Below are 55,235 nucleotides of genomic sequence, written 5' to 3' on the forward strand. Positions count from 1 at the left end.
GGCGGCGATCCAGCACATGCGAGGCGGCGGCGACGTCGCTTCGCAGCGAGCTGCGGGTGGTCTGAGCGTGATCTGACGGGCGGCACTGGATTCCCGCCTTCGCGGGGATGAGCGGAAGGTTTTTTCTCGACAACACTTCCCGGTGATTTCCGCCAGTCGTTCCGACGCCCGACCGGCCAGTTTGACCACAAACGCCAGAGCTCGCCGACCTGTGGATAAGTGATGCGACCGTTTTTGACGTAGCGGCGTGTCAGGCTACGCGAATGGAACATCATCGTTTGCGCAAGTATCGGGGGCCGGAGACGTGGCGACGCGTCAGGGAAGCCTATCTGGCGGGTGAGAGCGCCCGCGCCGTGGCCCTGCGCTTCGACGTCGGTGAGTCGAACGTCCGGCGGAAGGCCATGCAGGAAGGCTGGACCCGCAAGACATACGCCGGGCAGCATGACCTGAGGCCGATGCGCGGCGAGGCCGATGGGCCGGCGCCGGCCATCGGAACGCTGGAAGATCTCGACGCCCTGCCCGAGCCGCCGCCCGTGGACGCCGATCAGGCCATCCGCAAGGCGGCGCGGCGGGCGGCGTGGCTGATCGGCCGGGGCCAGGCGACGGAGGCGATGGCCCTGCTCAGGGCGGCGGAGACCCTGTCGCGGATGAGATGGGCGACGAAGCCGGGGTCCGGCCCGGGGTGATGTCGGTTTATCGTCCGACCGGGCGGGCGGGGTCTCGAGTGAACTCGCGCTCCATCCCCGCGGCGATCTCCCGCTCCTGGAACCGGCGGCTGGGGCGGCCCGGCGGCGTGCGATACAGAGAGCGGAGATAGGCCATGTCCCACTCCGTCAGGCTGGCGCTGCCCACCGGTCGGGAAAACAGCGACAGGATGCTGGGGAAGCCTGCGGCTTGGGTTCCCGGGTCGATCTGGGACAGCATGACCATGGCCGCGTAGTCCGCCAGCGACGCGGTGGAGGTATCCCCCAGCCGCGATGTATCGACGATGATCACACCCTGCTGGAGATCCGTCCGCATGCCAGACCCAAGGCGCGACATCCGGTCCACGACGACCTGAGGAACCTCTACCTCCTCTCCATCCGCGGTGTAGATGGTGACCATCTGGACCGGGTTGCCGGTCGATTCCGAAACGTCTTGGCTGAGATGCCACCAGCGCACCGGGCGGTCGCTGTTGATGAAGGCGTCGAGGTCCGCGCGGGTCAGGCGCGGGCCGGCCTGCCCGGGAGGAATAAAGGACAGCGGACTACCCGCGGCGAGGGCTTCCGCCGTGACCTTTCCGTTGCTGGTGAAGATCACCAGCATGTTGGCGCGGCACCCCGGACCATCGACGGCGGCGCCGGCGTCGATCGCGACGCGAGCCATATGGTCGATGAAGGGCTGAGCGTACTCGGGCCGGGCATTCACTGTGCCGATGCAGATGGGCCGGTTCCAGCGCGCCATCAGCCGGCGCGGCGGGCCGCCGCCGATCTCGGTGACGAAAGACCTGAGTTGCTCCGGCTCGGCCGCCGCACCCCGGACGACCACATCAGCGAGGGTGGTGGGGTCGACCTGTTGGGCAGGGGATTGAGGTGCGGGGGGCGGGACCTGCGGATCGGCTGTGGAATGAAGAAGCGCGAGGGCGGCCACGGCGGCGCTGAAGAACATTGGCCCGCTTCCTTAGATCCGATGAAATGAACAGGACACGATCATCAACCTGAAATAGTCAGGCTTGCAAGAGTGAGATGCGCGCCGGACGGCGCCGGGGGCCGGAATAAGGGACCGTCGTCGCACCGTCCCGCGGCCATTCCCGGCGGGCGACGCTTTCGGAACGCCCGGTCAGGAAGTTTGCGATGAAACGCGTCCCTGACGCGTCCGGGCATCGGGCAGGCTGACAGGCTAGCGGGTTCAAGAGGAGCCCCCCAATGACTGACAACACCGCAGACAAGCCGGCCAAGCCGAAGTTTTCCTGGAATCCGTTCGTACCGATCATCGATGAGGCCCACGCGCGAGGCCTCGCCAAGGAGGGCGGCGCGGCGTGCATCGGCCTGGTCGCCTTCGGCTATGTGGCCATGACCGTGATCGTGATGCTGGGCGGCGAGTCGCCCTTCGCGCCGGGCGGCGACAAGACCAGCGTGCTGATCGCCCATGCCGTGGTGCTGGGCATCGCGGCCCTGCTGGGCTGGCAGATCTGGACGAAGCAGCCGGTTTGGGCCGTGGGCCTGGCGCTGGCTTGGATGATCATCGAGACGGCCGGCAAGCTGATGGTCATTATCGGCAACGGACCGGGCGGCGGCGCGGCCAGCTTCGTGCTGAACGCGATCGGCCTGGTGGTCGGGGTGCAGGCCGTGCGCGCGGCGCTGTGGCTGGGCAAGCAGAAGAAGGGCTGAGACGCACGACGACTGCGTATCGAGGCCCGTTCCTTCGGGGCGGGCCTTTTTCCTGCGTCAGATGCCCCCGCCGGCCTCCGGGTCCGCCTGGGCGTCGCGGCCCTCCACGATGCGGGCGGCGGCGAGGTCGGCGGTGACGTTGCCGATGGTGCGGAAGATGTCGGGGATGACCTCGACCGCCAGCAGCAGCGGCAGAACCTGCACCGGCACGCCCATGGCCAGGCAGATGGGGGCGATGGAGACGAAGAAGCTGACCTGACCGGGCAGGCCGACCGTGCCGACCGACACGGCGATGGCGGTGACGGCGCCGGCGAACCAGGCGGCGGGTCCCAGATCGATGCCGTGCAGGTGGGCGACGTAGATGACCACGCCGAGGTTGGCCACCGGGCTGGTGATGCGGAAGATGGCGACGGCCAGCGGCAGGACGAGGCCGGCGGTGGCGTTGGACAGGCCCAGCGCGGTGCGGGCCTGCTCAACCATGGCCGGGAGGCTGGCCAGAGAGGACTGGGTCGAGAAGGCCACGACCTGCGCCGGGATGACGCCGCGGGCGAAGCGTCCGAGACCGATGCGGCCCCACGGGACGACGACGGCGTAGATCAGCAGGATCAGCCCGACCTGGGCCAGGACGATGATGGCGACGTAGTGGCCCAGCACGCCCAGCGCGCCGAGGCCGGCGTTCAGGCCCACGCCCATCGACAGGGCGAAGACGCCCAGCGGCGCGGCCTTCAGCACCCAGTGGACGATCACGATCATGGTCTCGGACACGGCCTCAAAGAAGCCGACCAGAGGCGCACGGCGGGCGATGTCGAGGCGGGTGACCGCGAAGCCGAACGCGATGGCGAAGACGACGATGCCGAGGATGGCGTCCTCGGCCGCGGCGCGGATCGGGTTGGCGGGCGCGAGGCTGGCGAGGAAGCCGGCGATGCCGCCGTTGCCGGAGTTCTGCCTGACCACCGAGGCGTCGGGGGCTCCGGCCAGAAGGGTGCGGGCGCCGTCGGCGGCGATGGGCCAGATCGCGTGCAGGCTCTCGGCCGCGAAGATGGCCCAGATCGTCGCGCCGACCAGAAGGATGGCGAAGACCATCAGCGCCTTTAGCGCCAGCCGGCCGGTCGCGGCGGCGTCGGCGATGGAGGCGATGCCGGTGACCAGCAGGCTGAACACCAGTGGGATGATGGTCATCTTCAGCGCGTTCAGCCACAGCGAGCCGACGGCGGCGATGACCTCGGCCGTCCCCTCCCCGCCCGGCAGGCCCCAAGCCTGGGCGGCGGCGCCGGCGAACAGGCCCGCCAGCAGGGCGACCAGCACCCACAGGCTGAGGGACATCAGGGCGGAGCGCAGTCGTGAAGCGGCCATCGGGCGAAGCTAGGCGGCGAATTCCCCGCCGTCGAGCGCCTTGATGATCGCCCGGGCGGCGGCGGTCGCATGGTCCGGGGACGGACCGTCCAGCGCGACCTCGGCCAGCAGGCGACGGGGGCGGTCCAGCGCCTGCTTGCGCCAGGCGGGGTCGTAGTGGTGGGCGATCAGGTCCTCGACGAGGGGTTCGAGCTCACCGGCGGCGGCGAGGTCCCGCCAGCGGGCGATGTCAGTCTTCGCATGATGGCGCGGCAGGCGGCCCAGGGCGGCGTCGAGCGCGCCCGGGTCGGCGGCGATGTCGGCATAGTCGGCGAGGATGCGGGCGACCCGGTCGCGCAGGCGCGCGTCCAGACGGACCAGCGGCGCGGCCTTCATGGCGTTCCAGAGTGACTGCGGCAGGGCGCGACGGCCGATGCGGCTGCTCTCCGCCTCGACGATCACCGGACGCGCCGGATCGAGGCGGGACAGGGCGTCGTGCAGGGCGGTCTCGAACGCCTTCTGAGACGGCTGGCCGCCGACGGTGGCGCCGAACAGGGAGCCGCGGTGACCGGCGAGGGCCTCGAGATCGAGGGTCTGTGCGCCCTCGGCCGCCAGCGTGGACAGGAGCGCGGTCTTGCCGGCGCCTGTCGGGCCGTCCAGCAGGACAAGGCGGTGCGGCAGGGGCTGGTCGTAGAGGCCGGCCACGACCTGCCGCCGCCAGGTCTGGTAGCCGCCCTCGAGCACGGTCACGGGCCAGCCGACCTGTTCCATGACCGCGACCATGGCGCCCGATCGCTGCCCGCCCCGCCAGCAATAGACCAGCGGCTGGTAACCGCCGCCGACGCCCGACAGCGGGCCGTCGAGGTGGGCGGCGATGTTGCGCGCGACCATGGCGGCGCCGCGCCGGCGAGCCTCGAACTTGGAGCCACGGACGTACTCGGCGCCGATCTCCGCGCGCTGGGCGTCGTCGAGGACGGGCAGATTGATGGCGCCCGGCAGGTGGTCCCCGGCGAACTCCGAGGGGCTGCGCACGTCGATCAGGGCGGTGAAGCCGTCACGGGCGGCGGGGCTCAGGTCCGTGGTGCGACGGATCACGCGACGCGGACCCGGGCCGGCCCCTCGACCACGCGGCCGATGGTGGCGGCGGCGTCGAAGCCGGCAGCGCGGACTTGGGCGAGAACCGCCGGGGCCTGATCCCCGGCCACGGCGATCAGCAGTCCGCCGGAGGTCTGGGGGTCGGTCAGCAGGTCGCGCCGCCACTCCGGCAAGTCGGCGGGCAGGTCACAGTCTGCGCCATAAGCCGCCCAGTTGCGGACCGAGGCCCCGGTGCGTACGCCGGCGGCGGCGAGGGTTTCGACGCCGGGCAGCAGGGGCGGATCGGGCGTCAGTTCGACCGTGGCCCCTGCCCCGCGCGCCATCTCCAGCGCGTGGCCCAGCAGACCGAAGCCGGTGACGTCGGTCATGGCGTGGACGCCCTCGCGGCCGGCCATGTCGGCGCCGACGGTGTTCAGCCGGGTGGTCGAGGCGATCAGGGCCGCGTAGCCCGCGTCATCCAGCCGCCCGGCCTTGAGCGCGGCGCTGTAGACTCCGACGCCCAGCGCCTTGGTCAGGATCAACACGTCGCGGGGGCGGGCGCCGCGATTGGTCAGGACCTTGTCCGGCTCGACCAGGCCCAGGCCGACGAGGCCATAGATCGGCTCGACGCTGTCGATCGAATGGCCGCCGGCGACGGGGATGCCCGCCACGGCGCAGACGTCAGCCCCGCCGCGCAGGATCTCGCCGATGGTCTCCGGCGACAGGACGTTGACCGGCATGCCGACGAGGGCCAGCGCCAGGATCGGCCGGCCGCCCATGGCGTAGATGTCGGACAGGGCGTTGGTCGCGGCGATGCGGCCAAAGTCGTACGGATCGTCCACTACCGGCATGAAGAAATCGGTCGTGGCGACCAGCGCCTGCCGGTCGTTCAGCCGCCAGACCGCGGCATCGTCGCTGGTTTCGGTCCCCACCATCAGATCGGCGAAGGACGCGGCGGCCGGCATCCGCTTCAGGATGTCCTGCAGCACGCCCGGCGCGATCTTGCAGCCGCAGCCGCCGCCGTGGGCGAGCGATGTCAGGCGGGGTTCGGACGCGGTCATGGCTCCGGTGTGGGCGAAACGGCTCGTGAACTCAATGACCGGCCCCGCATGCTAGCCTGCCGGCCATGCGCACGACCATCCTGACCGCCCTTGCGGCCCTGATCGCCCTGCCCGCTTTCGCCCAGGAGGCGCGGCCGCGGACGTGGGCCAATCCGGTGGACGTGGATTACAAATACAATTTCGAGCAGACGCACCGGGGCATCAGCTACCGCACCGGGGCGGATCCGGTGATCGTGCTGCATCGCGACCGGTATTTCCTGTTCCAGACGCTGGCCGACGGATACTGGACCTCGCCCGACCTGCTGGACTGGACCTATGTCCAGCCGAACCGCTGGCCGTTCGAGAGCAATGTGGCGCCGGCGGCGCGGTCGGACGGTGAGCGGCTGTACCTGATGCAGTCGGCGTTCGAGCCGCGGCCGGTGCTGGTCAGCGAGCATCCGGAGACGGGACAGTGGGAGTGGCACACCCGCATCCTGCCGCCCGTACCCGGCGCCCTGACCCGCAGCGAGGAAGGCGCCTATGCCGACGGCGCCCTGCCCGAGGGCAAGCTGCCGCCCGGGCCGTGGGACCCGGACCTGTTCATCGACATGCCGGAAAGCGGGGGGGACGGCCGCTGGTACCTGTACTGGGGCTCGTCGAACGTTCATCCGCTCTATGCCGTCGAGGTCGATCCGACCCCGCCCATGCGCTTCATCGGCGATGTGGTGAAGCTGCATGTCCTGCATCCCGACCGGCACGGCTGGGAGCGGTTCGGGCAGGATCACTCGGGCGCCCTGCCCGACGGGACGGCCATCGCCCCCTACATGGAGGGGGCGTGGATGACGAAGCACGGCGGACGGTACTATCTGCAGTACGGGGCGCCGGGAACCGAGTTCAACGCCTACGCCAACGGCGTTTATGTCTCAGACAGCCCGCTGGGGCCGTTCGAGTACGCGCCGTACAATCCGATCAGCTACAAGCCCGGCGGTTTCGTCGAGGGGGCGGGTCACGGCTCGACCTTCCAGGACCGGCACGGCAACTGGTGGAACACCGGCACGCCGTGGATCGGGCACAACTGGACCTTCGAGCGGCGGATCGCGATGTTCCCCGGCGGCTTCACGCCCGACGGCCAGATGCATTTCACCAGCCGCTTCGGCGACTATCCGCATCGGATGCCCGACGGGCCGGTCAGCGATCCGGAGAGCCTGTTCACCGGCTGGTTCCCCCTGTCGTATCGGGCCGCCGCCACGGCCTCATCGACGCGGGGCGAGTTCGGGGCGGATCGGGCGACGGACGAGAACCCGCGCACCTTCTGGGTTGCCGACCGCAATGAGGCCGGACAGACGCTGACGCTGGATCTGGGCGCGGTGAAGCGGGTCCATGCGGTGCAGGTGAACTATGCGGACCACGAGGCCGGGATCTATGCCGAGCGGCGGGACATCCGCACGCGCTTCCGCATCCTGTGGTCGGCGGACGGACAGGACTGGCGGGTGTTCGCAGACCTGTCCGACTCGGACCGAGACCGGCCGAACGCCTATCTGGAGGGCGAGACGCCGGTGGACGCGCGCTTCATCCGCTACGAGCATGGAGAGATCGCCGGCGCGAACCTGGCCATCGGGGACCTGAGGGTGTTCGGCACGGTCGAGGGGCCAGCTCCGGCAAGGCCCGAGGCGACGGTCACGCGTGGGGAAGACCAGAGGAACGCGCTGGTCCGTATCCGGCCAGTGGAGGGGGCGCTGGGCTACAATGTGCGCTGGGGGACGGCGCCGGACCGGCTGTTCCTGACCTACCAGATTTACGCCGATGATCTGACGGCGGCGCAGGACCAGTTGGAGATCCGGGCGCTGAATGTTGGCGTCCACTACTGGTTCGCAGTCGAGGCCTTCTCGCCGGCCGGGGTATCGGCGTTGGACGAGGTCGTTGCGGTTCCGGCGCGCTGAACGCAATCGACGCCGTGACGTTTGCAGGGAAAGGAGATTCGCATGCCCATTCCCAAGCTCGCCACTCTGGTTGGAGGTCTTTTGCTCAGCCGCGGCGGTCGCCGAATGGCTGGTCGGCATGCCGGGAAGCTCGCGCTCGCCACGCTCGCTTGGCAGCTCTGGCAGGGTCGGCAGGCCTCAAAGGCAGGCCCCACCAGCCGCCAACCGCATCCCCGGCACGCCTGGAGCGGCCGTCGTCGCTGATTTCGCTGGACCGACGCCGCGTCAATCTTCCTAACTGGGACGCTCAACGACGGGGCCGGCCATGATCATCGTGCATCACCTGAACGACTCGCGGTCGCAGCGCGTGCTGTGGCTGCTGGAGGAGATGGGCGTGCCGTATGAGGTGAAGCGGTACGAGCGGGATGCGAACACCCGGCTGGCGCCGCCGGAGCTGCGGGCGATCCATCCGCTGGGCAAGTCGCCGGTGATCCAGCATGGCGATGTGATCGTGGCCGAGACGGGGGCGATCGTCGAGTACCTGCTGGAGACCTTCCCCAACACGCTGAAACCCGCGGCGGGAAGCGAGGCGGCGCGGCGCTATACCTACTGGCTGCACTACGCCGAGGGGTCGGCGATGACGCCCCTGCTGCTGAGCCTGATCTTCGGGGAAATCCCGCGGCGGTCGCCGGCCCTGATCCGGCCGATCGCCAACGGGATCGCCAAGAAGGTCCGCGCGCGGCTGATCACGCCGCAGATCGCCAGCCACACGGCCTACTGGGAGGCGGAGCTGGCGAAGAGCGGCTGGTTCGCCGGCGAGGCGTTCAGCGCGGCGGACATCATGATGAGCTTCCCGCTGGAGGCAGCGGCGTCGCGCGCGGGCTTCCCGGACAAGCCGAACTGTCGGGCGTTCGTGGAGCGGATCCATGCCCGGCCGGCCTACAAGGCGGCGCTGGAACGCGGCGGACCTTACGCCTACGCCTGAAAAGACACAGTCGGGGAACAAGTGCGAGACACCGCAACCCCCCGCACGCGACGGCGTTAAGGTTTCATGCGCCTGAAGACCGTCCAGATCATCGCCGCCCTGGCTGCCGCCATCGCATTCGTGCTCGCGTTCATCGCAGCGGGGATCGCGATCGTGTCGGCCCTGTTCATGGCGATGGGGCTGGCCGCCGTGGCGTGGCTGGTCTGGAGCCTGCTGCGCCACGGCGCGCTGAAAACCCAGGCCGCCCGCGACAGAGAGACACCCGCCTGATCGGCGGACTTGAACCTTTCCTCAGGCCGCACTACCCTCTTTGCCCGGTCGCGTTCGCCCCGCGACCAGTCTGGTTCGAGTAATCTGTCATTCGGGCGAAGCAAGAAATTCACGACATATGGAAAAAGTGCCGATGACGGCCGAGGGCTACCGTGTCCTCGACGATCAGCTGAAGCAATTGAAGTCGGTCGAAAGGCCGAGCGTCATCGCGGCCATCTCCGAGGCCCGCGAGCACGGCGATCTGTCTGAAAACGCAGAATATCACGCTGCCAAGGAGCGCCAGGGCTGGATCGAGGGCTCGATCGCCGACATCGAGGACAAGCTGTCCCGCGCCCAGGTGATCGACGTCTCGAAACTGTCGGGCGACCAGGTGAAGTTCGGCGCCACGGTCACCGTGGTCGACGAGGACACCGAGGAAGAAGGCCGCTACCAGATCGTCGGCGAGCATGAAGCCGATGTGAAGGCGGGCAAGATCTCCATCGCCTCGCCGATCGCCCGCGCCATGATCTCGAAAGAGGTCGGCGACGTGGTCGAGGTCAACACGCCCGGCGGCGTGAAGGCCTACGAGATCCTCAAGGTCGAGTGGAAGTAGGCTCGCAGAAGCCGCTTTCGATCCGGGTCGTCTCTGACGGCCGGATCGGCATGGAAAATCAGGCGCTGGGGTTGGCGGAAGCCCTCCAGCGCCTTTCGCCGTCTGAAATCACCATCCGCCGCGTGAAGTGGCGCAAGGCGTTCGACAAGCTGCCGTCGGCGCTCAAGGCGTCATGGATGCTGGATCCGGCGGGCGACGATCCGTTTCCCGCCGCCGGGGAGCCTTGGCCGGATGTGTGGATCGCAACCGGACGGGCGACCCTGCCCCTGTCGCTGATGGCGAAGCGGCGCTCGGGCGGAAAGACGTTCGTGGTGCAGACGCAGGACCCGCGCTGGCGGACGGGCGACTACGATCTGGTCGTGGCGCCCCGGCATGACGGGATCGCGGGGGCGAACGTGCTGTCGATCACCGGCTCGCCGCACCGGGTGACGCCCGCGCGGGTGGCCGAGGGGGCGGCGGCGTTCGCGTACCGGCTGGAAGCCCTGTCCCGGCCCCGGGTGGCGGTGCTGATCGGCGGAAAGTCGCGGGCGCACGATCTGCCGGAGGCGCATGCGGCTGAGCTGGCGGATCGGATCGCGACGGCGATCGGGGACGTGGGCGGCTCACTGATGCTGACGTTCTCCCGCCGGACGCCCGAGGCGGCGAAGGCGGCGATCACGGCGCGGCTGTCAGGCCTGCCGGGGCTGATCTGGGACGGAACCGGGGCGAACCCCTATTTCGCCTTTCTGCACTACGCCGACCAGGTCCTAGTCACCGAGGACAGCGCCAACATGGCGGCCGAGGCAGCCTCGACCGGCAAGCCGGTGCAGGTGCTGCCGATGGTGGCGACGAAGCCGGCGGACAAGTTCGGGCGACTGCATGCGGACCTGCGCGAGCGGGGGGCGGCGCGGGCGTTCGACGGGTCGCTGGCAAGCTGGGCGTATGAGCCGCTGGCGGAGACGGATCGGGCGGCGCGGGAGGTGTTGCGGAGGATGGGGCGGGTCTGAATTCCTGGAGTCGTCGGTTCAGTCCCCGCCGCCGCCACCGCCATCGCCGCCGCCGTCGGACCCGCTGTCCCCGGCGTCAGCGTCCTTCGAGCGGCCGCCGCCGTCGGAGATGACGCCGGAACCGCCGTCGGAACCGTCCTTCTTCGCCGCCTTCGCATTGGCCGCCCCCATCAGCGCGACGCCCAGACCTGCGCCGATGGCGACTCCGAGGCTGAGGCCCATCGCCAGATTGTCCGTCGCCACGCCGATGGCCGTGCCGATGGAGATGCCCATGGCGACCCCGATCGGGAGGAACGCCGCACCCTGACCCGTCTTCATCCCCTGCTCCTGTGCTGCACGGCCAGACTATCATTCCGAAAAGCGGAATCAGCCCCTAAATAGGGCCCATGAGCACTCTCCGTACCGTCCGCGTCGCCATCATCGGCTCCGGCCCCGCCGGCTGGACCGCCGCCATCTACGCCGCACGCGCGCTGCTGCAGCCCGTGGTGATCGCCGGGCTTCAGCCGGGCGGGCAGCTGACCATCACGACCGATGTCGAGAACTATCCGGGCTTCGCCGACGTGATCCAGGGCCCGTGGCTGATGGAGCAGATGCAGAAGCAGGCCGAGCACGTCGGGACCGAGGTGATCCACGACATCGTGGTCAAGGCCGATCTGTCGCAGCGTCCGTTCCGTCTGACGCTGGACAGCGGGACCGAGATGCTGGCCGAGACGGTGATCATCTCGACGGGCGCCCAGGCCAAGTGGCTGGGGCTGGAGAGCGAGGCGAAGTACCAGGGCTTCGGCGTGTCGGCCTGCGCCACCTGCGACGGCTTCTTCTATCGCGGCAAGGACGTGATCGTGGTCGGCGGCGGCAACACCGCGGTCGAGGAGGCGCTGTTCCTGACCAACTTCGCGTCGAAGGTGACCGTCGTGCACCGCCGCGACGAGTTCCGCGCAGAGCGCATCCTGCAGGACCGCCTGTTCGCCCATCCGAAGGTCGAGGTGGTGTGGGACAACGCCATCGACGAGATCCTGGGCGAGACCAACAGCTTCGGCGGCGTGAACGTCACCGGGGCGCGGATCAAGAACGTGAAGACGGGCGAGACACGCGACATCGCGGCGGATGGCGTCTTCATCGCCATCGGCCATGCGCCGTCGTCGGAGCTGTTCGCCGGCCAGCTGGAAACCAAGCAGGGCGGCTATCTGGTGGTGAAGCCGGGGACGGCGGCGACCGCGATCGAGGGCGTGTGGGCCGCCGGCGACGTGACCGACGACATCTATCGCCAGGCGGTGACGGCGGCCGGCATGGGCTGCATGGCCGCGCTGGAAGCCGTTCGCTTCCTCGCCGAACAGGATCATAAGGCCGAGGGCCACCCGATCACGCACAAGGAAGCGGAGAAGATCGGGGTCTGGTGAGGGCGGAGCGGTTCTGAGGCCGCTGGTTCTTCACAACGGACACCACGAATTCACAAAGGACACGACGGGAGCGAGGTCGCGGATACGATCGCGCTCCTGTGGTGCTGTCTGAGCGGAATTGATCGCAAAGCGATCGGGAAGACGTGACGGAAGGAGCCCGCCGACGGTGAAGCGCGCGCAGGCCCCGTTGTGTTCTTTGTGGTCCGTTGTGTTCGCCGTGACGAACCAACCGACCGCAGACTAGCCCTCGCTGGCCTCCGTCAGTTCCGCCAGATCGTCGTCCGATAGCGTCAACGTCGCCGCCTTGAGCGTGTCGGAGAGCTGGTCCAGCGTGGTTGCGCTGACGATGGGGGCGGTGATGGCCGGGCGGGTCAGGAGCCAGGCGAGCGAGGTTTGGGCGGGGGTGGCCTCGTTGCGGTCGGCGACGGCGCGAAGGGTGGCGAGGATGCGGACGCCGCGCTCGTCGAAGTGATCCTCGAGCATGCCGCCGCGGGCCGTGCCCTTCAGGTCGTTGGCGCTGCGGTATTTGCCCGACAGGAAGCCGGCCTCGAGGCTGAAGTAGGGAATGACGCCCAGGCCGCGCTCGACGGCGAGGTCCTGCAGCGGGCCCTCGAAGGTCTTCCGGCTGTAGAGATTGTAGTGCGGCTGGAGCGTCTGGTAGCGGGCGACGCCGTCGCGCTCGGAGATCGCGAGGGCTTCGGCGGTAGCCTCGGCCGAGTGGTTGGAGACGCCGATGGCGCGGACCTTGCCGGCCTGGATCAGGGTCTCGAAGGCGCGGAGGGTTTCGTCCTGGGGCGTCCGCTCATCAGGCCAGTGGGCCTGATAGAGGTCGATGAAGTCGGTCTGGAGCCGCTTGAGGCTGTCCTCGACCGCACGCTCGATCCAGCCGGGCGACAGGTCGTTGCGGTTGTCTTCGCCGTTCTGCCCCATGGCCGAGCCGACCTTGGTCAGGATCAGGACGCCGTCGCGACGACCGCGGGCCTTCAGCCACTCGCCGATGATGGTCTCGCTCTCGCCGCCGACATTGCCCGGCACCCAGCGCGAGTAAACATCCGCCGTGTCGATCGCGTTGAAGCCGGCGTCCACGAAGGCGTCGAGGATGGCAAAGGACCGCTCACGGTCGATGGTCCAGCCGAAGACATTGCCGCCGAAGACGAGGGGCGCGGTTTCGAGACCGCTGCGACCGAGGGGACGTTTCTGCATGGGGGAGGCTCCTGCGTTTCGGGGAGCTTCTCATCTGGTGCGCTGCAGCAAAGCCGCAATCGCCAGCTCACGGGTTTGTCAGGCGAAAAGCTGCAGGCCCGGCGGGGCGTAGTCGACCGGCTGGCCTTGGCGGCGGCGCAGGGCGTAGTCGACGGCGGTCTGCACCGCGCGCTCGTCGGTCGGCTTGGACAGCACGCCGATCGTGCCAGCGACGCCGTTGCGGACCATGCCGGGGTTGGCGGTCATGAACAAGACGGTGACGCCCTGATCCTGTCCCAGCTCGCGCCCCAGATCGACGCCGGTGGCGCCGTCGGACAGATGGATGTCGACGAGGGCGAGATCGACCTCGGCCTCCCGCACGATGTTGCGGGCCGTGCGTGCATCCGCGGCCGTGCCCACGACTTCATGGCCGAGGTCCTCGAGCACGAAGCGGAGCTCCATGGCCACAAGGGCTTCGTCTTCGATGATGAGGATGCGGGCGGTCATGGGAGGCGCAGTGTGAACTTAAATCAAATCATGATGTTGGCGGACATATGCCCGCATGAACGCGTAAGCCTACGCGCGGTTTCATTTAAATGTCGGCTAACGAACATCCAGGGCCGCTCTTCGTCTTGAGAGCGCAGTGGCCGGCAAGTTCGCGATGACATGCAAACCACCCTTCTCCCATTTCCGTTCCAGCTTGCCCCCCAATTGTCCTTCAACGGAGAGAGTCGCAAGAGATGTGCCGAAACCTGTTCGTTCCGGCTCGCCTTGCACGACGGGCCCGCCATGCTCGGTCCAGCTCAGGATGAAGCGGTCGTCAGCGCGACGGGTGATCAGGTCGACGTGGCCCTCCTCCGCGGACAGGGCGCCGTATTTGGCGGCGTTGGTGGCCAGTTCGTGGAACAGCAGGGCGACCGAAGTGGCGGCCTGATCGTCGAAGGTGGCGTCGTCACCCGACAGGCGCACGCGGGCGGCGCCGTCGGAGCCCGCATAGGCCTTGAACAAATCCGTCAGGAAGGCGTGCAGGGTCATGGACCCGACCGTTGGCCGCGAGGTCTCGGTGTGCGGGCGGACGAACTCGTGCGCGCGGGCCAAGGCGTTGATGCGGGTGCGCACGGCGGCCGAGAAGGCCTTGGCCTCGGGGAAGCGGCGAGCGGATAAGGCGATCAGGGCCGAGACGACCGCGAAGATGTTCTTGATGCGGTGGCTGAGCTCCTGGCTGAGCAGCTCCTTGGACTGCTCCATCCGCTTCAGGTCGTCGATGTCGGTGCAGGTGCCGAACCAGCGGGTGATCTCGCCGGCCTCGTTGCGCAGGGCCATGGCCCGGCCGAGCGTCCAGCGATAGACGCCCGAGCGGTGCCGCAGGCGGTACTCGATCTCGTAGGGATCGCCGGTCTCCAGTGAATGGATCCAGCGCACGCGGGCGCGCTTCTGATCGTCGGGGTGGAACATGTCGTTCCAGCCCTCGCCGTCGGTCGAACCCTCGGGCACGCCGGTGAACTCGTACCAGCGGGCGTTATAGTAGTCGTGGAAGCCGTCCGGCAGGGTCGACCAGACCATCTGCGGCATGGAGTCGGCGATGGCGCGGAAGCGAGCTTCGCTCTCGGCCAGTTGCAGGGTCATCTCGGCGAGTTCGACGTCGCGGCGGTCCCGACGCTGGTCGCTGGCGTTGCGCAGGTCGATTTCGGCCTCGTGGCGCAGGTCGCTGGCGACATGCCCGGCCAGCTTCTGCGTATCGACGGCCCGGAGGCGGCGGACTTCCATCTGGGCCATGACCTGACGGGCCAGCACCATCAGCGTTTCGGTCTGCAGCGGCGTCAGGCCGTCGGGGCGGGGCGCGCTGTCGATGACGCAAAGCGAGCCCAGCGGATGGCCGTCCGGGGAAACCAGCGGCGCTCCGGCATAGAAACGGATGTGCGGCGCGCCGGTGACCAGGGCGTTGTCGGCAAAGCGGGGGTCGAGCCGTGCGTCCGGCACGACCATGACATCCGCCCCGCGCATGGCATGGTCGCAGAAGGACACGTCGCGGGAGGTGGAGCAGGCGTCGAGGCCGACCCGGGCCTTGAACCACTGCTCATCCTCGGCGACGAGGCTGAGCAGGGCGGTCGGGGTCTCGCAGATCAGGGCCGCCAGACGAACGATCTCATCGAAGTCGGCTTCAGGCGCGGTGTGCAGGACGCCATAGGCCTTCAGCGCGGCGATGCGGCTACGCTCCGCGTGGCGGTTCTGTCCGATGGTGTCGTCTGGCACGTTCAGCCTCAGTGGCGCCGTGCGCCTTCATCTCCCGACACAATGCGGATGCGGACGAAGCGTTGCAATAGTCAGGCTTTCTGAGGATTTAGCTGGCCGGACGGCCGACTTCCTCAACAGCCATGGCGGTAGCGCCCGGCGTGACGGTCACGACGGGGGCCGCCGCCGCGGGCGCGGGGCTTTCAAACGCGGCGATGCGGGCGTTGATGGAGGCGATGTCCTCGGGCGTGGCCTGACGGCGGCCGCCCAGCGAGGCGACGCCGACGACGCGGGTCTGTCCATCTATCTCGACGGTGCGCATGGTCGGCTGGCCCGAGGCGAGGGCCTGTTCCATCGCGGCCTGGGCGTCCTCGGCCGTAGCGGCGGCCAGTTGAAGACGCGGGCGCGAGAACCTTGCCTCGTCGATGAAAGGTTCGCGGCCGGAATAGACCTGACGGAAGGCGGCCGGCTCTCCGTAGACGCCCTTCCAGCGATAGAAGATGTGCGCGCCGATCTGGGTCAGCTTGTTCAAGGTCGGCGACCACCACGGATGCACGTAATCGGCGTGATAATGGGTCGCCGTGCCGACGCGCGTGGCGACGTGGCCCGCCAGAGCCCGCTCGGCGACCACGCGGGCGCGATCCCAGGCCCAGCGCACAGGCGTCTGGGCCATGGAGCCGTCGCAGGTGAAGCTGAACTGGCAGCCCGTCGCGCGCTCTGCGCCCTCGAACACCACGCCGCAGACGGTGTTGGCGTAGTTGGGATCGCGAACGCGGTTCAGGATGACCTGCGCGACGCCTTCCTGGCCCTCGGTCGGCTCGAGCGCGGACTCGAAATAGATGGCCTGGGTCAGACAGCGCAAGGCGCGGCGGCGATCCTCGGCCGTAGCCGGGCGGAAGGCGAAGGGCTGGGCCGGGCGCAGCTGACCGGCCGCGAACGGGGTCGCGGCGTTGATCTTCATGGCGTCGAGGCCGGACTCGCCCAGTGCCAGCGTCGGCTTGCCGGCGAGAGTCAGGCTCTCCCAGCCCGGCGTCAGGCCATAGAGCGCGGGCTGAAGCTCGGACGGGTCATGGCGCATGGCCATAGCGATCTGGGATGGCGTCATGCGGCCGGTGATGGCGGCCAGGCCCTTGGCTGACAGGTCGCCGCCCGTGAGTTGGCGCACCTGTTCGACGCGACGATCGATCTCCGGGCGGGGCGTGGAGCTGGCGGCCATGGCGACGCCGAACGCCGCCAGCGCGGCCGGCGCGGCGGCGGCGAGACGGCGACCCGTCCGCTTCAGCGATGTCCAGTCGACACTGGCCATTCCAGCTCCCTTGCGGCGCCAGACGCGCCGCGGCGATGCTTGTGCCCGCCAAGCGGGGCGCTTTTCAGGCGGAAAAGCGCCGTTCGGTCAAGGCTTATCGCCCACCCAGCGTGGACCGCAGCATCCAGGCGAACTTCTCATGGGCGGCCAAACGTTGGGTTACCAGATCGGCCGAAGCCTCGTCGCCGGCTTCCTGGGCGACCTCGAAGGCCGCGCGGGCGGTGGCGATCAGGGTCTCGTGATCCTGCATCAGCTCCTTGAGCATCGGCAGGGCGTCCTTCTCCGGATCGCCGTCCTTGATCGAGGTCAGGTTGCCAAAGCCCGAGAAGCTCTGCGGGGCCAGCACGCCCAAGGCGCGGATGCGCTCGGCGATCTCGTCCAACGCGGCCCAGATATCGCGGTACTGCTGTTCCAGCAGGTTGTGGAAGCCGAAGAACTCCGGCCCGCGGACGTTCCAGTGGTAGCCGTGGGTCTTCAGATAGACGGCGAAGCTGTCCGCCAGCACCTTCGTCAGCGCCTCGGCCACATCCGAGCGGCTGGCTTTCGAAAGTCCGGTGTCAATGGTCGCGGTCATGGAAGCTCCTGAAAGTATTTCGTGTATCCCGAACGGCAGGTAGGGTCCGGGCCCGTCTCCGCAAGGGTCTGCGGGGGCAGCTGAACCATTATCGTGTCGATCGGCGAGAAGCGGGAACGCGCGCGTCGCCGAAGCGTTGCAACAGATCGCGCGACATGCGCGCGTACGGGGGTGGGTGAGTTTGGGGGCGGACGCGTTCTTCAGGCGACTGGCGTTGTCCAACGCTGACCGGATCGGTCACGCGGTGCTCACGGGCTTGTTGTGCGGCGCCTCCGGCGTCCTGCTGCGCATTGCGCTTCAGCCCATATTTGGTGGAGCCAGCGGCCTGACCATCATGCTTCCCGCCGTCCTGATTGCGGCGCTGCGGGCGGGTCAGATCGCGGGCTATACGGCGATCGTAACCGGCACGATTGGCGGCGTATTGATCGCCACCTTCATGGCCGCAGGGATGATCGCGTTCGACGTAAGAACGCTGATTATCGGTGTGACGACCTTTGTCATAGTGGGCGCACTGAGCACCATTCTGGCGGCGTCACTACGACGGACGCTGCGGGATCTGGATGGCACGAACCGCGCCCTCCGCGCCTCGACCACACGCATCGGCGAAACCGAGACCGAGCTGCGGGCCATGGTGGAGCAGGCATCCGCCGGAATCGCGCGCGTGGACCTGCAGGGCCGGGTGACCGGCGCCAATGCCCGTTTCGCAGAGATTCTGGGTCTGACGCCGGAGCAGGCGATCGGCATCACTACGCGCGACGTGACTCATCCAGACGACATCGACTCGACCCTGACGGTGCTGGACACCGCCCGCAGCGGCGGCGAGGGCGAGATCGAGAAGCGCTATATCCGCCCGGATGGAAGCACGGTCTGGGCGCTGACAAGCCTGCGGCCGCTGACCATGGGAGACGGGCGGATCACCGGCCACATCGCCGTGGTCGTCGACATCACCGCTACCAAGGCGGCCGAGGCGGCGCTGCGCGAGAGCGAGACACGCTTCCGTCTGATGGCCGACACGGCCCCCTCCCCGGTCTGGATGACCAATGCGAAGGCCGAGGTGGAGTTCGTCAACGCAGCACTGGTCGAGTTCTATGGCGAGCCCGCGGAGAACATCCTCGGCGACGCCTGGCGTCTGACCATGCATCCGGACGACCAGACCAGCGTGCTAAAGGTCATGGCGGAGGCGCGGATCGACCATTCGCCCTACGGCTTCGACGCGCGCTTCAAGCGGGCCGACGGGGCCTGGCGCTGGATGAAGGTCGGCGTGAACCCGCGCTTCGACGCCATGGGCCAGTTCCTCGGCTATGTCGGCATGTCGTTCGACATCACCGAGACCCGCAATGCGATCGAGGCGCTGGAGCGGCAGCAGCGGCGCCAGAGCTTCCTGCTGGGCCTGAACGACCGCATCCGCGACCTGTCGACGCCCGAAGAGATCATGGCCGAGGTCGAGCGATCGCTGGGCTCCGAGCTGAAGGTCGACCGGGTCGGCTATGGCGAGGTGGATCAGGAGCGCGGGCTGGTCTCGATGAGCCGCGACTGGACCGCCGGCGTGGTCAGCGCACAGGGGCAGTTCCGCCTGTCGGAGCTGGGCGCGGACCTCATCTCCGATCTGGCCGAAGGACGCCTGATCCATATTGCGGACGTGCAGAACGACCCGCGGACGCGGGACGCGGTCGGGGTGTTCGAGCGTCTGCAAACGCGAGCCCTGATGCGCGCGCCCCTGATCCGCGCCGGCCGGCTGCGGGCCTTCCTCTATGTGCACAACGCCGAGGTCCGGGACTGGACCGACGCCGAGGTTAAGCTGCTGGGCGATGTCGCCGCGCGGACATGGACCGAGATCGAACGGGCGCGGGCCGAGGGCGCGGTGCGCGAGAGCGAGGAGCGGTTCCGCGCCATCGCCGATACCGCCCCGGTGCTGATCTGGGTCACCGGGCAGGACCGCGTGCGCGAGTTCGTCAACGAGGCCTATGTCGCATTCAACGGCGGCGGCTACGAGGCCGCGCGGCTGGCGGACTGGCGCGAGGTCATCCACGTCGACGACCACGAGCGGATCATCAGCGAGTCCATCGTCGGCGAGGGCACGGGCCAGCCGTTCTCGATGGAGGCCCGTTATCTGCGGCACGACGGCGAGTATCGCTGGCTGAAGTCCTTCTCGCGGCCGCGGCTGGGGCCGGACAACGAGGTGCTCGGCTTCGTGGGCGTGGCCTTCGACGTGACCGATATCCGCGAGGCCCAGGCGCGCCTGCTGGAGTCCGAGACCCGCTTCCGCACTATCGCCGACAGTGCGCCCGCCCAGATGTGGATGACGGACGAGGCGGGCGAGATCATGTTCGCAAACCGTCGCTTCCGCACCTTCTTCGGCGTGCAGAGGGATGCCGACCTGCCGGACGCCTGGCAGTCGATCATGACAGCCAATGCGCTGGAGGCGCTGTACGCCGACTTCCTGACTGCCGTCCAACATCGCGATCGCTACGAAGCCATGATGGAGGTCGATCATCCGCAGCTGGGCCCGCGCTGGCTGCGCTGCGAGGGCATTCCGCGCTTCGACGGGACAGGCCAGTTCCAGGGCTATGTCGGCGCCAATATCGACGTGACCGACGCCAAGAAGGCCGAGGACGACCTGAAGCGGATCAACGAACTGCTGGAAGAGCGGGTCGGCGAGGCGCTGGCGGAGAAGGCCAAGGCCGAGGCCGACCTGATGCACGCCCAGCGGATGGAGGCCGTCGGCCGCCTGACCGGCGGCGTGGCGCACGACTTCAACAACCTGCTGACCGTGGTGATCGGCGCGCTGGACATGATGCTGCGCAAGCCGACCGATACGGCGCGGATCAAGAAGCTGGGCGATGCGGCGCTGGCGGCGGCGCGGCGCGGCGAAGGCCTGACGCACCAGCTGCTGGCCTTCTCGCGTCGTCAGGCCCTGCGGCCTGAGCCGACCGACCTGAACGCCCTGATCCGGCAGGGCGAGCCGCTGCTGACGCGCGCCGTCGGCGAGGCGGTGGATCTGAAGCTGAAGCTGAAGCGCGGCGGCGCGCGGGTGAACGTGGACCCGGCCCAGTTCGAGGCGGCGCTGCTGAACCTGGTGGTCAACGCACGCGACGCGCTGGGCGACCGCGGCAAGATCACGGTCCAGACCCTGTCCTGCCCGGTCGCGCCCGGAGAGGTGCCTGAGGTCGGGGCCGGCGACTACATCTGCGTGACCGTGTCGGACAATGGCTCGGGCATGGATCCGGACGTCATGGGCCGGGTGTTCGAGCCCTTCTTCACCACCAAAGCGATCGGCAAGGGCACGGGCCTTGGGCTGAGCCAGGTCTATGGTTTCGCGCGACAGAGCGGCGGCGGGGTGCGCATCGCTTCCACAGTCGGGCGCGGGACGGAGATCCGGGTGTATCTGCCCGCCATCGCGGCGGGGGAGACCGTCGTCGAGGACCAGATGGACGTCGCGGAGGCAGTCAAGGCCGTAGCCGGACGCAAGCTATTGCTGGTCGAGGACGATGCGGGTGTCGCCGCCATCGCGCTGGAGTTGCTTCAGTCGATGGGGATGGACGTCACCGCCGCAGAGACCGCGCCCGAGGCGCTGACAGCGCTGGAGCGGGAGGCGTTCGACATGATGCTGAGCGACGTGGTCATGCCCGGCGGCATGACGGGCATCGAGCTGGCGCGCGAATGTGCGCAGCGCTGGCCGACGATGCGGATCGTCCTGACCTCGGGCTATGCCGGCGACGATGTGGACGAGGCGCTGAAGGGCGCGCCGTGGCCATTCCTGCGCAAGCCCTATTCGGGCGAGGAACTGGCGAAGGCTCTGGGCGAGGAGACGGCGACCGCCTGACCGTCACCGGCCAGGCGGTCAGTCGATATCAGCGCTGACGCGCCTTGCGGGCGGCGTAGCGAGCATCGCGCGCGGCCTTCTGCTCTTCCTTGGACAGCTGCTTGCGCTCCTTGCGGGCGGCGCGCTTCTCGGCGTCCACGGCTTCCTGGGCGGCCATTTTCTCGGCGAGACGGGCGGCTTCCTTCTCGGCCTTCTCGCGCCGCTGCTCGGCCTTGGCCAGTTCGTGCTGCTGGCGCAGGGCCTCTTTCTCGGCGGCGCGCTTCTCGGCCAGCTTCTCGAACTCGGGGTCCGGAGCAGCGGCCTTTGGCTTGAACTTGGCGAGAAGGGCGGCCTTGGCGTCCTTCTGGGCGGAGATGCGGTCGTTGAAGCCGGTTTGTTTCAGATCTCTCATGCGAGGGGTCGTCGTATCCTTGATGATTTCAGATGCGCGGACGTAATGCGCGAGCGCTTGGCAGGTGTTGGGCGAGCAGGCTCAGCCCAAGCGCGGGGTCCGCTAACCCCATATAGGGTCAAAAAGCAAGATTGCACGGGCGCGGCAGACGCCGCGCCCGGCGAACTGTGGCCGTTGGGTCAGCGCGGACGCTGGGCCTGACCAACGGCCGTGCCGGCTGCGCCACCCACGGCGGCGCCGACCGGACCCGCGACGACGGCTCCTGCGACCGCGCCGGTGGCGGCCTTCTGTTCGATGGAATGTCCACAGGCGGCTGCGGCAAGGCTCAAGCCGGACAATACGATGGCGGTGGCGAGGCGTTTCATGACGATGTTCTCCTGGACTGGAGACTTCGAAACGTAGCCGTGGCGAATCCGGTTCCGATGCACCACCCAGAGATGTTCGACCGGCATTTTCGTACCGCGATTAAAATGTCCGAGCCATCGGACAATCATCTACAGACTGGAACGCGACCAGTTCGTGTCATGTCCATGATGTGAAATACGGTATTGGCCGCATCGACTGATGTAGTTTGCAACATCTCGCATATGCGTAAACTTGTGAATGCACCGCAACGTGCGACACATTCTGCCCACAGGCGGAATCTTGCGAATCAACCACATTCGCGCCACAAACGGCTGGCTTAAGGCGCGTCCCCGACGGCAGGCCTGTTCGCCGAGCGTCGGTACTGCAGCTGGAAAGTCCCTGAAACAGGGCTCCGGCGGCGAGACTACCCGGGGGCGGCACTGCGCCCTGCCGAACAGGATTGAGCCTTTGTCGAGCCCCTCGCAGTCGCGTGCGACGTCTTCTGCCGACCGTATTGTCCGGATTCGCCCGGGCGCGGCAGCAGCGGCCTTCGGCGCACTGGTCGGACTGGCCGTCGGCGGCGCCTATCTGGGCGGCGCGGCAGCCAAGGCCTCGACATTGCGGACTCAGGCCGAGCGCATCCAGGGCGCAACGGCCGCAGGCTTCACCGAGGAAGCGCTAGCCGCCGCGGCCGGCGGACTGGACGAAAGCGCGCTGACGATCGCGCGTCGTCATGATCCCTATATGGTCGCCGGCAGCGCCCAGCGCGATCGTCAGGCGGAACTGCTGACCGCCCGTCTCGAACAACTGCGCAGCCAGCGCGACGCCGGCCTTCGCCGCGTCAGCCTGACCGGCCCGGCCGCCCAGCCCTTCCGTCTGGGCAATGCGCTGGACGCCTCGCGCGACCTGGATTGCCTGACGCAGGCCGCCTATTACGAAGCGCGCGGCGAAGGCCGCGACGGCATGCGCGCCGTGGTTCAGGTGGTCCTGAACCGGGTGCGCCACCCGGCCTTCCCGAAATCGGTCTGCAGCGTGGTGTTCCAAGGCTCGGCCCGCAGCACCGGCTGCCAGTTCAGCTTCACCTGCAGCGGCGCGATGCGCGGCCGCGTGAACCGCGCCGCCTGGGACCGCGCCCGCGACGTGGCCTCCTCGGCCCTGTCCGGTTCGGTCTTCGCGCCGGTCGGCAACGCCACCCACTTCCACACAACCGCCGTCTCCCCGTCGTGGGGCGCTTCGCTGGTGCGGGTGACGCAGGTCGGCGATCACCTGTTCTATCGCTTCGGCGGCCGTGCGGGCTCGAGCTCGTCGTTCCGCTATGCCGCCCGCCCGTCGCTGGCCTCGGATGAGCCGCGTCTGGTGCAGGCCAGCATGGATCCGACGGGTCCGGTACGCGAGGCCGGCGCCATCGCCTATAACCTGCTGGTCCAGCAGGAAGGCGCGCAAGCTCCGGAGCCCACCACTGCACCGGCTACGCGCCAGCCCGCTCCGGCCACATCAGCCGCGCGTCAGACAGGTCCTGCGGCCGCAACGCCGCGCCAGCCCGCCGTTTCGATTCAGCCGATCGCGGCGGCCCAGCCGGCCAGCGCCGAAGTCGCGACGCCGACCGCCTCGTAATCACCGCTCCTGGGTCTTCCACTGCGTCGTCATGTTTTGACGCAGGTTCCCGTAGCGGCCTTGGGTATCCAGATTGACGTCCGCGTCGCCGGGCTGACCCGACTGTGCGCCGGTCTGCAGATCGCGACGATCCATCTGAGCCTCTTCAAGGCTCTTTCCACCGCGATTGGCGAAGCTGCGCTGCTCTTTCGGAATGCGTGGCGCATGGGTCATGACGGGTCTCCTCTCGGTTAGAGAACCGCCCGACGCCGGGGTCGTTCCGAGATTTCGCCGTTAGATGGCGTCCAGACCGATATCCAGCGACGCCGCCGAATGGGTCAGGGCGCCGACGGAAATGACGTCCACGCCGGTTTCGGCGATGCCGCGCACCGTCTCCAGATTGACCCCGCCGGAAGCCTCCAGAACGACGCGGCCGGCGGTCAGGGCGACCGCCTCTCGCAGCATCGGCAGGGTGAAGTTGTCCAGCATGATGACGTCGGGCGTCTCGGCCAGAGCCTCGGCCAGCTGGTCCAGCCCGTCGACCTCGACCTCGACCTTCATCAGATGACCGGCGGCGGCCTTTGCGCGGCGCACGGCCTCACCCACCCCGCCGCAGACGGCGACGTGGTTGTCCTTGATCAGGATGGCGTCATCCAGACCGAAGCGATGGTTCAGACCGCCGCCGCACAGCACGGCGTGTTTCTCCAGCGCGCGCAGGCCCGGCGTGGTCTTGCGGGTGTCGGCGATGTGGGCCTTGGTCCCGGCGACGGCGTCCACATAGGCGCGCGTCAAGGTGGCGATACCACTGAGGCGGCCCAGCAGGTTCAGCGCCGTCCGCTCGGCCGACAGGAAGGCGCGGGCGTCGGCCTCGACCTCGGCCAGAACCGCGCCGCCCCCGAAGGCGTCGCCGTCGTTCAGCTTGAGCGAGATCGTCGCGTTCGGGTCCAGCGCCAGTACAGCGAGAGGCACGCAGCGGATACCGGCCAGCACGCCAGGCTTGCGGGCGGCGAAGACGGCCTTCATGCGCGCGCCCTCGGGGATGCAGGCGGCGGCGGTGACGTCGCCCGCGCGGCCCAGATCCTCGGCCAACGCCATGCGCACGACGGGCTCGATCACGATATCGGGCAGGGCTCGGATCATCGCAGGCTCCGTCACTCGGCGGCGAGGACGGCCGCAGCGGCGTCCCGTTGCAGGCGGGTATGGCGCGCTTCGGCGGTCCCGGGGAAATCGGCGCGGAAGTGGCCGCCGCGGCTTTCCTCACGCGCCAGAGCCGAGGCGGCGATCAGGCGGGCGGCAGTCAGGGCCGGCGCGCCCGGCGTTTGGAGCTCCAGCCGGTCGATGAGGGCAAAGGCCTGAGACAGGCCGGAAGCGTCGCGGATGACGCCGACGTGGTCGCTCATGGCGCGGCGCAGTTCGGCGCGGGCGCCGTCGGACAAGTCGGCGGCGACGGCCGGCTTGATCGTCTTGCCTTCTCCCGCTCGCTCGGCCGCGGCGGCGCGGCCCGTGCGACGGCCGAAGGCGGCGGCCTCCAGCAGGGAGTTGGAGGCCAGACGGTTGGCGCCGTGCACCCCGGTGGAGGCGCATTCGCCGACCGCGAACAGGCCCGGCAGGCTGGTGCGGCCATCCGGATCCGCGGCGATCCCGCCCATGCAGTAGTGGGCGGCAGGGGCGACGGGGATGGGGCTCTCACGCGGGTCGATTCCGGCGCGCATGCAGGCGGCGAAGACGGCCGGGAAGGCAGTCGGGAAATGAGCGCCGACCGCCGCGCGGGCGTCGAGGAAGGCTCCGCGGCCGGAGGCGCGGGCGGCGTGGACCGCACGGGCGACGACGTCGCGGGGCTTCAGGTCGGCGTCGTCGTCCTCCCCCAGCAGGAAGCGGCCCTGTCCGTCGATCAGGCGCGCGCCCTCCCCGCGCAGGGCCTCGGTGGCCAGCGGCATGGGGTCCAGGCCGACGTCGATGGCGGTCGGGTGGAACTGGACGAACTCGGGATCGACGATCTGCGCCCCGGCCGCGAAGGCCAAGGCCATGCCCTCGCCCATCAGGGCGGCGGGCGTCGTCGTCTCGGCGAACAGGCCGCCGGCGCCGCCGGTGGCCAGCACCACGGCGTCGGCCAGCACCTGCACCGTCCGATCACCACGCTGGATCAGGGCGCCGCGCACCCGGCCGGTCGCGTCCTGGATCAGGCCGCGCAGGCGTCCGTCCTCCCAGACCTCGATATGGGGCGAGGCGCGGACGGAGGTCACCAGAGCAGACAGGATAGCCCGGCCAGCCCCGTCGCCGCCGACCCGCGCGACGCGGGCGGTGGAGTGGGCGGCCTCGAGGCTGACGGCGAAATCGCCGTCCTCGTCACGATCGAACGGCGCGCCCATCTCGGCCAGCCATTCGACGGTCTCGCGCCCGGCTGAGGTCAGGGTGCGCGCGACGTCGGGATCGACCAGCCCGGCGCCGGCCACGCCGGTGTCTGAGGCGTGCAGGGTCGGGTTGTCGTCGATGGTCAGGGCCGCGGCCATGCCGCCTTGGGCCCAGGCCGAGGAGCAGGCTTCCAGCAGCGGCGCCGGGGTCACGACCAGAGCCTTGCGCGGCGCGGTCTCCAGCGCGGCCGAAAGGCCGGCCAGACCGCCGCCGATGATCAGGGGGCCGTCGTGACGAAGGATGCTCAACGATTGAACTCGAAGATGCCGGCGCCGTGCGCGAAGGCCTCGGCGGCGTTCGGCGCGCCGGGCACGAGGGCGGAGAAGCCGACGGCCGCACAGGCGATGGCGGTGAGGATGAACAGGCCGACCGACTGGCCGGCCTCCTTCCACGTCAACTGACGCCCTTCCGGACGCCAGGCGCCGCGGCGCAGGTGGCCGATCAGGGCAATGGCGAGGAAGGCGGCGAAGATCCAGCTGCCGTTGGAGATGCCCCAGAAGACGACAAGTGCGCCGATGGCCAGCATGACGCCCATCTCCACCATCGGGTGGATGCGGGCCAGCACCGGGCCGAGCGCCTTGGAGCCGTCCAGCGGCGGGGCGGGAGCCAGATTGATCAGGTTGAGGAAGGCCACGACGAACACGCCCTGCAGCCACGCGCCCTGCCCGGTCGCCAGATACAGGCCGTAGAAGGGGATGGCGGCCAGCAGGCCGAACGCGGGGCCGGCCAGCGAGACCAGCACGCCGTGCCACTCGCTCTGCGGCAGGCGCTGGCTCTTCGCCAGACCACCGAGGAAGGGGATGATGTAGATGCGCGCGGGGCCCATGCCGAGGCGGTTCATCGCCAGCACATGGCCATACTCATGCACGAACAGGCCGAACAGCAGCGCCACGACCATGATCAGGCTGCCGGTCAGGTACCAGATGAAGGCGCCCAGCAGCAGGGTCGAGGCGATGGCCCAGGCAGGATGCTGACCCTTGTCCAGCGGCGGCTCGTCGGCCTGCGCGCGGGCGGTCTCGACCGGCGCGGCCTGTGCAGCAACGGCGTCTTCAGGACGGGAATCCCACGGGCCGCGGCGCGGCGTGGAACGAGGGGGCAGGTCGGTGTCGCTCATGCCTTCGATCTGGCCTTGTCCGCCCGCGACCACAAGGCCAGGAGGGCCATAAGCCGCAGGGTTTTCCGGTCGACCGACGCCACGGCGCGGACCGGCGGGACGTAGTGCATCAGATCAGCTCCACATCGACATGGTGGCGGGCGCGGATCAGGTCGTAGCGCGCCGGCACGGCCGGCGGCGGCAGATCGATCATGCGCTGAACAGCAAGACGGGCGCGCTCGGCCATCTCCTCGGGCACCGTCACCTCGAACTGCATGTTCAGCAGACAGTCGCGGATGTTCTCCAGCGTGATCCGCTTCATGTGCGGGCACAGGTTGCACGGGCCGACGAACTCGACCTCGGGCACGTCGCCCTTGATGTTCGAGGCCATGGAGCACTCGGTGATCAGGACCACCCGCTTCGGTTTCCGCTGCTCGACATAGTCGGTCATGGCGGCGGTCGAGCCAGCGAAGTCGGCGGCGCGCAGGATCTCTTCGGGACACTCGGGGTGGGCCAGAACCTCGGCGTCCGGCCAGGCGTCGCGCATGTCGGCGATGTCCTGCACCGTGAAGCGCTTGTGCACCTCGCAGTGGCCCTTCCAGGCGATGATGCCGACCGTGGTCTGGGCCGCGACGTTGCGGGCCAGATACTCGTCGGGGATCAGGATGACGCGATCGACGCCCCACTCCTTCGCCGCCCATTCGACGATCTGCACCGCGTTGGCGCTGGTGCAGCAGATATCGGTCTCGGCCTTCACGTCGGCCGTGGTGTTCACATAGGTGATGACCGGCAGGCCGGGGTAGCGCTGCTTGATCAGACGCACGTCGGCGCCGGTGATCGAGGACGCCAGCGAGCAGCCGGCGCGCAGGTCGGGGATCAGGACGGTCTTTTCCGGGCTGAGGATCTTGGAGGTCTCGGCCATGAAGTGCACGCCGGCCTGGACGATGACCTTGGCCTTCGACTTGGCCGCTTCCTTGGCCAGGCCGAGGCTGTCGCCGACATAGTCGCCCACGCCGTGGAAGATCTCGGGCGTCATGTAGTTATGGGCCAGGATGACCGCGTCGCGCTGTTTCTTCAGCGCATTGATCTCGCTGATCAGCGCCGCCTGAGCGGGCCATTCCATCGGCGTGACATGGTCCTTGACCTTGTCCCACACCGGCGCGGTTTCCCGCTCAAGCTCTTTCGACAGTCCGAACATTCCGTCCGCCATCTGATGCACTCCCTACTTATGCTCAAAGTTAGCATAAGTCGAAGGCGAATGTAGGCCGACTGTTGGGAAACGCAAGACCTCAGGCGATGAGCGCGCCTTCATGCGCCAGCAGCCAGCGCTTGCGCTCCAGCCCGCCCGCATAGCCCGTCAGTGTCCCGTTGGCGCCGATCACACGATGGCAGGGGACGATGACGGCGATGGGATTCTGACCGTTGGCCAAACCGGCGGCGCGGACAGCCTTCGGTGAGCCGATGGCGGCGGCGAGTTGGCCGTAGCTGCGGGTCTCTCCGATCGGGATGGCGCGCAGGGCGGCCCACACCGACTTCTGGAACTCGGTGCCGCCGGTCTTCACCGGCAAGGCGTCGAGCGCCCGGACATCCCCGTCGAAATAGGCCAGCACGGCCTTGCGCACCGGCTCGGGCGCGCGGCCGTCGGTGAGAATCGCGCCGGGGCTGTGGCGGGCAAGCAGGCGATGCATGCGCGGCTCGTAGCCGACGAAGTCCAACGCCCGCACAGCGCCCTCTGGCCCGGTGATCAGCAGCACCTCGCCGACCGGGGTGGTCAGGCGGTCGAGGGTCAGGGTCTCAGGCTGCGCGTTGCGCATCGTCGTTCTCCTTTGGATCGGCGCCGCAGATGCCGGCCATGGCCAGATGCAGCGCCCCATAGGCCCGCCATGGCCGCCAGCGTTCGGCGCGCAGTGTCAGGCTGTCGTCGTTCAGTCGGTCGTTCGGCGGCTCGGCGCCCTGGTCGATCCAGTCGCCCGGCAGGCGCAGGCCCGGCCGGGCGGCGAGCAACGGCGCCAGCACCGGATCGGTCGACAGGTCGCGGGCGATGGCCTCGGGGTCAGCGGACAGGTCGAAGACCCGGCGCACGCGGGCCAGCACGCCCGGCACCGCCTTCAGCTCGGCCGTCTCGACACAGACAGAGACGCGCCCCGGCCCGGCGGGCTCGACGCTGACCTGTCCCTCCGCGCCGTCGACGACGCGATCCAGCGGCCGGCGCCAGCATGCGCCTTCGACGGCGTCACCGCGGGCGGCCAGCGCCGCCATCATCGCGTCCCAGTCGTAGGGCGGGCGGTATGGCAGGCTGAGGATCACCCCGCCCTCGTGCGCCCGCTCGCCATGCCGGCGCAGGGCCGAGGGCGGGCGGTCGTACAGGGCCTGAAAGGTCTCATTGAAGCGACGGACGCTGCCGAACCCGGAGGCCAGCGCCACCTGGGCCATCGACAGGTCTGTCTGGTGGATCAGGGCCTTGGCCAGAAGCACACGCCGCGTCTGGGCCACGCTGACCGGAGCGGCGCCGAGATGCTGGCGGAACAGGCGGCGCAGGTGGCGCTCGCCGACGCCGAGACGGCTCGCAAGGGCGTCGACATCGCCGCCGTCCAGCGCGCCGGCCTCGATCAGGGTCAGGGCGCGGCTGACGGTATTGGAGGTGCCGCGCCATGCGCCCATGTCGGGCGCGGTCTCGGGGCGGCAGCGCAGGCAGGCGCGGAAGCCGGCTTCCTCGGCCGCGGCGGCGGTGACGACGAAGACCATATTCTCGCGCTTGGGCGTCCGCGCCGGACAGACCGGACGGCAGTAGATGCCCGTGGTCTTCACGCAGCCGAAGAACCGGCCGTCGAACCGCGCGTCGCGCGTCAGCACGGCGCGGTAGCAGGCCTCCTGATCGAGCTCGCTGGCGTTTTCCATGGCCGGACCATAGGTCGGGACACGGTCGAACGCTCGCGGTTTTCGGACATGGGCGTGGTGACGGACCCAGCCGGAAGGGATAGCCTCGGGAACAGTCTCATGGAGCGCAGATGCGGGCCTTGATCGCCATACTCCTGCTGTTGTTCGCGACCGCCGTCGGCGCCCTGGAGATTCTGGCGCTGATCGATCCCGTGGGTGCGAAGATGGCCGATGATGGGGACCCCTTCGGCGATCCGGCTCGTTCGTGGGTCTCCCATCCTGCATCCGCCGCGATGATTGTGGCGCCCGTGACCGGAGCCGTTCTTCTGTTGCGCGGGCGGAAAAAGGGGCTGATCGTCCTCCGCTAACCCGCCCTTCATCCCCGGCGGCCAGCATGGGCAGGCTGTTGTCGGGAGACTTGGATGCGTGTCATGGCTGCTGTGCTGGTCCTGGTCGGAGCACTGGCGGGATGCCAGCAGACCGGCCGCTGGAACGCCGCCGATCCGGTCCACTGCCTGACCATCTTCAGCCTGGCGAGCACCGGCGCTGCGGCATCTTCGGATACAGCACTGGCGAACGACATGAACGCGCGGATGCTGCGCCTCGTCCAGGCCAACGGCGGCGTGCCATGGCTTCAGCAGGTCACGCCCGAAAGCCAGCGCCTCGCCGCTGAGCTCGAAGCGGCGCCCGACAAGGAATTCGCCCGCAAACTGCTTGAGGACTGCATGGCCAGGCATTCAGCCTGACGCTCGCCCCTACAGCGGCCAGAACAACAGGATCAGCGGCGGCCCGGCCAGCAGAACCAGCAGGCTGAGCGGCGCGCCCAGCCTCGCATAGTCGCCGAAGCGATAGCCGCCCGGCCCCATCACAAGCGTATTGCACTGGTGGCCGATGGGGGTGAGGAAGTCGCAGGCTGCGCCGACGGCCACTGCCATCAGGAAGGCGTTGGGATTGTAGCCCAGCTGCGTCGCCAGACTGGCGCCGATGGGGGCCACGATCAGCACGGTGGCGGCATTGTTCAGGAAGGGCGTCACGGCCATCGAGGCCAGCATCAGTCCGCCGACCGCCAGAACGCCCGGCAGATAGGTGAAGGCCCCGCTGAGCCAGCGGGCGATCAGGTCGGCGCCGCCGGTCTGCTGGATGGCGTCCGAGACCGGGATCAGGGCGGCGATCAGGATCAGCAGTGGACCGTCCAGCGCCGCATAGGCCTCGCGCATCTTCAGTCCACCCAAGGCCACGATCACCACCGCCGCACCGAAGAAGGCGATGGCGACCGGCAGGACGCCGAAGCCGACCAGGGTCATGGCGATGGCCAGCACCACCGCCGGCAGGAAGCGCTTGCGCACGCTGCCGAGGCGGACGTCGCGCTCGGCCAGAGGCAGGAGATCCAGCGCCTGCAGCGCGCCCGGCAAACCCGCCTGCCCGCCCTGCAGCAGGATGACGTCGCCGGCTTGCAGCTTCGCCGAGCGGAGCTTCTGGGTCAGCTCATAGCCACTGCGGGACACGCCGATCAGGTTGACGCCGTGCTGGCCATACAGGTCGACCGCGCGCACGGACTGGCCGGACAGGGGCGAGTTGCGACCGATGACCGCCTCGACCACCTGCACCTCGTCGGTCGGCTGCATCAGGGCGACCGGGCGGTTCTCGCGGACCAGCTGCAGCCGGCTGGCGGCGAGGAAGGCCTCCAGCGCCGTGGGGCCGCCCTCGATCAGCAGGACGTCGCCGGCTTTGACCTTCACGTTTCCGCGCGGGGTCGTGGTGCGCTGGCCGTCGCGGATCAGGGCGAGGATGCGGACCTCCCCCTCCCCCATCTCCGTCAGCGCCTTGATGGTCGAGTTGGCGCTGACCCAGTCTTCGGGCGCGCGGGCCTCGGTGGCGTAGCCGTTGGCGGACAGGGCCTCGCCCATGCTGACCGCGCCCTTGCGGTCCTTCGGCAGCAGGCGATAGCCGAAGGCGAGGAAGATCAGGGCGATGGCCGTCAGGGCCAGACCGACCGGGGCGTAGTCGTACATGCCGAAGGGCGTGCCCAGCATGTCGTTGCGCACCTCGGCCACGATGATGTTGGGCGCGGTGCCGACGAGGGTCACCATGCCGCCGGCCATGGCGCCGAAGGCCATCGGCATCAGCAGGCGCGAGGGCGAGCTGCCGGTGCGGCGGCTGACCTGCAGGGCCACCGGCATCATGATGGCCAGCGCACCGACGTTCTTGGTCACCATCGACAGCAGGGTGACCGCGACGGTCAGGACCGGCGTCTGGCTGCGCTCGGTCTTCAGCAGAGGCAGGACACGCTTCAGCGCCATCTCGACGATGCCGGACCGGGCGAAGGCGGCGCTGACGACGAGGGCCGCGGCGATGATGACGGTGACGTCGTTGCGGAAGCCGTCGAAGGCGGCCTCGGCCGGGATCACGCCGATGGCCAGACCGAGGACAAGGGCGCCGAGCGCGATCAGGTCGTAACGGAAGCGCCCCCAGATGAAGGCGACGATCGTCAGTCCCACCAGCCCGAAGGCCAGCCCCTGCTGCAACGTCACGCCCACGCCTCGCGAAAAGCCCCCGCGGCCGGTGCGCCGCGGGGGCCTAACGCCCGAGCTTTCAGTTCGCTGCGTGCGCCCTGATCAGGCCTTGCCGGTCACCAGCCGGACCACCGCGCGCAGGACGCGCCATGCGGCGTGGAGGAAGCCGAAGACCACGATCAGCATCAGGATTCCGCCGACCGTCCACCAGCCGGTGTCGATCATCTCGCGCACCCGCCCGACGACGGCCTCGATGGTCGGCTCGTACACCACCGGCGACAGGGGCGAGGCGATCCAGAGCCAGGCGAACAGGGCGGCCTCGGCCAGGCCGAAACCGATGTCGCCCAAGGCCGTGAAACGAACGCCCTCTGGATGTGCGGCGCGGGTCAAGTCGAAGGCGATCCGCACCAGCAGGACCGCGATCACCGGCCAGTAGAGCAGCGTGTGCAGCTGACCGAGGATCTCGACATAGTCGACCCCGCCGACGACCGCGCCGAAGCTCTCGGGCGTGGTGTGGGTCAGGGGCAGCCAGCCGATCCACCACAGCAGCACGACCCCTGCGCCGACCGCGCTGGCCAGGGCGCGAACAGTCGGCGAGGTCGGCGCGCTGACGAACAGCTTGCTAGGCTCCCACTCGCCCGTCGCCCTTCCACGCGAAAGCGCTTCGAAATTCAGGCCGCCTCCAAACTCGAACAGGCTAAGATCCTGGACCCGCCACTCGCGCAGGAAACGCGGCTTGCTCTTCTGGCGCTCGATGATCAAGGCCGCGACGGTGGCGAAGCCGATCAGGATGATGCCGCTGTTGAAGACGCTGCGGAAGGCTTGTCCAACAGCCTGACCTGCCTCCACGTCACCGACAATGACCCGCACCACGATGCCCAGCAGGGCGATGGCGGTGATGGCGATCAACCCTGCCTTCACCCCGAAAATCCACCACGGGTACAGCTCTGGCCCGACCACATGCTGCGGGCCGGAACCATAGCGGGCCGCGACGATCAGCGGGTGTCCGACCTCGCGCAGGATCTCCTCCTGCTCGGCCGGAGTGAGGGGGCGGCCCAGCGCCTCCTCCTTTTGCTCGCAACGGCTCAGGATCATGTCGCGCAGCTCGGCGATGATATCGACCCGTTCGCTCTGCGGCAGCTGCGCGGCGACGGCGTTCAGGTAGCGATCAATCAGGTCCATCAGACTTCCCCTTGTCCCCGGATGTTCAAAGAATCTTGTCCAGCGAGGCGTTGATGCCCCGCCATTCATCGGTCAGGGCGGTCAGCATCGAGGCTCCACCCGCAGACAGGCGGTAGAAGCGCTTCTTCCGCTTCTCCTCCTCGCGCCATTCGCTTTCCAGCAGGCCTTGGCTCTCAAGCCGGCGCAGCAGCGGGTAGAGGGTGGATTCCTCCATCTCCAGCCCGTCCGCCGCCAAGGCCTGACGCAGGGTGTAGCCGTAGCGTTCAGTCCTGAGACAGGCGAGCACCGCCAGCACGAGCGAGCCGCGCCGCAGCTCCAGCCGCATGGATTCGAAGAGTTCCGCGTCGAGGCTCATGGCGCCTCCCTGTCCGCCACATAGTGTGTGACACACAGTGTATGGCGCATACTATGTGATGCCGTCAAGTCGGTCATCTGAGACGCGCTACGGTTCGCCCCCCATAAACACCATCGTTCGTCATCCTCGGGCTTGTCCCGAGGACCCATTTGACCGTCGCAAGAGCGATTGGGGCTCTTCAGATCGACCCGACGCGTCTCCTGATCATGGAGCAGAGGGCGCTGAACGATGGGTCCTCGGGACAAGCCCGAGGATGACGGACTGTAAGATAGCCGCACATACAGCCGATCATGTCGTCGTCGATCAGCCGGGCAAACAGGTCCGGACCCCTGCGTGGGGTCAGATCAGATCCGGGAACGGCAGCGGCCGACCGGCGGCCTGTGCGGCCGCGTTAGCGTTGGCCTGGGCGTTGCGAAGCGCGCCCGCGGCGGTGGCGATCTGAACCGGATCAGGCGTGTCGGCCGAGACCCACCGCGCATGCTCCGCGCGCCGGGTCTCCACCTCGGCCATGGCGGACACGTAAGTGGTGTCGGCCGCACTCCATGCCGGCCTCGGCGGTGTGACGCGCGCGGCCTCAGCCTGGATGCGGCTGGTCTCCGCTGTCATCTGCGCCACCCGCGCTTCTTCGATCGCCTTGCTGTTGCCGAGCGCATCCGTGATGCCGCGCACCACGCCGGTGACCGCCCGTCCGGGCAGGGCGAAGGCCGCCGCTCCGACGCTGGGTCGTTCGACATCGACGCTCGAAACCATGCCCGAGCGGAAATCCAGATCGGTCGTGTTGCGCACCAGATCCGCTCGTTCGACCGGGACCACCGTCAGGTGGCGGGCGCTGACGCCCGTAAAACCGAACCGTCGCGGACGATGGCCATCATTGGTGTCGATCACCAGCTCGCACGGTGTCGGCGTGGCGACGACGACGCCGGGGGCGGGCGTCGGCAGGTCCGAGCTCACCGGCTGCATGCAGTTGGCGGAGATCGTCAGGCCGTCATAATGCACGCCGCCTCTTTGCAACTCCGTGAGCGGGAAGCGTTCTGGCAGAAGCGGAGCTTTCGGCCGCTTGTTCGGGAAGGCCCGCGACGGATAACCAACGCGCTGAAGCAGGTGTCGGAGCGACGGCAGGTCCACGCAGTCCAGACGCTCATCCATACGGTCCATCTGGGCCTCCGGCGGCAGGGCGGCGATCCGGCATCGCTCTGCGGCGGTCGGCGGAGGGGGAGGAGGCGGCGGCGGAGCCACTGCCGCCAGCCCGGGAAACAGTTGGCTGAGCCAGTTGGACGATCCGCCACCTGGCGCCGCGACCGCGGCGGTGTATCCGAGAGAAACGTCAGGCACGACGCCAGCCACGCTGCTTCCGCTGACCGAGAAGCGGCCGATCAGCGTCGCCGTCTCAACGACCGCCGCGCCCGCCTGATCGTCGGCCGAGGCCGTGATGGACGTCAGCAGCCCATCGGGGCTGGTCTCGATGGTGAGGGTGTCATTGGACATCATCCCGCCGTCCAGCCGCAGGCCGAACAGCAGTTGAGGCGACGGGCGGACGTATGAAAGCGCCTCCAGTCTCGGCTGTTCGACAGGGCATCGCTCGTCGACGCGCTCCTCCGCCCGAAGCGCGACCGCCTCGGCGGCTCGGGCGGCGTTGGCGAGCCCGGACAGGGTGCGCAGTCGCGCCAACGTCGTCCGCTTCTGCAGCTCCGTCAGGCTTGGGGGCGACGCTTCGGCCAGACGGGACAGAATGTCGGCCGCGTCGGTTCGGGCCCGATCATACGGCGTCCACGCCTCGTCGTAGCTGGCGCGGGCGGCGTCGTAGGTGGCCAATGCGTCGGCGCAGGCCTCAGGCAAGGTCGCGGCGCCGCCGTAGGGCTGTCGGCGAATTTCAATGTCGGTGACGCCGATGGCGTAGGTGGCCAGAGCGCCATCCGCCGCCTCGCGCCGCAGGTCCACGCTGGTCAACATCGGCGTCGAACAGGCGCCGCACATCAGAACGCCCGTCAGGGCGAATGCTCGCAGTTTCATCGTCGCTCCCCCAAGCCAGATCAGATAGCAATGGTCGCCGAAGGGGAATCTCGCAACCGGAAAGTGTGCAGTTTCGTCGCAAAGGCGACAATGCCATCCGGCTGTACGTCACAGAGCCGTTCAGAGGCGCGCGTTTCATCGCACTGGACAACCTCCCGTTCCGGGTGTGTCCTGACGAGTCCGGTGCAAGAAAAACAACGAGCCGGGACGAGTGAGGAAACATGTCAAACCGACCGAGCCATATCCGGCTCAACTCCCACCCCGGCGCGGGGACGGCCTCGCGCTATCCGATCCACTGGGGCGCAGCGACGGCCCGCGAGCGGGGGCCGGTGATCGGCACCGTCAACGCGGGCGCCGACCGAAACGCCATCGGCGCCCACGGCGGCGCCTATTCCGTCTATCGCGCGCTGGCAGTGTCGTCCGGCGCGATGAGCGCGACCAACCGGCCGGACCTGACCAACACCGCCCCGACCGCAGAGATGGGTCCGTTCCCGCAGTGGACCGACCCCGGCAAGATCGTCTCGCTGGACCCCTGGGGCGCGCGCGTGGCCGAGGACTTCGCCGACGAACTGCGCGACGGCGTCGATATCCGCCCGACGATCGCGGTGACCAAGGCCCGCCTGCAACTGGGCGAAATCAACGAGGCGATCGCCGCCGGGCGCATCAAGGTGGACGGCCAGATCGTGCACGACACCGGCGACGTCGCCGTGACCAAGGCGGCGATCGATCCGGTCTGGTATCTGCCGGGCATCGCCGAGCGCTTCGGCGTCAGCGAGACCGCCCTGCGCCGGACGCTGTTCGAGCAGACCGGCGGCATGTACGCCGACCTGGTCACCCGACCGGACATCAAGGTGTTCCTGCCGCCCATCGGGGGCATCACCCTGTACATCTTCGGCGACCCCGCAGCGATCGCCGACCCGGCGCGGCGGCTGACCTGCCGGGTGCATGACGAGTGCAACGGCTCGGACGTTTTCGGCTCGGACATCTGCACCTGCCGCCCCTATCTGACGCACGGGATCGAGGAGTGCGTGCAGGAGGCGCAGAGCGGCGGGGCCGGCCTCATCGTCTATAACCGCAAGGAGGGCCGGGCTCTGGGCGAGGTGACGAAATTTCTCGTCTACAACGCCCGCAAGCGCCAGCCGGGCGGCGACCAGGCCGCCACCTATTTCGAGCGCACCGAATGCGTGGCCGGGGTACAGGACGCACGGTTCCAGCAGCTGATGCCGGACATCCTGCACTGGCTGGGCATCACAAAGATCGACCGCTTCGTCTCCATGTCGAACATGAAGCACGACGCCATCACCGGCGGCGGCATCGAGATCGGGGAGCGGGTGCCGATCCCCGACTATCTGATCCCGCCGGACGCCTCGGTGGAGATGGAGGCCAAGAAGGCCGCCGGCTACTTCACGCCCGAGGGCGCCAAGTCGGCCGACGAACTGACCCGCGTGGTGGGCCGCGATCTTGAGCAGTTCTGAGACGGAGCAGGCCAAGGGCCTGCTGAACCCCGCCGCCGTCCGCGAACGGGCGCACGAGATGCTGGCCATCGGGCTGGCGGACGGACTTGAGCACTGGAAGGTCGATCTGGATCGCCTGCCCGAGACGGCGCGGTATGTGGCTGCGGTGATCCGCGACCAGTATCCGACGCTGGCAGTGCCCTTCCACGCGCGGTGGCGGCACTTGGCCGTCGACGGGATGGATCTGTGGGGGCCGACCGCGGACCGGATCGACTGGCCGGACGCAGCGACGCGGGCACGGACCGAGTTCGATCTGGCCATCGTGTCGGTGCTGCTGGACGCGGGCTCCGGCCCCGGCTGGGCCTATGCCGACGCCGGGACCGGCCGGACGCTGACGCGGTCCGAGGGTCTGGCAATCGCCTCGCTGCGCATGTTCGAGGCCGGCGCCTTCTCCGCGACGGACGGTGATCCGCTGCGGGTCGACGCCGGGGCGCTGGCCCGCCTGTCGGCGGACGATCTGGCGGCCGGCTTCCAGGTTTCAGCGGACAATCCGCTGGTCGGGCTGGAGGGACGCGCGGCCCTGTTGAGACGCCTCGGCGACCAATGCCTGAAGCGGGCCGATCTGTTCGCGAGCAAGGACACGGCGCGGCCCGGCGGTCTGGCGGATGTTCTGATCGCGCGGGCAGAGGGCGGCCGCCTCCCCGCCCCCGCCATCCTCGAACTACTGCTCGAGGCGCTGGGGCCGGTCTGGCAGGATCGGTTGTCGCTGGGCGGCATCGATCTGGGCGATTGCTGGCGACACCCGGCGATGAAGCGGGGCGACGCCACCGACGGCCTCGTGCCGATCCATAAACTGTCCCAGTGGCTGAGCTATTCGCTGGTCGAGCCGCTGCAGCGCGCGGGGCTTCAGGTCATCGACCTGGACGGGCTGACGGGGCTGGCGGAATACCGCAACGGCGGCCTGTTCACTGACCTCGGCGTTCTGACGTTGAAGGACCCGGCCGATGCGCAGAAGCCTTGGCCCGTGTCCGATCCGCTGGTGGTCGGCTGGCGCGCCATGACGGTGGCCCTGCTGGACCGGATCGCGCCGATAGTGCGGGCCGAGCTGGGCGTGACGGCCGAGGCCATGCCTCTGGCCAGCGTGCTGGAGGGCGGCACATGGGCCGCCGGGCGTCGCGCCGCCGCCGAGCGCCGACCGGGCGGTGGACCGCCCCTGACCATCGTTTCAGACGGGACCGTATTCTGATGGCCGCTTTCAGGATGGACGGCGTGACCGTCGTGGATCACCCGCTGGTCGCCCACAAGCTGTCGATCATGCGGGCGAAGGAGACCTCGACCGCGCGGTTCCGGCAGCTGCTGCGCGAGATTTCGACCCTGCTCTGTTACGAGGTGACCCGCGACCTGCCGCTGGAGCCCTACCCGGTCGAGACGCCGGTCGGTCCGACCACCGGCCAGAAGATCGAGGGCAAGAAACTGGTCTTCGTGCCGATCCTGCGGGCCGGGCTGGGGCTGGTCGAGGGCATGCTGGACCTCGTCCCCTCCGCCCGCGTCGGCCACGTCGGCCTGTACCGCGAGCCCGAGACCCTGGATGCGGTCGAGTACTACTTCCGCGCCCCGGAGGACGTCGCCGACCGCCTGTGCGTGGTCATCGACCCCATGCTGGCCACGGCCAATACGGCGGTGGCCGCGATCGAGCGGTTGAAGGAGCGCGGCGTGACCAACCTGCGCTTCGTCTGCCTTGTCGCCTCGCCCGAGGGACTGGAGCGCCTGCGCGGCTGGCACCCGGACGTTCCGGTCTGGGCCGCCGCCGTGGACGAGCGCCTGAACGACCACGGCTACATCGTCCCGGGCCTCGGCGATGCCGGCGACCGGCTGTTCGGGACGCGGTAGGCGGGTCGGGGCGGCGACCTAGTTCACCGCCCTGACGTTGTCGCTCGAGTTGCGGTCGATCCACTTGTTGTAGGGATCGACGCCCGCGAAGGCCGGCTTGTCGGCCGTCACGAAGCGGAGCGTCTGCGTGCCGCTGCGGATGGCCCGGCGCTCGAAGAGGACGACGTCGTCCCGGTCGAAGGCGCCGACGCCCGGCTCGGACGAGAACAGGCCCAAGTCGATGGTCTCGGCCAGCGGAGCCTCGGTCTCCTCGCCCTTGCCGTCGGCGTACAGCTTCTTCGCTTCAATGGTGACGGTGACATCCCAGCGACCGTCGGCGCGGCGGGTCGCCGTCGTGCCCGTGGTGCGCAGGTCGTAGATCGTCACCCTCGCGAACAGGTCGTCGATCAGACCCTGCTTGTCCGCCGGAGCCTCGGCCTTCAGCGCCGCGACCAGATCGGTCGAGCGCGGATAGGGCGCGCCGCGGAAGGCGTACTGCTGCAGCACCCGACGCAGGGCGCGGTTGACCACGTCCTCGCCCAGCTGGTCGCGCAGCAGGTACATCACCAGTCCGCCCTTCTGGTAGTAGATGTACGGCTGGCTCTCGACCCGCATCAGGGGCATTTCCTCGAGCCGTTCCGTGCCGCGCGAACGCAGGTAGGTGTCGAGCTCGCGCTTGAGGAACTGCCGGATCTTGTCCGGCCCGTACGTCTTCTCCATCACCATCAGCGCCGAGTACTGGGCCAGCGTTTCGGACAGCACGGCCGCGCCCTGCACATCGGCGCCGACGACCTGGTGCGCCCACCACTGGTGAGCGAACTCGTGGGCGGCGACGTAGGTGACGAAGTCGATCTTGTCCGGCTTGGACAGGTCGGTGATGAAGCCCAGCCCTTCGGACCAGGCGAAGGTGTTGGGATAGGACTGGGCGAACGAAGCGTAGTCAGGGAACTCGGTGATCCGCGCCTGATCGAACTGGTAGCGGCTGAAGTTGGTCTGGAAATAATCCAGCGACGCGGCCAGGGCGTCGAGCATGCGCGGCACGTTGCGGTCGTGACGGGCGTCGTGGAAGACCACCATCTCGACGCCGTCGTGCATGCGGCGGCTTTCGACGTAGCGGGCAGACTGCACCGAGAAGAAGTTCAGCACCGGCGTACGGGTGACGAAGCGCACCGTGCGGCGACCATCGCGGGTCTGGTCCGACACCTTGGTTCCCGGCGCGACCGGCGTCTGGTCGGCCTCGGTCGTGACGGTGATGTCGGCCGTGACCCAGTCGGCGCCGATGTAGTTGCGGCCCAGCCCCTTGGGATCGTCCAGATCCAGCGGACGCAGCTCGGCCGGCAGGCCCCGCTTGCGACGCTGGGTGCGGTCGCCGAGCAGCCCCATGCGGCTCATGCCGATCATCGGCGCGAACTCCATGTTGTTCACGAAGGTGCCGTTGTCGACGAGACGCGTGGTGTTGCCGCTGTCCTTGAAGCCGCGCTGGGTCATGACGCTTTCGAACGTCACGGCGCGGCGCTCGCCCGGCTGCATCGGCGTGGCGAAGCGGTAGATGCGGTAGTCGAACTCGGGCCACTCGCGAGCCAGGGTCGCGCCCTGGACCTGCAGGCTGCGGATCTCAAGATCGTCGGTCCAGCGCAGGTGCACCTCGTTCAACGGCTCCGCCGTGCGGTTCTCCAACGTGATGGTCCCGCGGGTGGTCAGCATCGGCGTGTGCGGCTGCAGGTCCATGACCAGTTGCAGGTGCGCCGCCGACGGCTGGGGCGTGGCTTCGTAGCGCAGCAGGGCGCGCTCGTAGGCGGCCTGCTCGTCGCGCTGTGCGTTCGAGGTCTGATACTCATTCCAGACGTTGGTGTTCGTATAAATGTACCCACCCAGACCGGCGAAGGCCGCGATAGCCCCTGCCCCGATCAGGCCCGCCGGCCCCTTCATCCGCGACGGGAAGCGCGCGAGGCGCGGCTTCAGCCGGGTCTCGGTCCCACGCCGCCACAGGCCGTAGACGACGACCAGCAGGATGACCGCGAAGGCCGACCAGTAGGCGTTGGTCCACATGGCGAAGGTGGCGAAGTCGCCCAGACCGTTCATGTCCGACAACGGCATGCCGACGCCGCCGCTGTACATGTAGAGCACATGGTTGAAGCCCATGACGCCCAGGGCGATCCGGCCGATCATGTAGACGACCATGACGGCCCAGCCGACAAACTTGTTGGGGCTGAGCGCCTGGACGAAGATCGCGAGGATGGCCAGCATCGTCATGTCGATCGCGCCGGGCAGGACGTACCAGTAGAGGTACTTGCCGATCTCGAACTCGTAGTAGCCGTGAATGGCCTGGACGATGATGCCCGCGACCACCGACGCGAGGATGGTCGAGACCAGCACCAGCGACAGGGCGAAGACCTTGGGCAGCATCAGCACCCAGTCCGGCGTCGAGGTGGCGTCGATGATCTCGTGGATCTTCCGCTCGCGGTCGCGCCAGACCATCTCGCCCGAGTAGTATATGGCGATGATCATCAGGATCAGGCCGAAGGCCCCGGTCAGGGCGGTGATGACCACGCGAGTGACCAGCACCACGGGCGCGCCGTACAGCTGATCGGTCAGCATAAGCACCATGACGGCGAACATCACGGCCAGCACGACCAGAATGCCGTAGGCGAAGCTGCGGAAGACCAGCCCCATTTCAAAGCCGGTCAGGGCGACGAGGCGGGCCCAGACGGCCTTGAAGCCATAGGTCGGCGCGGGCAGCGAGCCGGCGACGAAGGCCTTGGCCGGATTGGCGGCGGCCTCGGCGCGCTGGCGGTCCAGACGGGTCGCCTTGAAGCCGCGGGCCGAGCGGCGGAACAGCACGAGGGCGAGACCGAGGATGGCCGCGCCGATGCCGATCCAGAACAACCGGGTCCAGAGGAAGACGCCCTCCAGCGGAACGTTCAGCGTGTTGCGCTCGGCCGGGGTCCAGTAGCGCGTCACCTCGGTGTAGGCGGCGGCGCCGAACGGATCGACCCAGGCGTAGAGCGTCTCGAACTCGGGCTTGGAACCGAGGATGGACGTCGCGGCGGTGTAGAGAATGAAGACCGCGATCACGCCGACATAGGTCGCCATCATCGAGCGGAAGACAGTGGCCAGGGTGAAGAAGATCGCCGAGATCACGAACAGGCCCGGCACCCCGATCACGAACACGGCGAACAGATAGTCCTGGATGCGGACCGGCCCGAGAGTCTCAGGATCGACGCCCGGCATCATCGTGCCGGCGAGATGGCCCAGCTGGGCGATGACCGCCGTCAGCACCAGCGCGAGGAAGGCGCCGGTGAAGCGGCCGTACAGATAGCCCGCGCGACTGATCGGCGTGCTCATCATGATGGGGCCGAAGCCGGTGGAGTAGTCGCGCGTGACGACGTTGGCGACCACCGCGGCGGAGGCCAGCATGAAGATCAGGCTGAGGATGAACTGCAGCCCGGCCAGCGCGTACGGAGAGTTCACATGGACGTTGCCGCCGGAGTTGATGGCGAGTGTGTCGCTGAAGGCGGCGACAGAGAAGCTGATCAGGACGAACAGGATGCTGATGACCCAGAACGCCGGCTGGCGGATCTGGTACTTCAGCTCGAAGGCGGCGATGTGGGCGAACATTCCTGCGCCCCTCAGCCGGCCTTGCGGGCGGCCGACACCGCGGCGAGGTAGACGTCTTCCAGATTGGTGCGGCTGGTCTCGAAACCGGCGCCTGGCGAGGCGTCGGCGAGGATGGTGACGACCACCTTGTCCTCGACCGAGCGGGTGGCGATGACCCGGTGCGCGGCCTGCAGGTCGGCGACCTGATCGCGAGCGACGGCGCCACGCCAGATGCGACCGTCCATCTGGCGGATCAGGTCATTGGGCGCGCCTTCCAGCTGCACCTGACCGCCGGCCAGCATGGCCATGCGCGGGCACAGGTCGGTGACGTCCTCGACGATGTGGGTCGACAGGATGACGACGACGCTCTCGCCCACCTCGGCCAGCAGGTTGAGGAAGCGGTTTCGCTCCTGCGGGTCGAGGCCGGCTGTCGGCTCGTCGACGATGATCAGTTGCGGGTTGCCGATCAGGGCCTGGGCGATGCCGAAGCGCTGACGCATGCCGCCCGAGAAGCCGGCCAGGGCCTTGCCGCGCACCGGCCACAGGTTGACCTGGTTCAGCAGCGCCTCGACCGTCTCCTTGCGCTCTTTCCCGTTGGCGATGCCCTTGAGCACCGCCATGTGGTTGAGCATGTCGTAGGCCGAGACACGCGGGTAGACGCCGAAGTCCTGCGGCAGATAGCCCAGCACGCGGCGCAGCTGGTCCGGCGTCTTGATGACATCGATGTCGCCGAAGCGGATCGAACCCGAGGTCGGAGTCTGTAGCGTCGCGATCGAGCGCATCAGCGTCGACTTGCCCGCGCCGTTGGGGCCCAGCAGGCCGAACATCCCCTTGGGGATATTCAACGTGACGTCGTCAAGCGCCCGGGTCCCGTTGCCATAAACATGGGTCAGGTTCTCGATCGTCAGCATAAGCGCCCCCTACGGTAATCCGGTTACCGTGTGAGCCGCGATCATGACGGGCAAGTTAAACTTGGGTCACAAAGCTGACTTGGCTCTCAACCGGAAGGCGTGGAGCAGCGGTTCGGTATAGCCGTTAGGCTGGTCCACGCCCTCGAACACGAGGGCGCGGGCCGCCTGGAAGGCGAGGCTGTTGTCGGGGTCCGTCGCCATGGGGCGGTAGGCCGGATCGCCGGCGTTCTGGCCATCCACCTTCGCCGCCATGCGCAACAGCGCCGCCTCGACCTCCTCGCGGGTGCAGACGCCGTGCAGCAGCCAGTTGGCCATGTGCTGGGACGAGATGCGCAGGGTCGCCCGATCCTCCATCAGGCCGATGTCATGGATATCCGGCACCTTGGAGCAACCGACGCCCTGATCGATCCAGCGCACGACGTAGCCGAGCAGGCCCTGCGCGTTGTTGTCCAGCTCCTCGCGAACCTCCGCCTCGCTCCAGTTCCACCCCTCGGCCAGCGGCATGGTCAGCAGGGCTTCAAGATCCGGGATCGGACGCGCCGCGATCTCGGCGCGCAGGGCGAAGACGTCGGTCTGGTGATAGTGGAGCGCATGGAGGACGGCGGCTGTCGGCGACGGCACCCACGCCGTGTTGGCGCCCGTCTTCGGATGTCCGGCCTTCTGCTCCAGCATGTCGGCCATGCGATCCGGCGCGGCCCACATGCCCTTGCCGATCTGGCCCTTGCCGGACAGGCCGTGCTTCAGGCCCAGCGCGACGTTGCGCGCCTCATAGGCGGCGATCCAGGGCTGGCTCTTCATATCCGCCTTGCGGATCACCGGGCCCGCGCGCATCGCCGTGTGGATCTCGTCGCCGGTGCGGTCGAGGAAGCCGGTGTTGATGAAGACCAGCCGGTGCGCGACCTCGTACATGCAGGCCGCGAGGTTGGCCGAGGTGCGACGCTCCTCGTCCATCAGCCCGACCTTCAGGGTCCAGCGATCGAGGAACAGCATGTCCTCGACCCTCTCGAACAGATCATTGGTCAGGCCCGCCTCGTCGGGGCCGTGCATCTTGGGTTTGACGATGTAGATCGAGCCGCGATCCTCTTTCGGACGGCTGTTGCGGAAGCGTCCCTTGCCCAGCACGTCGATGGCGCCGATTGCTGCGGTGACCAAGGCGTCCAGCACGCCCTCTGGCGCCTCCGATCCGTCTGGCAGGAGGACCGCCGGCGTCGTCATCAGATGCCCGACGTTGCGCACGAACAGGAGGGAGCGGCCCGGCAGAGTCAGGGTCGACCCGTCCGACGCCGTGTACGCGCGGTCCGGCGCCAGGGTCCGCGTCAGGGTCTCGCCGCCCTTGACGAAGGTCTCACTGAGATCGCCGCGCATCAGGCCCAGCCAGTTGCGATAGCCGGCCACCTTGTCGGCGGCATCGACGGCCGCGACCGAGTCCTCCAGATCGACGATGGTCGACAGGGCGGCTTCCAGCACGACGTCGGACAGGCCGGCCGGATGGGCGGACCCGATGGGGCTGGAACGGTCGATGACCAGCTCGATATGCAGGCCGTTGTGCTTCAGCAGGACCGCCTCTGGCGCCTCTGCCGCGCCGCGCCAGCCGGCAAGCTGACCGGGGTCGGCGAGCGCCGGCGAAAGGCGGCCATCCTCGATCGCATAGGTCTTCGCGTCGGCATGGCTGCCGGACGCCAGCGGCACGGCCTCGTCGAGGACCGCGGCGGCGCGGGCAACGACGCGGGCGCCGCGCGCGGCATCATAGGGTCCCGGCGGCGGCAGGTCGCCCAGCGCGTCCGTGCCGTAGAAGGCGTCGTACAGACTGCCCCAGCGGGCGTTGGCGGCGTTCAGGACGAAGCGGGCGTTCAGCGCCGGCACCACCAGTTGCGGCCCGGCCATGGTCGCGATCTCGTCGTCGACGTCATAGGTCCATATCCGGAAGTCCGGCGGCTCGGGCTTCAGATAGCCGATGGTGCGCAGGAAGGCGGCGGTGGCCTTCGCGTCCTGCGGACGACCTTCACGCGCGATATTCCAGGCGTCGATCTCGACCTGCAGCCGATCGCGTTCGGCCAGCATGGCGCGACAGCCGTGAGCGCCGTCCTCCAGCAGCCGGGCAGCGTCCTGCCAGAACCTGTCGACATCCAGACCGATGACCGGAAGCACTTCTTCCTCGAGGAAGGCGGCCAGTTCCATGGCGACCTGCAATCCCGCGCGCGGCGTCATCGACATCAAGGCGTCTCCTCAAGGGCAGGCTGTAACATTCCGTGATGACGCCGGGTAAGTCGAGGCCGATTTCGCATTTGCGGCGCCGACCATCGTCGAGGGCGAAAACCTCTGTCATGGTGCCGGGATGGCGATGCGACCGACGATCATCCGACTGCACTGGCCGCTGGGGCTGCTGGCGATGATCGCCGCGTCCAGCGCCTTCTGGTCGGTGGGCGGCGACTGGACCTCGCGACTGGTGCTGGGCTGGGACGCGGGCGTCGCGGTCTTCCTGATCGGTACGTTGATGCTGGTGATCCGTCACAATACGCCGGACCGCATCCGCGCCCGCGCGGCGGCGCTGGATGAGGCCGGACCCGCCATCCTGCCGCTGGCCCTGATCGCGGCGGCGGCCAGCGTGATCGGCGTGGTCGGCGAGGCGGCGCAGGCTCACAGCGGTTCGGGCCCCGCGCCCGAAGCCATCCTCGCACTCGTCACCGTGGCCCTGTCCTGGCTGTTCGTGCATGCGATCTTCGCCCTGCATTACGCACATGCCTTCTACAGCGCGGGCGAGGACGGCGAGGACCGGGGCGGCCTGCTGTTCCCCGGCGATCAGCCGCCGGACTACTGGGACTTCCTGCACTTCGCCCTGATCATCGGCGTGGCATCGCAGACGGCGGACGTGCAGATCGCCGACAAGGGCCTGCGCCGGCTCTCGACCGTGCACAGCGTGACGGCCTTCGTGTTCAACACCGTCATTCTGGCGCTGGCGGTCAACCTGGCGGTCGGGCTGCTCGGCTAGCGGGCGTCATAGGCGGCGCGGGCGGTCTCGATGCGGTCGATGTTGGCCTCGGCCCATGTCCAGACCCCGCAGAAAGCCTGGGCAAGGGTAACGCCCAGATCGGTCAGCCGGTACTCGACCTTCGGCGGGATCACCGGATGTACCGTCCGGATCACCAGCCCGTCGCGCTCCATCGCCCGCAGGGTCTGGGTCAGCATCTTCTGGCTTATGTCGCCGACCAGTTCGCCCACGCGGGTGAACCGGGTCTCGCCATGCTCGGCCAGAACCTCGAGCACCAGCATGGTCCACTTGTCCGCGACCCGGCCGATGACCTCGTTGACCAAGGCCTCCACCCGCGGATCGGCCAGTTCTCCGGTCTCGGGATGCGCAATTCTGGCTGGCGGAACGGCCGTCATTTCCAAATCTTTCTTCCGGGTAAGTATGGAGACTTCCGGTGCCTACTTTCCAATGGAGAGTGACCGTCATACCTGACTGCCAGCGCGATTGCACGCGCATCGAACAGGAGCCCCCGAGCATGAACATCACCGGCAACACAATCCTGATCACCGGCGGCGGCACGGGCATTGGCCGGGCGCTGGCGGAGGCGCTGCACGCGCGCGGCAACCACGTCATCATCACCGGCCGTCGCGAGGGGCCGCTGAAGGAGGTCGCCGACGCCAACCCCGGCATGGCCTGGGCCACGCTGGACGTCGCCGACGCCGGCGCGATCACGGCCTTCGCCGCGCGGGTCATGAAGGACCACCCCGCCCTGAACGTCGTCATCAACAACGCCGGCATCATGCAGGCTGAGGACCTGACGGCCGAGCCCTTCTCGCTGGACACGGCCGAGACGACCATCACGACCAACCTGCTGGGGCCGATCCGCCTGACCATGGCCCTGCTGCCGCATCTGCGGGCGCAGGCGGCCTCGACCCTGATCACTGTCACCTCGGGTCTGGCCTTCATCCCGCTGGTCGCGACCCCGACGTACAATGCAACCAAGGCGGCGATCCATTCGTGGACGCAGTCGCTGCGGACCCAGCTGTCGGGCACGTCAGTCGAGGTGCTGGAGCTGGCCCCGCCCGCCGTCGCCACCGACCTGATGCCGGGCCATGCCGAAAACCCGAACTCCATGCCGCTGGCCGACTACACAGCCGAGGTCATCGGTCTGATCGAGAGCTGCGCCACCCCGCGCGGCGAGATCCTGGTGGAGCGGGTCAAGCCGCTGCGCTTCGCCGAGGCGAACGGCTACGAGGCCGTCTACGGCATGTTGAACGGGTCACACTGAGTCACGGATCGAGGCGGCGGAGCCCCCGCCGCCTTGACTTGGCCACCTTTGACGCCCATCTCGCGCTGCATCGCACAATCGCGATTTCCGGCGTCTCCAGCGCGTGTGGGTCTTCAAGCCTGAAGATCTGTCTGTAGAAGCCGCCGGCCCTCAAAATCATTTCGCTGCCCGGACACGCGGGGTAGCGCCCGATCCACCCCGACGGCTTCACGCAGAAGCTCTATCGGGACTGGCGGCGCGCGGCCCCTCTGGCGTTGAGCCACGGCTGTATGCGTGTCGCCGCATGCGAAAGAAAACGCTCCGTGAGCAACACAACCTTCGACTCCATGGGCCTGAATCCGGCCCTGCTGCAGGCGCTGACCTCGGAAGGCTATACGAAGCCGACCCCGATCCAGGCACAGGCCATTCCGTCGGTCATGACCGGCAAGGACCTGCTGGGCATCGCCCAGACCGGCACCGGCAAGACCGCCGCCTTCGCCCTGCCGATCCTGCACCGCCTGGCCGCCAACCGCGTCGCCCCCGTGCCGCGCACCACGCGCTGCCTGGTGCTGTCGCCGACTCGCGAACTGGCCACCCAGATCGGCGAAAGCTTCAAGGCCTATGGCAAACACCTCGGCTTCCGCGTCGCCGTGATCTTCGGCGGCGTGAAGTACGGCGGGCAGGAACGCTCGCTGAACCAGGGCCTCGACATCCTGGTCGCGGCCCCGGGCCGCCTGCTGGACCACATCCAGCAGAAGAACCTCGACCTGTCGGCCACCGAAATCTTCGTGCTGGACGAGGCCGACCAGATGCTGGACCTCGGCTTCATCAAGCCGATCCGCCAGATCGTCAGCCGCATACCGGCCAAGCGCCAGAACCTGTTCTTCTCGGCCACCATGCCGTCGGAGATCGGCAAGCTGGCCGGCGAGTTGCTGAAGGACCCGGTCAAGGTGCAGGTGACCCCGCAATCGACCACCGTCGAGCGCATCAACCAGTCGGTCGTCCACATCGAGCAGGGCCGCAAGCGCGCCCTGCTGACCGAGATGTTCAGCGATCCCGAGTACACGCGCTGCCTGGTCTTCACCAAGACCAAGCACGGCGCCGACAAGGTCGCGGCCTATCTGGAAGCCGGCGGTGTCGAGGCCGGCGCCATCCACGGCAACAAGAGCCAGCCGCAGCGTGAACGCACCCTCGCCGCCTTCAAGGCCGGCAAGCTGCGCGTGCTGGTCGCGACCGACATCGCCGCCCGCGGCATCGACGTGGACGGCGTCTCGCACGTCGTGAACTTCGAACTGCCCTTCGTGCCGGAAGCCTATGTCCACCGCATCGGCCGGACGGCCCGCGCAGGCAAGGACGGCTCGGCCGTCAGCTTCGTCGCCGGCGACGAGATGAAGCTGCTGAAGGACATCGAGAAGGTCACCCGCCAGAAGATCCCGTCGACCGACCGTCGCAACGACAAGTCGCTGGCCCTGCTGGACCAGTCGATCATGGCCTCGGGCGTGAAGTCCAAGGCCTCGATGCCCGATGACGGCCGCGGCGATCGCCAGCAGCAGCGCGGTCCTCGCAACCCGCGTCGCGACGGCATCAAGCTGGAAGGCGGCGGGCAACCGCATCGCGTCCGCAAGGGCCGGGCCGCCGATGCCCGTCCGACGCCGGAACGCGCCTTCGATCCGATGGCCCGCGATCGCGGTCGCCAGACCCACAACGACCCGCGCCACGTCAGCGCGCCGGCCGCCGAGGGCAAGCCGGTCGGTGAAATGAAGCGCCGCCCGCGTCGCCGCAAGCCGTCCAACGGCGGCAAGGGCTACGCAGCCAAGGCCTGATCAGCAGGGCGTCGTCTTTCGGGACGACGCCCTTTCTGCATTCAGGACTGGCGACACAGCCGCATCCAGGTCGAGCGCCAGGCCCGCGCGCCGCCGGGATAGGCCTTCTTCTCGGCCGCGTTCGACCGCGGCTCGATGCCGACGTCGCCGCCCTTGACGTAGAAACGCTGGAAGCCGGTATAGCGGCCCGACGCGTTACGGCCCTCGACGTCGCCGCACACCGTCGGGCGCGGCGAGCCGGCATCCTCGACCCGCACGCGGATGAAGCGGACTGACGACGGGTTGTGCAGATGAGACTTCAGCACTGCCTTGGCGCGGGCGATGGCCTGCTCTTCCGTCGGCGGGCCGGCGTTCTGGTCACAGGCGGCCACGAGGAGGCCAGCAGTGAGAATGAGGGCAAGGCGCATGACGATCTCCGATGCTGCGCCTCGTTATGAAACCGCGTGCCGAAGGCTCAACGCCGGCTCGCGACCGGTCGCCATCGAAGCGCGACCGAACGCCCGACTTGAGATCAAACCACCTGCTGCACAGACGAAAAAGCCCGCCGGAGGACCGGCGGGCGCTTCGATATTCGCGTGTCTGAAGGATCAGGCGGCGGCGGAGGCCGGCTGCGAACCTTCGGCCGGGTCGCGCAAGACGTAGCCACGGCCCCAGACGGTTTCGATGTAGTGCTTGCCGCCCGCGGCCGTCGCCAGCTTCTTGCGCAGCTTGCAGATAAAGACGTCGATGATCTTCAGCTCGGGCTCGTCCATGCCGCCGTACAGGTGGTTCAGGAACATTTCCTTGGTCAGGGTCGTACCCTTGCGGAGCGAGAGCAGCTCCAGCATCTGGTATTCCTTGCCCGTCAGATGGACGCGGTGGCCATTCACTTCCACCGTCTTGGCATCCAGGTTCACCGCGATCTCGCCGGTGTGGATGATCGCCTGGGCGTGGCCTTTCGACCGACGGACCACGGCGTGGGTGCGGGCGATCAGCTCGTCCTTGTGGAACGGCTTGGTCATGTAGTCGTCGGCGCCGCCGCCGAAGGTCTTCACCTTCGTTTCGATCTCGCTGGTGCCCGACAGGATCATGACCGGCGTGTTGACCTTGCCGACGCGCAGTTGGCGCAGCACTTCAAGACCGTTCATGTCCGGCAGGTTCAGGTCGAGGAGGATCAGGTCGTAGTCGTAGATCTTGCCGAGATCGATGCCCTCTTCGCCGAGGTCAGTCGTATAGACGTTGAAGCCTTCCGACTTGAGCATCAGTTCGATGCTCTGCGCGGTCGCGTGATCGTCTTCGATAAGCAGGACGCGCATTCATGCCCCTCCAGGCAAAGCTTGGCTTTAGACGTAACTGTCCCGTTTCCGGGTAACCTTGTTCGAACGTTAACCCCTCAAAACCTTAAGAAGGGTTAATGCGATTGGTTAATGACGAATCTAGGCTGATTTGCGAATCGCCGTCGAGAGTCCCGAGTCAAGACGACGAAAATTTCTCAAGACCGGAGATGGTACGACCGTTTTCGACGCATCATGGGATCATATTCCTATCCTCGATCGCAGGCGATCAACGACCTGCGACGCATGAGGAGACGGATGATGGACGAGAATTATCGGGCGCCGGCTCACAACCGGGATCGCATCCTGGCTGGCCTGGCCCTGCAGATCATCGCGACGGTGACAGGGATTTCAGTCGAGCGGATGACCGCGCGCGCACGGCTGCATGGGCCGGAGTGCAAGGCGCGCTGGATGGCCATGTATCTGGCGCATGTCACCTACGGCTGGCCGGTCGAGCGGGTCAGCCTTGCGTTCGGCTTCAACCGGTCGACGGCGGCCAAGGCCTGTCGCTGGGGCGAGGATGAGCGGGATCTGCCGCTGATCGACATCCTGATGGACCTGCTGGAGCGGTTCGTGAGGGACGTGCTGGATGTCCGGGCCGGCGAGCTCAAGGCATGAGCCGGCTCGATCCGGTCGACCGGGCCAGGCGGCTGCTGACGCGACACGGCGCCTGGCTGGAGGCCGTGGCGGACGGCTATGCACTCAGGCTGGGCACGCGAAGAGACGCCGCCGTCCTGCAGGTGGTGAACGAGACGGCCTTCCTTCAACTGGTCGAGCGACCCGGCCTGCGGGTCCGAACGGGCGGAGGCTGGATCGTGCAGAAGGCAGGCGCCCCGGGGGCGTCGGCGCCTCCGCCGGGACGTCCCGGCGTGATCGACGGCGTGCGGGAGGTCGTCGAAGGCGGTCGGCGCCAGAAACTCCCCGCCAATCTCGCCCTGACCTCGATCGAATGGCTGGCCCGGCACAGGAACGCGAGCGGCGAGCCGTGGCTGACGACCATCGAGATCGCGGCGGCGCGCCAGCTGTCGCAGGAGGCGGAGGCGGCGCTGACCGGGCCGTCGGTGACCATGCGCTGGGACGCCCTGCCCCGCTCCGGCGGCGGCCGACGCAGCGGCGCGTCGGAGCCCGGCGAGCGGGCGTTGAGCGCTGGACGTCGGGTCGCTCTGGCGCTTGCGGCCTGCGGCCCGGCGAAGGAGCTCGTCGATCGGATCTGCATCCGCTCATCCGCGCTGCAGGTCGCTGAACAGGCGCTGGGTCTGAAACAGCGAAGCGGCAAGCTGCTGCTGAAACAGGGGCTTCAGGCGCTGGCCCGGCACTATCGGCTTCTGTAGACCTCGGCCTCTTCACGGATACGGCCGACCATGGCGTTCAGGCCATTGGCACGCTGGCGGGTCAGGGCCGACGGCAGGCCCAGCCGGTCCAGCGCCGCGCGCGCGTCGAAGCCGAGGATCTCGTCCGGCGTCCGGTTCGAATAGAGCCGCAGCAGCAATGCGATGTTGCCCTTCGAGATGGCGCTGTCGCTATCCGCGAAGAAGCTCAGGCGGTCGCCGGCCGGGCGGATGGCCAGCCAGACCTGCGCCGCGCAGCCCGGCACCTTGTTCGCATCGATGCGGTCGGCGTCCGGCAGGGGCTGCAGCTCCTTGCCCAGCTCGATGACGTATTCGATCCGCCCCTCCCAGTCGCCCAGCAGGTCGAACTCGTCGGCCAGTTCGTCCAGAACGGCGTCGATGGAGGGCTGATCGGTCATGGGCGCCAGATAGTCCGCCCCGGCGTTAACGACAACCGGACGGTTCATCCCCCGAAATCGACATCCCCGCCGTTGCGACCAGTCGCCTGTAGAGGGTGTGGACTTTGGACGACTCAGCCGGGCGGCTAGGCTGCAGACACGTCGCATCCGGACGAACTCTCGCCTCCCTACCCGCTTGAATACCGCCCGCCAGCCCGACCAGACCGAAGGCGTCGCCCGCGCACCCGCCGGCGATCGCGTGACGCTGTCCGCATGGCACGCGGCCTGGGCGGTGGCTGCGGCGCTGCTGGCGCTGTGCGGCGCCCTGTGGGCCCGGGTCGATGGGCCGCTTTTCTATGGCGTGCTGGCCATGGTGGTGCCCGGTGTGGCCGGCCTCGGCCTGCTGCACCGCGACGGCCGCGACCAACGGATGATGCTGCTCGGCGTCTGGGGGCTGGCCGCCCTGACCTGCGCCTCCCTGTCGGGCGGCCTGACCGGACCACTGGCCGGTTTCGTCTTCCTGCCGCTCGCCGCCGGCATCGCCATGGGCGGGCCGCGTCCGGTTCAGGCCGGCGCCCTGGCCGTCGGCATCGCCGCGCTGGCCGGACTGTTCTCGGCCTGGCTGGGCGGAGCGGATACGCCCCGGCCGGGCGTCGCCGCCTTCTCGGCTGTGATGACCGCCCTTGCCGCCGCCCTTGCGGTCCGTCTGTCGTGGAGGCAGCGCGAGGTCCGGCTGGAAGCCGCCGAGGCCGAGGTGCGCCGCGTCGAGAGCCTGCTGGCCGCCCAGCCCGGCCTGACCCTGATCCTCGAGCCTTCGGGCCGGGTGCTGGCCGCCTATGGCGCGCCGCCGCCGTCGCTGTCGGTCGATCCCCTGTTCGAACAGGGTCTGATCGCCGCCGTCCACGCGCCCGACCGCCCCCGCCTGCTGGCCGCCATCGACCGCGCGCTGGCCGGACAGGAAGGCGCCGCCATGTTCGCGCCGCGCGTCTCGCTGGACCGCCGGGTGCAGCTGATCCTGCGCCGTCTGGACGATCCCTCCGGCCCGCGCCTCATCGCCCAAGCCTTCGACGCCACCGCCCAGTACGCCCGCGAGCTGGGGCTGGAGGTCGCACGCTCCGAGGCCGAGGCGCGCGAGGCCGGAAAGACCCGCTTCCTCGCCAATATGAGCCATGAACTGCGCACGCCGCTGAACGCCGTGCTGGGGTTCTCGGACATCATGCGTCAGCGCCTGTTCGGCCCGGTGCCGGATCGCTACGCCGAATACGCCGACAACATCCATCAGGCGGGCGGCCACCTGCTGGACCTGATCAACGACCTGCTGGACGTCTCCAAGATCGAGGCCGAGCGCTACACCCTGACGACGGAGCGGTTCGACGCCCGCGAAGTGGTGTCGGCGGCGCTGGCTCTGGTGCGGGTCAATGCTGAAGACAAGGGCGTGGCCCTGACCGGCATGCTGCCGCCCGATCCGGTCGAGGTTTCGGCCGACCGCCGCGCGCTGAAGCAGATCGCCCTGAACCTGCTGTCTAACGCGGTGAAGTTCACCCCGGCCGGCGGCTCGGCCTCCATCTCGGTCGAGACGGTCGGCCCCTATCTGGAGATCGTGGTGTCCGACACGGGCGTCGGCATCGCGCCGGAGGACGTCACCCGTCTGGGTCGCCCGTTCGAGCAGGCGGGCGCGCTGGAGCAGCGTCGTCAGGGCACGGGTCTGGGCCTGTCACTGGTGCGCGCCTTCGCCGAACTGCATGGCGGCCGCATGAGCATCGAGAGCACGCTGGGCGAAGGCTCGTCGGTGACGATCCGCATGCCGGTGGCCGTGGTCGCTCGCGCGCCTGCGCCGGAGGGCGGGGCAGAGATCATCCCCCTGCCCGTCGCCAACGGCGCTTCGTCCTAGAGCATTCCCATCGCCAGGAAGGCGCGGCCGGCGGCGAAGTCCCCGGCCTCGAACGGCACCGTGGCGACGCTGCCGTCACGGAAGTGGAACTCGATCGCGAAGGTCTCGCGCGGGTCCAGACGCTCCAGCGCCGCAGCGGCCGTAGCGGGGAATTTCCACGCATCGCCGGTGCGCTTGCCTTCCGACAGAAGGGTGGTCTCGGCGGTCGAAACGCCCCCCGCCCAATAGCTGGCGCGGCCCGATTCCGGGACCAGATTGCCCGTCGACAGCCACGCGCGCGGCACCTTGGTCGGATCGCGCAAAACGATCCGCGCCGAGGTCGGGCGCGGCCGCCCGTACCAGCTGACCACCGCCGTCAGCTCGGAACCCCGGTCCTTGCCGGCGATGCCGAAGGTCACGGGCGAGGCGCCGACGCTGGAGGCCTGCATCAGACGCCAGGTCGCGCTGGAATAGTCGGTGCGGTTGGCCTGCCACGGGCGCGCCTCGCCCGGGAAGGTCATGCGGGCGGTGCGAGACCAGCCTGCGAAGGCGTTGTCGACGCGATCACGAACAACGGCGAGCTGC

52 protein-coding genes (1 of these 52 cut by a window edge) are annotated in these 55,235 nt (G+C 68.5%); 21 read left to right on the plus strand and 31 right to left on the minus strand.

Annotation, left to right across the window (positions count from 1 at the left end; all coding sequences use genetic code 11):
• The first annotated feature begins 263 nt into the window (after nt 1-263).
• Nucleotides 264-686, plus strand: coding sequence for a hypothetical protein (locus ABDZ95_RS00730; protein WP_343788841.1), 423 nt, complete (start codon nt 264-266; stop codon nt 684-686).
• A gap of 7 nt (nt 687-693) precedes the next feature.
• Here ABDZ95_RS00730 and ABDZ95_RS00735 read toward each other — a convergent pair whose 3' ends face one another.
• A complete protein-coding gene (locus ABDZ95_RS00735; RefSeq protein WP_343788844.1) occupies nt 694-1,629 on the minus strand; it encodes a hypothetical protein in 936 nt (311 codons plus the stop codon).
• Between the two features lie 275 nt (nt 1,630-1,904).
• Here ABDZ95_RS00735 and ABDZ95_RS00740 point away from each other — a divergent pair, with 275 nt between their 5' ends.
• On the plus strand, nt 1,905-2,369 hold the full coding sequence (locus ABDZ95_RS00740) for a hypothetical protein (protein ID WP_343788847.1): 465 nt from the start codon (nt 1,905-1,907) through the stop codon (nt 2,367-2,369).
• Between the two features lie 57 nt (nt 2,370-2,426).
• On the opposite strand, the gene ABDZ95_RS00745 is transcribed toward ABDZ95_RS00740, so the two are convergent.
• Genes ABDZ95_RS00745 through selD form a run of 3 tightly spaced genes read right to left on the minus strand, consistent with a single transcriptional unit; the run spans nt 2,427 to nt 5,836 of the window.
• A complete protein-coding gene (locus ABDZ95_RS00745; protein WP_343788852.1) occupies nt 2,427-3,722 on the minus strand; it encodes a dicarboxylate/amino acid:cation symporter in 1,296 nt (431 codons plus the stop codon).
• A 9-nt stretch (nt 3,723-3,731) separates the two neighbouring features.
• Nucleotides 3,732-4,796 (minus strand): tRNA 2-selenouridine(34) synthase MnmH, encoded by a 1,065-nt coding sequence (gene mnmH / locus ABDZ95_RS00750; RefSeq protein WP_343788855.1) that lies wholly within the window; start codon nt 4,794-4,796, stop codon nt 3,732-3,734.
• On the minus strand, nt 4,793-5,836 hold the full coding sequence (selD, locus tag ABDZ95_RS00755) for a selenide, water dikinase SelD (RefSeq protein ID WP_343788858.1): 1,044 nt from the start codon (nt 5,834-5,836) through the stop codon (nt 4,793-4,795). The genes mnmH and selD overlap by 4 nt, the downstream gene beginning before the upstream one ends.
• A 65-nt stretch (nt 5,837-5,901) precedes the next feature.
• Between selD and ABDZ95_RS00760 the strand changes: the two genes are divergently transcribed.
• The 5 genes from ABDZ95_RS00760 to ABDZ95_RS00780 all read left to right on the plus strand — a co-directional run bounded on the left by ABDZ95_RS00760 (nt 5,902) and on the right by ABDZ95_RS00780 (nt 10,567).
• Entirely contained in the window at nt 5,902-7,755 is a 1,854-nt protein-coding gene (locus tag ABDZ95_RS00760; protein ID WP_343788862.1) for a family 43 glycosylhydrolase, read from the plus strand.
• Nucleotides 7,756-8,059: 304 nt separating this feature from the next.
• Nucleotides 8,060-8,719 carry a glutathione S-transferase gene (locus ABDZ95_RS00765; protein ID WP_343788865.1) on the plus strand — a complete coding sequence of 220 codons (660 nt, stop codon included), beginning with the start codon at nt 8,060-8,062 and terminating at the stop codon, nt 8,717-8,719.
• 66 nt (nt 8,720-8,785) lie between these two features.
• A complete protein-coding gene (locus tag ABDZ95_RS00770) occupies nt 8,786-8,989 on the plus strand; it encodes a hypothetical protein (protein ID WP_343788868.1) in 204 nt (67 codons plus the stop codon).
• 118 nt (nt 8,990-9,107) lie between these two features.
• A complete protein-coding gene (gene greA, locus ABDZ95_RS00775; RefSeq protein ID WP_343788871.1) occupies nt 9,108-9,581 on the plus strand; it encodes a transcription elongation factor GreA in 474 nt (157 codons plus the stop codon).
• Nucleotides 9,572-10,567 carry a mitochondrial fission ELM1 family protein gene (locus tag ABDZ95_RS00780; RefSeq protein WP_343788874.1) on the plus strand — a complete coding sequence of 332 codons (996 nt, stop codon included), beginning with the start codon at nt 9,572-9,574 and terminating at the stop codon, nt 10,565-10,567. Before greA ends, ABDZ95_RS00780 begins: the two co-directional genes overlap by 10 nt.
• Nucleotides 10,568-10,585: 18 nt before the next feature.
• On the opposite strand, the gene ABDZ95_RS00785 is transcribed toward ABDZ95_RS00780, so the two are convergent.
• Complete coding sequence (locus ABDZ95_RS00785; RefSeq protein WP_343788876.1) at nt 10,586-10,885, minus strand: glycine zipper domain-containing protein; 300 nt, start codon at nt 10,883-10,885, stop codon at nt 10,586-10,588.
• A 68-nt stretch (nt 10,886-10,953) separates the two neighbouring features.
• Between ABDZ95_RS00785 and trxB the strand changes: the two genes are divergently transcribed.
• Entirely contained in the window at nt 10,954-11,964 is a 1,011-nt protein-coding gene (trxB, locus tag ABDZ95_RS00790) for a thioredoxin-disulfide reductase (RefSeq protein WP_343788879.1), read from the plus strand.
• Nucleotides 11,965-12,204: 240 nt separating this feature from the next.
• On the opposite strand, the gene ABDZ95_RS00795 is transcribed toward trxB, so the two are convergent.
• From ABDZ95_RS00795 to ABDZ95_RS00815, 5 genes are all read right to left on the minus strand, one after another.
• Complete coding sequence (locus tag ABDZ95_RS00795; RefSeq protein WP_343788882.1) at nt 12,205-13,167, minus strand: aldo/keto reductase; 963 nt, start codon at nt 13,165-13,167, stop codon at nt 12,205-12,207.
• A gap of 78 nt (nt 13,168-13,245) precedes the next feature.
• Complete coding sequence (locus ABDZ95_RS00800; protein WP_343788885.1) at nt 13,246-13,653, minus strand: response regulator; 408 nt, start codon at nt 13,651-13,653, stop codon at nt 13,246-13,248.
• 96 nt (nt 13,654-13,749) lie between these two features.
• Complete coding sequence (locus tag ABDZ95_RS00805; RefSeq protein ID WP_343788889.1) at nt 13,750-15,399, minus strand: sensor histidine kinase; 1,650 nt, start codon at nt 15,397-15,399, stop codon at nt 13,750-13,752.
• An 88-nt stretch (nt 15,400-15,487) separates the two neighbouring features.
• On the minus strand, nt 15,488-16,684 hold the full coding sequence (locus tag ABDZ95_RS00810) for a cell wall hydrolase (protein WP_343788892.1): 1,197 nt from the start codon (nt 16,682-16,684) through the stop codon (nt 15,488-15,490).
• A gap of 94 nt (nt 16,685-16,778) precedes the next feature.
• Complete coding sequence (locus ABDZ95_RS00815; RefSeq protein ID WP_343788895.1) at nt 16,779-17,258, minus strand: Dps family protein; 480 nt, start codon at nt 17,256-17,258, stop codon at nt 16,779-16,781.
• Between the two features lie 214 nt (nt 17,259-17,472).
• On the opposite strand from ABDZ95_RS00815, the gene ABDZ95_RS00820 reads away from it, so the two are divergent.
• The gene (locus tag ABDZ95_RS00820; RefSeq protein WP_343788898.1) at nt 17,473-21,081 is read left to right on the plus strand and encodes a PAS domain S-box protein; all 3,609 of its coding nucleotides are present in this window, start codon (nt 17,473-17,475) and stop codon (nt 21,079-21,081) included.
• A 28-nt stretch (nt 21,082-21,109) separates the two neighbouring features.
• On the opposite strand, the gene ABDZ95_RS00825 is transcribed toward ABDZ95_RS00820, so the two are convergent.
• Both ABDZ95_RS00825 and ABDZ95_RS00830 read right to left on the minus strand, forming a co-directional pair.
• Nucleotides 21,110-21,472, minus strand: coding sequence for a DUF6481 family protein (locus ABDZ95_RS00825; RefSeq protein WP_343788901.1), 363 nt, complete (start codon nt 21,470-21,472; stop codon nt 21,110-21,112).
• Between the two features lie 179 nt (nt 21,473-21,651).
• Nucleotides 21,652-21,837: a hypothetical protein gene (locus tag ABDZ95_RS00830; RefSeq protein ID WP_343788904.1), complete on the minus strand. Its 186-nt coding sequence runs from the start codon at nt 21,835-21,837 to the stop codon at nt 21,652-21,654.
• Between the two features lie 448 nt (nt 21,838-22,285).
• Here ABDZ95_RS00830 and ABDZ95_RS00835 point away from each other — a divergent pair, with 448 nt between their 5' ends.
• Complete coding sequence (locus tag ABDZ95_RS00835) at nt 22,286-23,431, plus strand: cell wall hydrolase (protein WP_343788907.1); 1,146 nt, start codon at nt 22,286-22,288, stop codon at nt 23,429-23,431.
• On the opposite strand, the gene ABDZ95_RS00840 is transcribed toward ABDZ95_RS00835, so the two are convergent.
• From ABDZ95_RS00840 to ABDZ95_RS00870, 7 genes are all read right to left on the minus strand, one after another.
• The gene (locus tag ABDZ95_RS00840; RefSeq protein WP_343788910.1) at nt 23,432-23,644 is read right to left on the minus strand and encodes a hypothetical protein; all 213 of its coding nucleotides are present in this window, start codon (nt 23,642-23,644) and stop codon (nt 23,432-23,434) included.
• Between the two features lie 60 nt (nt 23,645-23,704).
• Entirely contained in the window at nt 23,705-24,550 is an 846-nt protein-coding gene (gene nadC / locus ABDZ95_RS00845) for a carboxylating nicotinate-nucleotide diphosphorylase (RefSeq protein WP_343788913.1), read from the minus strand.
• Between the two features lie 11 nt (nt 24,551-24,561).
• Nucleotides 24,562-26,070 carry an L-aspartate oxidase gene (locus tag ABDZ95_RS00850; protein WP_343788916.1) on the minus strand — a complete coding sequence of 503 codons (1,509 nt, stop codon included), beginning with the start codon at nt 26,068-26,070 and terminating at the stop codon, nt 24,562-24,564.
• Complete coding sequence (locus ABDZ95_RS00855; RefSeq protein WP_343788919.1) at nt 26,067-26,936, minus strand: metalloprotease; 870 nt, start codon at nt 26,934-26,936, stop codon at nt 26,067-26,069. Before ABDZ95_RS00855 ends, ABDZ95_RS00850 begins: the two co-directional genes overlap by 4 nt.
• Nucleotides 26,937-27,045: 109 nt before the next feature.
• Nucleotides 27,046-28,125: a quinolinate synthase NadA gene (gene nadA / locus ABDZ95_RS00860; RefSeq protein WP_343788924.1), complete on the minus strand. Its 1,080-nt coding sequence runs from the start codon at nt 28,123-28,125 to the stop codon at nt 27,046-27,048.
• Nucleotides 28,126-28,204: 79 nt separating this feature from the next.
• A complete protein-coding gene (locus ABDZ95_RS00865; protein ID WP_343788927.1) occupies nt 28,205-28,729 on the minus strand; it encodes a methylated-DNA--[protein]-cysteine S-methyltransferase in 525 nt (174 codons plus the stop codon).
• Nucleotides 28,710-29,813 (minus strand): bifunctional transcriptional activator/DNA repair enzyme AdaA, encoded by a 1,104-nt coding sequence (locus tag ABDZ95_RS00870; RefSeq protein WP_343788930.1) that lies wholly within the window; start codon nt 29,811-29,813, stop codon nt 28,710-28,712. Before ABDZ95_RS00870 ends, ABDZ95_RS00865 begins: the two co-directional genes overlap by 20 nt.
• 110 nt (nt 29,814-29,923) lie before the next feature.
• Between ABDZ95_RS00870 and ABDZ95_RS00875 the strand changes: the two genes are divergently transcribed.
• Both ABDZ95_RS00875 and ABDZ95_RS00880 read left to right on the plus strand, forming a co-directional pair.
• Nucleotides 29,924-30,160: a hypothetical protein gene (locus ABDZ95_RS00875; RefSeq protein WP_343788933.1), complete on the plus strand. Its 237-nt coding sequence runs from the start codon at nt 29,924-29,926 to the stop codon at nt 30,158-30,160.
• A 63-nt stretch (nt 30,161-30,223) separates the two neighbouring features.
• On the plus strand, nt 30,224-30,538 hold the full coding sequence (locus ABDZ95_RS00880) for a hypothetical protein (protein WP_343788936.1): 315 nt from the start codon (nt 30,224-30,226) through the stop codon (nt 30,536-30,538).
• A 9-nt stretch (nt 30,539-30,547) separates the two neighbouring features.
• On the opposite strand, the gene ABDZ95_RS00885 is transcribed toward ABDZ95_RS00880, so the two are convergent.
• The 4 genes from ABDZ95_RS00885 to ABDZ95_RS00900 form a co-directional block, all read right to left on the minus strand.
• Nucleotides 30,548-32,323, minus strand: a complete 1,776-nt coding sequence (locus tag ABDZ95_RS00885) for an SLC13 family permease (protein WP_343788939.1) — start codon at nt 32,321-32,323, stop codon at nt 30,548-30,550.
• An 84-nt stretch (nt 32,324-32,407) separates the two neighbouring features.
• Nucleotides 32,408-33,487, minus strand: coding sequence for an HAAS signaling domain-containing protein (locus ABDZ95_RS00890; RefSeq protein WP_343788943.1), 1,080 nt, complete (start codon nt 33,485-33,487; stop codon nt 32,408-32,410).
• Nucleotides 33,488-33,512: 25 nt separating this feature from the next.
• Nucleotides 33,513-33,842, minus strand: coding sequence for a PadR family transcriptional regulator (locus ABDZ95_RS00895; RefSeq protein ID WP_343788945.1), 330 nt, complete (start codon nt 33,840-33,842; stop codon nt 33,513-33,515).
• 339 nt (nt 33,843-34,181) lie between these two features.
• Nucleotides 34,182-35,852 carry a hypothetical protein gene (locus tag ABDZ95_RS00900; RefSeq protein WP_343788948.1) on the minus strand — a complete coding sequence of 557 codons (1,671 nt, stop codon included), beginning with the start codon at nt 35,850-35,852 and terminating at the stop codon, nt 34,182-34,184.
• 221 nt (nt 35,853-36,073) lie between these two features.
• Here ABDZ95_RS00900 and ABDZ95_RS00905 point away from each other — a divergent pair, with 221 nt between their 5' ends.
• From ABDZ95_RS00905 to upp, 3 genes are read left to right on the plus strand one after another with little or no spacing between them, the layout of a single operon-like run.
• Nucleotides 36,074-37,327, plus strand: a complete 1,254-nt coding sequence (locus ABDZ95_RS00905; protein ID WP_343788951.1) for a GTP cyclohydrolase II — start codon at nt 36,074-36,076, stop codon at nt 37,325-37,327.
• On the plus strand, nt 37,314-38,552 hold the full coding sequence (locus ABDZ95_RS00910) for a DUF1688 family protein (protein ID WP_343788954.1): 1,239 nt from the start codon (nt 37,314-37,316) through the stop codon (nt 38,550-38,552). The genes ABDZ95_RS00905 and ABDZ95_RS00910 overlap by 14 nt, the downstream gene beginning before the upstream one ends.
• A 14-nt stretch (nt 38,553-38,566) precedes the next feature.
• Nucleotides 38,567-39,196: a uracil phosphoribosyltransferase gene (gene upp / locus ABDZ95_RS00915; protein ID WP_343791193.1), complete on the plus strand. Its 630-nt coding sequence runs from the start codon at nt 38,567-38,569 to the stop codon at nt 39,194-39,196.
• Between the two features lie 18 nt (nt 39,197-39,214).
• Here upp and ABDZ95_RS00920 read toward each other — a convergent pair whose 3' ends face one another.
• The 3 genes from ABDZ95_RS00920 to ABDZ95_RS00930 all read right to left on the minus strand — a co-directional run bounded on the left by ABDZ95_RS00920 (nt 39,215) and on the right by ABDZ95_RS00930 (nt 45,897).
• Nucleotides 39,215-42,793 carry an ABC transporter permease/M1 family aminopeptidase gene (locus tag ABDZ95_RS00920; protein WP_343788957.1) on the minus strand — a complete coding sequence of 1,193 codons (3,579 nt, stop codon included), beginning with the start codon at nt 42,791-42,793 and terminating at the stop codon, nt 39,215-39,217.
• Between the two features lie 11 nt (nt 42,794-42,804).
• Nucleotides 42,805-43,683: an ABC transporter ATP-binding protein gene (locus ABDZ95_RS00925; protein ID WP_343788960.1), complete on the minus strand. Its 879-nt coding sequence runs from the start codon at nt 43,681-43,683 to the stop codon at nt 42,805-42,807.
• Between the two features lie 66 nt (nt 43,684-43,749).
• A complete protein-coding gene (locus tag ABDZ95_RS00930; protein ID WP_343788963.1) occupies nt 43,750-45,897 on the minus strand; it encodes a malate synthase G in 2,148 nt (715 codons plus the stop codon).
• Between the two features lie 127 nt (nt 45,898-46,024).
• Here ABDZ95_RS00930 and ABDZ95_RS00935 point away from each other — a divergent pair, with 127 nt between their 5' ends.
• A complete protein-coding gene (locus ABDZ95_RS00935; protein WP_343788966.1) occupies nt 46,025-46,672 on the plus strand; it encodes a DUF1345 domain-containing protein in 648 nt (215 codons plus the stop codon).
• Here ABDZ95_RS00935 and ABDZ95_RS00940 read toward each other — a convergent pair.
• Entirely contained in the window at nt 46,669-47,067 is a 399-nt protein-coding gene (locus ABDZ95_RS00940) for a winged helix-turn-helix transcriptional regulator (protein WP_343788969.1), read from the minus strand. The two genes, ABDZ95_RS00935 and ABDZ95_RS00940, sit on opposite strands and share 4 nt — an antisense overlap.
• Nucleotides 47,068-47,186: 119 nt before the next feature.
• Here ABDZ95_RS00940 and ABDZ95_RS00945 point away from each other — a divergent pair, with 119 nt between their 5' ends.
• Both ABDZ95_RS00945 and ABDZ95_RS00950 read left to right on the plus strand, forming a co-directional pair.
• Nucleotides 47,187-47,939: an SDR family oxidoreductase gene (locus ABDZ95_RS00945; protein ID WP_343788972.1), complete on the plus strand. Its 753-nt coding sequence runs from the start codon at nt 47,187-47,189 to the stop codon at nt 47,937-47,939.
• A 302-nt stretch (nt 47,940-48,241) separates the two neighbouring features.
• Nucleotides 48,242-49,741, plus strand: coding sequence for a DEAD/DEAH box helicase (locus tag ABDZ95_RS00950; protein ID WP_425542922.1), 1,500 nt, complete (start codon nt 48,242-48,244; stop codon nt 49,739-49,741).
• A gap of 41 nt (nt 49,742-49,782) precedes the next feature.
• Here ABDZ95_RS00950 and ABDZ95_RS00955 read toward each other — a convergent pair whose 3' ends face one another.
• Nucleotides 49,783-50,148: a hypothetical protein gene (locus tag ABDZ95_RS00955; protein WP_343788975.1), complete on the minus strand. Its 366-nt coding sequence runs from the start codon at nt 50,146-50,148 to the stop codon at nt 49,783-49,785.
• A gap of 180 nt (nt 50,149-50,328) precedes the next feature.
• Nucleotides 50,329-51,036 (minus strand): response regulator transcription factor CtrA, encoded by a 708-nt coding sequence (gene ctrA / locus ABDZ95_RS00960; protein WP_343788978.1) that lies wholly within the window; start codon nt 51,034-51,036, stop codon nt 50,329-50,331.
• A 279-nt stretch (nt 51,037-51,315) separates the two neighbouring features.
• On the opposite strand from ctrA, the gene ABDZ95_RS00965 reads away from it, so the two are divergent.
• The gene (locus tag ABDZ95_RS00965; RefSeq protein ID WP_343788981.1) at nt 51,316-51,672 is read left to right on the plus strand and encodes a chromosomal replication initiator DnaA; all 357 of its coding nucleotides are present in this window, start codon (nt 51,316-51,318) and stop codon (nt 51,670-51,672) included.
• On the plus strand, nt 51,669-52,385 hold the full coding sequence (locus ABDZ95_RS00970) for a DUF6456 domain-containing protein (protein ID WP_343788984.1): 717 nt from the start codon (nt 51,669-51,671) through the stop codon (nt 52,383-52,385). Before ABDZ95_RS00965 ends, ABDZ95_RS00970 begins: the two co-directional genes overlap by 4 nt.
• Here the strand turns inward: ABDZ95_RS00970 and ABDZ95_RS00975 are convergent.
• On the minus strand, nt 52,370-52,801 hold the full coding sequence (locus ABDZ95_RS00975; protein WP_343791197.1) for a SufE family protein: 432 nt from the start codon (nt 52,799-52,801) through the stop codon (nt 52,370-52,372). The two genes, ABDZ95_RS00970 and ABDZ95_RS00975, sit on opposite strands and share 16 nt — an antisense overlap.
• A 175-nt stretch (nt 52,802-52,976) precedes the next feature.
• Here ABDZ95_RS00975 and ABDZ95_RS00980 point away from each other — a divergent pair, with 175 nt between their 5' ends.
• Nucleotides 52,977-54,671, plus strand: a complete 1,695-nt coding sequence (locus ABDZ95_RS00980; protein ID WP_343788987.1) for a sensor histidine kinase — start codon at nt 52,977-52,979, stop codon at nt 54,669-54,671.
• On the opposite strand, the gene ABDZ95_RS00985 is transcribed toward ABDZ95_RS00980, so the two are convergent.
• On the minus strand, nt 54,668-55,235 hold the 3' portion of the coding sequence (locus ABDZ95_RS00985) for a hypothetical protein (RefSeq protein WP_343788990.1). Its footprint extends 293 nt past the window's final position; 568 of the gene's 861 nt are visible here — the last part of the coding sequence; the start codon falls outside the window, past its right edge — the gene reads right to left on this strand; the stop codon is at nt 54,668-54,670. The two genes, ABDZ95_RS00980 and ABDZ95_RS00985, sit on opposite strands and share 4 nt — an antisense overlap.

This window comes from Brevundimonas kwangchunensis, from assembly GCF_039523815.1.
Lineage (GTDB): Bacteria > Pseudomonadota > Alphaproteobacteria > Caulobacterales > Caulobacteraceae > Brevundimonas > Brevundimonas kwangchunensis.

What these genes read in the sequence shown, in the direction of transcription:
- trxB (WP_343788879.1), top strand. Translation starts at nt 10,954, where the DNA reads ATGAGCACTCTCCGTACCGTCCGCGTCGCCATCATCGGCTCCGGCCCC.
- ABDZ95_RS00975 (WP_343791197.1), bottom strand. Translation starts at nt 52,801, where the DNA reads ATGACCGATCAGCCCTCCATCGACGCCGTTCTGGACGAACTGGCCGAC.
- ABDZ95_RS00855 (WP_343788919.1), bottom strand. Translation starts at nt 26,936, where the DNA reads ATGAGCGACACCGACCTGCCCCCTCGTTCCACGCCGCGCCGCGGCCCG.
- ABDZ95_RS00875 (WP_343788933.1), top strand. Translation starts at nt 29,924, where the DNA reads ATGCGGGCCTTGATCGCCATACTCCTGCTGTTGTTCGCGACCGCCGTC.
- nadA (WP_343788924.1), bottom strand. Translation starts at nt 28,125, where the DNA reads ATGGCGGACGGAATGTTCGGACTGTCGAAAGAGCTTGAGCGGGAAACC.
- ABDZ95_RS00940 (WP_343788969.1), bottom strand. Translation starts at nt 47,067, where the DNA reads ATGACGGCCGTTCCGCCAGCCAGAATTGCGCATCCCGAGACCGGAGAA.
- ABDZ95_RS00955 (WP_343788975.1), bottom strand. Translation starts at nt 50,148, where the DNA reads ATGCGCCTTGCCCTCATTCTCACTGCTGGCCTCCTCGTGGCCGCCTGT.
- ABDZ95_RS00840 (WP_343788910.1), bottom strand. Translation starts at nt 23,644, where the DNA reads ATGACCCATGCGCCACGCATTCCGAAAGAGCAGCGCAGCTTCGCCAAT.
- ABDZ95_RS00865 (WP_343788927.1), bottom strand. Translation starts at nt 28,729, where the DNA reads ATGCGCAACGCGCAGCCTGAGACCCTGACCCTCGACCGCCTGACCACC.
- ctrA (WP_343788978.1), bottom strand. Translation starts at nt 51,036, where the DNA reads ATGCGCGTCCTGCTTATCGAAGACGATCACGCGACCGCGCAGAGCATC.
- ABDZ95_RS00800 (WP_343788885.1), bottom strand. Translation starts at nt 13,653, where the DNA reads ATGACCGCCCGCATCCTCATCATCGAAGACGAAGCCCTTGTGGCCATG.
- ABDZ95_RS00815 (WP_343788895.1), bottom strand. Translation starts at nt 17,258, where the DNA reads ATGACCGCGACCATTGACACCGGACTTTCGAAAGCCAGCCGCTCGGAT.
- ABDZ95_RS00890 (WP_343788943.1), bottom strand. Translation starts at nt 33,487, where the DNA reads ATGGACCTGATTGATCGCTACCTGAACGCCGTCGCCGCGCAGCTGCCG.
- ABDZ95_RS00895 (WP_343788945.1), bottom strand. Translation starts at nt 33,842, where the DNA reads ATGAGCCTCGACGCGGAACTCTTCGAATCCATGCGGCTGGAGCTGCGG.
- ABDZ95_RS00825 (WP_343788901.1), bottom strand. Translation starts at nt 21,472, where the DNA reads ATGAGAGATCTGAAACAAACCGGCTTCAACGACCGCATCTCCGCCCAG.
- ABDZ95_RS00925 (WP_343788960.1), bottom strand. Translation starts at nt 43,683, where the DNA reads ATGCTGACGATCGAGAACCTGACCCATGTTTATGGCAACGGGACCCGG.
- ABDZ95_RS00905 (WP_343788951.1), top strand. Translation starts at nt 36,074, where the DNA reads ATGTCAAACCGACCGAGCCATATCCGGCTCAACTCCCACCCCGGCGCG.
- ABDZ95_RS00945 (WP_343788972.1), top strand. Translation starts at nt 47,187, where the DNA reads ATGAACATCACCGGCAACACAATCCTGATCACCGGCGGCGGCACGGGC.
- upp (WP_343791193.1), top strand. Translation starts at nt 38,567, where the DNA reads ATGGACGGCGTGACCGTCGTGGATCACCCGCTGGTCGCCCACAAGCTG.
- nadC (WP_343788913.1), bottom strand. Translation starts at nt 24,550, where the DNA reads ATGATCCGAGCCCTGCCCGATATCGTGATCGAGCCCGTCGTGCGCATG.
- ABDZ95_RS00760 (WP_343788862.1), top strand. Translation starts at nt 5,902, where the DNA reads ATGCGCACGACCATCCTGACCGCCCTTGCGGCCCTGATCGCCCTGCCC.
- ABDZ95_RS00745 (WP_343788852.1), bottom strand. Translation starts at nt 3,722, where the DNA reads ATGGCCGCTTCACGACTGCGCTCCGCCCTGATGTCCCTCAGCCTGTGG.
- selD (WP_343788858.1), bottom strand. Translation starts at nt 5,836, where the DNA reads ATGACCGCGTCCGAACCCCGCCTGACATCGCTCGCCCACGGCGGCGGC.
- ABDZ95_RS00765 (WP_343788865.1), top strand. Translation starts at nt 8,060, where the DNA reads ATGATCATCGTGCATCACCTGAACGACTCGCGGTCGCAGCGCGTGCTG.
- ABDZ95_RS00830 (WP_343788904.1), bottom strand. Translation starts at nt 21,837, where the DNA reads ATGAAACGCCTCGCCACCGCCATCGTATTGTCCGGCTTGAGCCTTGCC.
- ABDZ95_RS00795 (WP_343788882.1), bottom strand. Translation starts at nt 13,167, where the DNA reads ATGCAGAAACGTCCCCTCGGTCGCAGCGGTCTCGAAACCGCGCCCCTC.
- ABDZ95_RS00920 (WP_343788957.1), bottom strand. Translation starts at nt 42,793, where the DNA reads ATGTTCGCCCACATCGCCGCCTTCGAGCTGAAGTACCAGATCCGCCAG.
- ABDZ95_RS00740 (WP_343788847.1), top strand. Translation starts at nt 1,905, where the DNA reads ATGACTGACAACACCGCAGACAAGCCGGCCAAGCCGAAGTTTTCCTGG.
- ABDZ95_RS00770 (WP_343788868.1), top strand. Translation starts at nt 8,786, where the DNA reads ATGCGCCTGAAGACCGTCCAGATCATCGCCGCCCTGGCTGCCGCCATC.
- ABDZ95_RS00970 (WP_343788984.1), top strand. Translation starts at nt 51,669, where the DNA reads ATGAGCCGGCTCGATCCGGTCGACCGGGCCAGGCGGCTGCTGACGCGA.
- ABDZ95_RS00930 (WP_343788963.1), bottom strand. Translation starts at nt 45,897, where the DNA reads ATGTCGATGACGCCGCGCGCGGGATTGCAGGTCGCCATGGAACTGGCC.
- ABDZ95_RS00730 (WP_343788841.1), top strand. Translation starts at nt 264, where the DNA reads ATGGAACATCATCGTTTGCGCAAGTATCGGGGGCCGGAGACGTGGCGA.
- ABDZ95_RS00810 (WP_343788892.1), bottom strand. Translation starts at nt 16,684, where the DNA reads ATGGCCAGTGTCGACTGGACATCGCTGAAGCGGACGGGTCGCCGTCTC.
- ABDZ95_RS00900 (WP_343788948.1), bottom strand. Translation starts at nt 35,852, where the DNA reads ATGAAACTGCGAGCATTCGCCCTGACGGGCGTTCTGATGTGCGGCGCC.
- ABDZ95_RS00935 (WP_343788966.1), top strand. Translation starts at nt 46,025, where the DNA reads ATGCGACCGACGATCATCCGACTGCACTGGCCGCTGGGGCTGCTGGCG.
- ABDZ95_RS00965 (WP_343788981.1), top strand. Translation starts at nt 51,316, where the DNA reads ATGGACGAGAATTATCGGGCGCCGGCTCACAACCGGGATCGCATCCTG.
- ABDZ95_RS00880 (WP_343788936.1), top strand. Translation starts at nt 30,224, where the DNA reads ATGGCTGCTGTGCTGGTCCTGGTCGGAGCACTGGCGGGATGCCAGCAG.
- ABDZ95_RS00870 (WP_343788930.1), bottom strand. Translation starts at nt 29,813, where the DNA reads ATGGAAAACGCCAGCGAGCTCGATCAGGAGGCCTGCTACCGCGCCGTG.
- greA (WP_343788871.1), top strand. Translation starts at nt 9,108, where the DNA reads ATGGAAAAAGTGCCGATGACGGCCGAGGGCTACCGTGTCCTCGACGAT.
- ABDZ95_RS00785 (WP_343788876.1), bottom strand. Translation starts at nt 10,885, where the DNA reads ATGAAGACGGGTCAGGGTGCGGCGTTCCTCCCGATCGGGGTCGCCATG.